This window comes from Sporosarcina sp. NCCP-2222 (assembly GCF_023168145.1).
In the GTDB taxonomy this organism is placed as follows: Bacteria; Bacillota; Bacilli; order Bacillales_A; family Planococcaceae; genus Sporosarcina.
The window spans coordinates 438114-494990 of record NZ_BQYK01000003.1; the positions used below are offsets into that span (position 1 = coordinate 438114).

General features: G+C 42.8%; 67 protein-coding genes and 2 pseudogenes (1 of these 69 cut by a window edge). 18 read left to right on the forward strand and 51 right to left on the reverse strand.

The window, feature by feature from the left end:
* A partial coding sequence (locus NCCP2222_RS08955) for a ComEC/Rec2 family competence protein (RefSeq protein ID WP_248511607.1) occupies positions 1-903 on the reverse strand: 903 nt, incomplete at its 3' end.
* Positions 904-1033: 130 nt separating this feature from the next.
* On the opposite strand from NCCP2222_RS08955, the pseudogene NCCP2222_RS20720 reads away from it, so the two are divergent.
* Positions 1034-1396 (forward strand): annotated as a pseudogene (locus NCCP2222_RS20720) (GNAT family N-acetyltransferase); the annotation flags it as partial.
* Positions 1397-1509: 113 nt separating this feature from the next.
* Here NCCP2222_RS20720 and NCCP2222_RS08965 read toward each other — a convergent pair.
* Positions 1510-2832, reverse strand: coding sequence for a sodium-dependent transporter (locus NCCP2222_RS08965; RefSeq protein WP_248511610.1), 1323 nt, complete (start codon positions 2830-2832; stop codon positions 1510-1512).
* 156 nt (positions 2833-2988) lie between these two features.
* Here NCCP2222_RS08965 and NCCP2222_RS08970 point away from each other — a divergent pair, with 156 nt between their 5' ends.
* Positions 2989-3495: a TspO/MBR family protein gene (locus NCCP2222_RS08970; protein ID WP_248511612.1), complete on the forward strand. Its 507-nt coding sequence runs from the start codon at positions 2989-2991 to the stop codon at positions 3493-3495.
* A gap of 62 nt (positions 3496-3557) precedes the next feature.
* On the opposite strand, the gene NCCP2222_RS08975 is transcribed toward NCCP2222_RS08970, so the two are convergent.
* Entirely contained in the window at positions 3558-3974 is a 417-nt protein-coding gene (locus NCCP2222_RS08975) for a pyridoxamine 5'-phosphate oxidase family protein (RefSeq protein WP_248511613.1), read from the reverse strand.
* Positions 3975-4046: 72 nt separating this feature from the next.
* Entirely contained in the window at positions 4047-5099 is a 1053-nt protein-coding gene (cax, locus tag NCCP2222_RS08980; RefSeq protein ID WP_375709170.1) for a calcium/proton exchanger, read from the reverse strand.
* Between the two features lie 544 nt (positions 5100-5643).
* On the opposite strand from cax, the gene NCCP2222_RS08990 reads away from it, so the two are divergent.
* The 4 genes from NCCP2222_RS08990 (at position 5644) to NCCP2222_RS09005 (ending at position 7585) form a co-directional block, all read left to right on the forward strand.
* The gene (locus NCCP2222_RS08990) at positions 5644-6033 is read left to right on the forward strand and encodes a DUF3139 domain-containing protein (RefSeq protein ID WP_248511617.1); all 390 of its coding nucleotides are present in this window, start codon (positions 5644-5646) and stop codon (positions 6031-6033) included.
* Positions 6034-6194: 161 nt separating this feature from the next.
* Entirely contained in the window at positions 6195-6401 is a 207-nt protein-coding gene (locus NCCP2222_RS08995; RefSeq protein ID WP_248511619.1) for a YuzF family protein, read from the forward strand.
* 275 nt (positions 6402-6676) lie between these two features.
* Complete coding sequence (locus tag NCCP2222_RS09000; protein WP_248511620.1) at positions 6677-7078, forward strand: VOC family protein; 402 nt, start codon at positions 6677-6679, stop codon at positions 7076-7078.
* A 255-nt stretch (positions 7079-7333) separates the two neighbouring features.
* Positions 7334-7585, forward strand: coding sequence for a hypothetical protein (locus tag NCCP2222_RS09005; protein WP_248511621.1), 252 nt, complete (start codon positions 7334-7336; stop codon positions 7583-7585).
* Between the two features lie 10 nt (positions 7586-7595).
* Here NCCP2222_RS09005 and NCCP2222_RS09010 read toward each other — a convergent pair whose 3' ends face one another.
* Positions 7596-9323 carry an ABC transporter substrate-binding protein gene (locus NCCP2222_RS09010; RefSeq protein ID WP_248511622.1) on the reverse strand — a complete coding sequence of 576 codons (1728 nt, stop codon included), beginning with the start codon at positions 9321-9323 and terminating at the stop codon, positions 7596-7598.
* A 106-nt stretch (positions 9324-9429) separates the two neighbouring features.
* Between NCCP2222_RS09010 and NCCP2222_RS09015 the strand changes: the two genes are divergently transcribed.
* The 4 genes from NCCP2222_RS09015 (at position 9430) to NCCP2222_RS09030 (ending at position 13990) form a co-directional block, all read left to right on the forward strand.
* Positions 9430-10644, forward strand: coding sequence for an MFS transporter (locus NCCP2222_RS09015; protein ID WP_248511623.1), 1215 nt, complete (start codon positions 9430-9432; stop codon positions 10642-10644).
* Positions 10645-11001: 357 nt separating this feature from the next.
* Positions 11002-12237 (forward strand): diaminopropionate ammonia-lyase, encoded by a 1236-nt coding sequence (locus NCCP2222_RS09020; RefSeq protein ID WP_248511624.1) that lies wholly within the window; start codon positions 11002-11004, stop codon positions 12235-12237.
* 27 nt (positions 12238-12264) lie between these two features.
* Positions 12265-13428 carry an acyl-CoA dehydrogenase family protein gene (locus NCCP2222_RS09025; protein WP_248511625.1) on the forward strand — a complete coding sequence of 388 codons (1164 nt, stop codon included), beginning with the start codon at positions 12265-12267 and terminating at the stop codon, positions 13426-13428.
* Positions 13429-13432: 4 nt separating this feature from the next.
* Entirely contained in the window at positions 13433-13990 is a 558-nt protein-coding gene (locus tag NCCP2222_RS09030; protein ID WP_248511626.1) for an SLOG family protein, read from the forward strand.
* A 388-nt stretch (positions 13991-14378) separates the two neighbouring features.
* Here the strand turns inward: NCCP2222_RS09030 and NCCP2222_RS09035 are convergent, their stop codons facing one another.
* Entirely contained in the window at positions 14379-16169 is a 1791-nt protein-coding gene (locus NCCP2222_RS09035; protein ID WP_248511627.1) for a S9 family peptidase, read from the reverse strand.
* Between the two features lie 188 nt (positions 16170-16357).
* On the opposite strand from NCCP2222_RS09035, the gene NCCP2222_RS09040 reads away from it, so the two are divergent.
* Positions 16358-16633, forward strand: a complete 276-nt coding sequence (locus NCCP2222_RS09040; protein WP_238079935.1) for a DUF4190 domain-containing protein — start codon at positions 16358-16360, stop codon at positions 16631-16633.
* A gap of 40 nt (positions 16634-16673) precedes the next feature.
* Here NCCP2222_RS09040 and NCCP2222_RS09045 read toward each other — a convergent pair whose 3' ends face one another.
* The 3 genes from NCCP2222_RS09045 to NCCP2222_RS09055 all read right to left on the reverse strand — a co-directional run bounded on the left by NCCP2222_RS09045 (position 16674) and on the right by NCCP2222_RS09055 (position 18766).
* Entirely contained in the window at positions 16674-17069 is a 396-nt protein-coding gene (locus NCCP2222_RS09045) for a DUF4870 domain-containing protein (RefSeq protein WP_248511628.1), read from the reverse strand.
* A gap of 50 nt (positions 17070-17119) precedes the next feature.
* Complete coding sequence (locus tag NCCP2222_RS09050) at positions 17120-17842, reverse strand: hypothetical protein (RefSeq protein ID WP_248511630.1); 723 nt, start codon at positions 17840-17842, stop codon at positions 17120-17122.
* Between the two features lie 129 nt (positions 17843-17971).
* On the reverse strand, positions 17972-18766 hold the full coding sequence (locus NCCP2222_RS09055; RefSeq protein WP_248511632.1) for a VLRF1 family aeRF1-type release factor: 795 nt from the start codon (positions 18764-18766) through the stop codon (positions 17972-17974).
* Positions 18767-18913: 147 nt separating this feature from the next.
* On the opposite strand from NCCP2222_RS09055, the gene NCCP2222_RS09060 reads away from it, so the two are divergent.
* Positions 18914-19072, forward strand: a complete 159-nt coding sequence (locus NCCP2222_RS09060) for a YfhD family protein (RefSeq protein WP_238079941.1) — start codon at positions 18914-18916, stop codon at positions 19070-19072.
* 104 nt (positions 19073-19176) lie between these two features.
* On the opposite strand, the gene NCCP2222_RS09065 is transcribed toward NCCP2222_RS09060, so the two are convergent.
* The 25 genes from NCCP2222_RS09065 to NCCP2222_RS09185 form a co-directional block, all read right to left on the reverse strand.
* Positions 19177-19722, reverse strand: coding sequence for a GNAT family N-acetyltransferase (locus NCCP2222_RS09065; RefSeq protein WP_248511634.1), 546 nt, complete (start codon positions 19720-19722; stop codon positions 19177-19179).
* Positions 19723-19744: 22 nt separating this feature from the next.
* Positions 19745-20116 carry a cupin domain-containing protein gene (locus NCCP2222_RS09070; RefSeq protein ID WP_248511635.1) on the reverse strand — a complete coding sequence of 124 codons (372 nt, stop codon included), beginning with the start codon at positions 20114-20116 and terminating at the stop codon, positions 19745-19747.
* The gene (locus tag NCCP2222_RS09075) at positions 20116-20586 is read right to left on the reverse strand and encodes an NUDIX hydrolase (protein ID WP_248511636.1); all 471 of its coding nucleotides are present in this window, start codon (positions 20584-20586) and stop codon (positions 20116-20118) included. Before NCCP2222_RS09075 ends, NCCP2222_RS09070 begins: the two co-directional genes overlap by 1 nt.
* Before the next feature lie 2 nt (positions 20587-20588).
* On the reverse strand, positions 20589-20999 hold the full coding sequence (locus tag NCCP2222_RS09080) for a VOC family protein (RefSeq protein ID WP_248511639.1): 411 nt from the start codon (positions 20997-20999) through the stop codon (positions 20589-20591).
* 1 nt (position 21000) lies between these two features.
* Positions 21001-21447, reverse strand: coding sequence for an ASCH domain-containing protein (locus tag NCCP2222_RS09085; RefSeq protein WP_248511641.1), 447 nt, complete (start codon positions 21445-21447; stop codon positions 21001-21003).
* Between the two features lie 12 nt (positions 21448-21459).
* The gene (locus NCCP2222_RS09090; protein ID WP_248511642.1) at positions 21460-22302 is read right to left on the reverse strand and encodes a nucleotidyltransferase domain-containing protein; all 843 of its coding nucleotides are present in this window, start codon (positions 22300-22302) and stop codon (positions 21460-21462) included.
* Between the two features lie 5 nt (positions 22303-22307).
* Positions 22308-22787: an NUDIX hydrolase gene (locus NCCP2222_RS09095; RefSeq protein ID WP_248511645.1), complete on the reverse strand. Its 480-nt coding sequence runs from the start codon at positions 22785-22787 to the stop codon at positions 22308-22310.
* A 19-nt stretch (positions 22788-22806) separates the two neighbouring features.
* The gene (gene dnaN, locus NCCP2222_RS09100; protein WP_248511646.1) at positions 22807-23931 is read right to left on the reverse strand and encodes a DNA polymerase III subunit beta; all 1125 of its coding nucleotides are present in this window, start codon (positions 23929-23931) and stop codon (positions 22807-22809) included.
* A gap of 21 nt (positions 23932-23952) precedes the next feature.
* Positions 23953-24513 carry a nucleotidyltransferase family protein gene (locus NCCP2222_RS09105; protein ID WP_248511647.1) on the reverse strand — a complete coding sequence of 187 codons (561 nt, stop codon included), beginning with the start codon at positions 24511-24513 and terminating at the stop codon, positions 23953-23955.
* Positions 24500-25402, reverse strand: coding sequence for a GNAT family N-acetyltransferase (locus NCCP2222_RS09110; protein ID WP_248511648.1), 903 nt, complete (start codon positions 25400-25402; stop codon positions 24500-24502). Before NCCP2222_RS09110 ends, NCCP2222_RS09105 begins: the two co-directional genes overlap by 14 nt.
* Positions 25403-25415: 13 nt before the next feature.
* Positions 25416-26276, reverse strand: coding sequence for a hypothetical protein (locus tag NCCP2222_RS09115; protein WP_248511650.1), 861 nt, complete (start codon positions 26274-26276; stop codon positions 25416-25418).
* A complete protein-coding gene (locus tag NCCP2222_RS09120; protein ID WP_248511652.1) occupies positions 26239-26574 on the reverse strand; it encodes a DUF2087 domain-containing protein in 336 nt (111 codons plus the stop codon). Before NCCP2222_RS09120 ends, NCCP2222_RS09115 begins: the two co-directional genes overlap by 38 nt.
* A 24-nt stretch (positions 26575-26598) precedes the next feature.
* Positions 26599-26997, reverse strand: a complete 399-nt coding sequence (locus tag NCCP2222_RS09125) for a hypothetical protein (protein ID WP_248511654.1) — start codon at positions 26995-26997, stop codon at positions 26599-26601.
* Positions 26998-27044: 47 nt separating this feature from the next.
* The gene (locus tag NCCP2222_RS09130) at positions 27045-27584 is read right to left on the reverse strand and encodes a ribonuclease FAU-1 family protein (protein WP_248511657.1); all 540 of its coding nucleotides are present in this window, start codon (positions 27582-27584) and stop codon (positions 27045-27047) included.
* Between the two features lie 13 nt (positions 27585-27597).
* Positions 27598-27849, reverse strand: coding sequence for a Rossmann-fold NAD(P)-binding domain-containing protein (locus NCCP2222_RS09135; RefSeq protein WP_248511659.1), 252 nt, complete (start codon positions 27847-27849; stop codon positions 27598-27600).
* Positions 27850-27909: 60 nt separating this feature from the next.
* A complete protein-coding gene (locus NCCP2222_RS09140; protein WP_248511660.1) occupies positions 27910-28137 on the reverse strand; it encodes a Rossmann-fold NAD(P)-binding domain-containing protein in 228 nt (75 codons plus the stop codon).
* A 20-nt stretch (positions 28138-28157) separates the two neighbouring features.
* Positions 28158-28718, reverse strand: a complete 561-nt coding sequence (locus NCCP2222_RS09145; RefSeq protein ID WP_248511661.1) for an NUDIX hydrolase — start codon at positions 28716-28718, stop codon at positions 28158-28160.
* Between the two features lie 60 nt (positions 28719-28778).
* A complete protein-coding gene (locus tag NCCP2222_RS09150) occupies positions 28779-29237 on the reverse strand; it encodes a GNAT family N-acetyltransferase (protein WP_248511662.1) in 459 nt (152 codons plus the stop codon).
* A gap of 136 nt (positions 29238-29373) precedes the next feature.
* Positions 29374-29664: a hypothetical protein gene (locus tag NCCP2222_RS09155; protein ID WP_248511664.1), complete on the reverse strand. Its 291-nt coding sequence runs from the start codon at positions 29662-29664 to the stop codon at positions 29374-29376.
* Between the two features lie 233 nt (positions 29665-29897).
* The gene (locus NCCP2222_RS09160; protein WP_248511666.1) at positions 29898-30548 is read right to left on the reverse strand and encodes an SIMPL domain-containing protein; all 651 of its coding nucleotides are present in this window, start codon (positions 30546-30548) and stop codon (positions 29898-29900) included.
* Positions 30549-30642: 94 nt separating this feature from the next.
* On the reverse strand, positions 30643-31368 hold the full coding sequence (locus NCCP2222_RS09165; RefSeq protein ID WP_248511667.1) for an amino acid ABC transporter ATP-binding protein: 726 nt from the start codon (positions 31366-31368) through the stop codon (positions 30643-30645).
* A 4-nt stretch (positions 31369-31372) separates the two neighbouring features.
* The gene (locus tag NCCP2222_RS09170; protein WP_248511668.1) at positions 31373-32098 is read right to left on the reverse strand and encodes an amino acid ABC transporter permease; all 726 of its coding nucleotides are present in this window, start codon (positions 32096-32098) and stop codon (positions 31373-31375) included.
* A 49-nt stretch (positions 32099-32147) separates the two neighbouring features.
* Positions 32148-32948 (reverse strand): basic amino acid ABC transporter substrate-binding protein, encoded by an 801-nt coding sequence (locus NCCP2222_RS09175; protein ID WP_248511830.1) that lies wholly within the window; start codon positions 32946-32948, stop codon positions 32148-32150.
* A gap of 345 nt (positions 32949-33293) precedes the next feature.
* Positions 33294-34232 (reverse strand): heme o synthase, encoded by a 939-nt coding sequence (gene cyoE, locus NCCP2222_RS09180; protein ID WP_282570685.1) that lies wholly within the window; start codon positions 34230-34232, stop codon positions 33294-33296.
* 168 nt (positions 34233-34400) lie between these two features.
* The gene (locus NCCP2222_RS09185; protein WP_248511669.1) at positions 34401-34646 is read right to left on the reverse strand and encodes a hypothetical protein; all 246 of its coding nucleotides are present in this window, start codon (positions 34644-34646) and stop codon (positions 34401-34403) included.
* A 126-nt stretch (positions 34647-34772) separates the two neighbouring features.
* On the opposite strand from NCCP2222_RS09185, the gene NCCP2222_RS09190 reads away from it, so the two are divergent.
* Both NCCP2222_RS09190 and ypfJ read left to right on the forward strand, forming a co-directional pair.
* Complete coding sequence (locus tag NCCP2222_RS09190; RefSeq protein WP_248511670.1) at positions 34773-35204, forward strand: YusW family protein; 432 nt, start codon at positions 34773-34775, stop codon at positions 35202-35204.
* Between the two features lie 75 nt (positions 35205-35279).
* Positions 35280-36116 (forward strand): KPN_02809 family neutral zinc metallopeptidase, encoded by an 837-nt coding sequence (gene ypfJ, locus NCCP2222_RS09195; RefSeq protein ID WP_248511671.1) that lies wholly within the window; start codon positions 35280-35282, stop codon positions 36114-36116.
* Between the two features lie 66 nt (positions 36117-36182).
* Here ypfJ and NCCP2222_RS20855 read toward each other — a convergent pair whose 3' ends face one another.
* The 4 genes and pseudogenes from NCCP2222_RS20855 to NCCP2222_RS09210 all read right to left on the reverse strand — a co-directional run bounded on the left by NCCP2222_RS20855 (position 36183) and on the right by NCCP2222_RS09210 (position 41392).
* Positions 36183-36674, reverse strand: coding sequence for a methyl-accepting chemotaxis protein (locus NCCP2222_RS20855; RefSeq protein WP_375709177.1), 492 nt, complete (start codon positions 36672-36674; stop codon positions 36183-36185).
* Between the two features lie 45 nt (positions 36675-36719).
* Positions 36720-37094: pseudogene (locus NCCP2222_RS20860) on the reverse strand (PAS domain S-box protein); the annotation flags it as partial.
* Between the two features lie 191 nt (positions 37095-37285).
* On the reverse strand, positions 37286-40105 hold the full coding sequence (locus NCCP2222_RS09205; protein ID WP_248511673.1) for an S-layer homology domain-containing protein: 2820 nt from the start codon (positions 40103-40105) through the stop codon (positions 37286-37288).
* 279 nt (positions 40106-40384) lie between these two features.
* Positions 40385-41392 (reverse strand): GTPase, encoded by a 1008-nt coding sequence (locus NCCP2222_RS09210; protein WP_248511676.1) that lies wholly within the window; start codon positions 41390-41392, stop codon positions 40385-40387.
* Positions 41393-41535: 143 nt separating this feature from the next.
* Here NCCP2222_RS09210 and NCCP2222_RS09215 point away from each other — a divergent pair, with 143 nt between their 5' ends.
* Both NCCP2222_RS09215 and NCCP2222_RS09220 read left to right on the forward strand, forming a co-directional pair.
* The gene (locus NCCP2222_RS09215) at positions 41536-41982 is read left to right on the forward strand and encodes a hypothetical protein (protein WP_248511678.1); all 447 of its coding nucleotides are present in this window, start codon (positions 41536-41538) and stop codon (positions 41980-41982) included.
* Positions 41983-42153: 171 nt separating this feature from the next.
* The gene (locus tag NCCP2222_RS09220) at positions 42154-42612 is read left to right on the forward strand and encodes a hypothetical protein (RefSeq protein WP_248511681.1); all 459 of its coding nucleotides are present in this window, start codon (positions 42154-42156) and stop codon (positions 42610-42612) included.
* A 113-nt stretch (positions 42613-42725) separates the two neighbouring features.
* On the opposite strand, the gene NCCP2222_RS09225 is transcribed toward NCCP2222_RS09220, so the two are convergent.
* The 12 genes from NCCP2222_RS09225 to NCCP2222_RS09280 all read right to left on the reverse strand — a co-directional run bounded on the left by NCCP2222_RS09225 (position 42726) and on the right by NCCP2222_RS09280 (position 54783).
* Positions 42726-45041 carry a DUF2339 domain-containing protein gene (locus NCCP2222_RS09225; protein WP_248511683.1) on the reverse strand — a complete coding sequence of 772 codons (2316 nt, stop codon included), beginning with the start codon at positions 45039-45041 and terminating at the stop codon, positions 42726-42728.
* A gap of 332 nt (positions 45042-45373) precedes the next feature.
* On the reverse strand, positions 45374-45943 hold the full coding sequence (locus tag NCCP2222_RS09230) for a manganese catalase family protein (protein WP_248511685.1): 570 nt from the start codon (positions 45941-45943) through the stop codon (positions 45374-45376).
* 15 nt (positions 45944-45958) lie between these two features.
* Positions 45959-46228: a spore coat protein CotJB gene (locus tag NCCP2222_RS09235; RefSeq protein ID WP_248511687.1), complete on the reverse strand. Its 270-nt coding sequence runs from the start codon at positions 46226-46228 to the stop codon at positions 45959-45961.
* Positions 46225-46338 carry a spore coat associated protein CotJA gene (locus NCCP2222_RS20930; RefSeq protein ID WP_483882516.1) on the reverse strand — a complete coding sequence of 38 codons (114 nt, stop codon included), beginning with the start codon at positions 46336-46338 and terminating at the stop codon, positions 46225-46227. Before NCCP2222_RS20930 ends, NCCP2222_RS09235 begins: the two co-directional genes overlap by 4 nt.
* 174 nt (positions 46339-46512) lie before the next feature.
* A complete protein-coding gene (locus NCCP2222_RS09245) occupies positions 46513-46974 on the reverse strand; it encodes a DinB family protein (protein ID WP_248511834.1) in 462 nt (153 codons plus the stop codon).
* A gap of 89 nt (positions 46975-47063) precedes the next feature.
* Entirely contained in the window at positions 47064-47987 is a 924-nt protein-coding gene (locus NCCP2222_RS09250) for an aminoglycoside phosphotransferase family protein (protein ID WP_248511691.1), read from the reverse strand.
* A gap of 23 nt (positions 47988-48010) precedes the next feature.
* The gene (locus tag NCCP2222_RS09255; RefSeq protein ID WP_248511693.1) at positions 48011-48451 is read right to left on the reverse strand and encodes an alpha/beta fold hydrolase; all 441 of its coding nucleotides are present in this window, start codon (positions 48449-48451) and stop codon (positions 48011-48013) included.
* A 303-nt stretch (positions 48452-48754) separates the two neighbouring features.
* On the reverse strand, positions 48755-49270 hold the full coding sequence (locus tag NCCP2222_RS09260; protein WP_248511694.1) for a GNAT family N-acetyltransferase: 516 nt from the start codon (positions 49268-49270) through the stop codon (positions 48755-48757).
* 306 nt (positions 49271-49576) lie between these two features.
* On the reverse strand, positions 49577-50977 hold the full coding sequence (locus NCCP2222_RS09265; RefSeq protein ID WP_248511695.1) for a SpoVR family protein: 1401 nt from the start codon (positions 50975-50977) through the stop codon (positions 49577-49579).
* On the reverse strand, positions 50974-52131 hold the full coding sequence (yhbH, locus tag NCCP2222_RS09270; protein ID WP_248511696.1) for a sporulation protein YhbH: 1158 nt from the start codon (positions 52129-52131) through the stop codon (positions 50974-50976). The genes NCCP2222_RS09265 and yhbH overlap by 4 nt, the downstream gene beginning before the upstream one ends.
* A gap of 185 nt (positions 52132-52316) precedes the next feature.
* Positions 52317-54212: a PrkA family serine protein kinase gene (locus tag NCCP2222_RS09275; RefSeq protein ID WP_248511697.1), complete on the reverse strand. Its 1896-nt coding sequence runs from the start codon at positions 54210-54212 to the stop codon at positions 52317-52319.
* Between the two features lie 151 nt (positions 54213-54363).
* Positions 54364-54783 (reverse strand): DUF1801 domain-containing protein, encoded by a 420-nt coding sequence (locus NCCP2222_RS09280; RefSeq protein WP_248511698.1) that lies wholly within the window; start codon positions 54781-54783, stop codon positions 54364-54366.
* Between the two features lie 180 nt (positions 54784-54963).
* Between NCCP2222_RS09280 and NCCP2222_RS09285 the strand changes: the two genes are divergently transcribed.
* Positions 54964-55377 (forward strand): hypothetical protein, encoded by a 414-nt coding sequence (locus tag NCCP2222_RS09285; protein ID WP_248511706.1) that lies wholly within the window; start codon positions 54964-54966, stop codon positions 55375-55377.
* 124 nt (positions 55378-55501) lie between these two features.
* Positions 55502-55909 carry a YugN family protein gene (locus tag NCCP2222_RS09290; protein ID WP_248511708.1) on the forward strand — a complete coding sequence of 136 codons (408 nt, stop codon included), beginning with the start codon at positions 55502-55504 and terminating at the stop codon, positions 55907-55909.
* A 34-nt stretch (positions 55910-55943) separates the two neighbouring features.
* Here the strand turns inward: NCCP2222_RS09290 and NCCP2222_RS09295 are convergent, their stop codons facing one another.
* Positions 55944-56877: the 3' portion of a CynX/NimT family MFS transporter gene (locus NCCP2222_RS09295; RefSeq protein ID WP_248511710.1), read on the reverse strand. Its footprint extends 296 nt past the window's final position; only the last 934 of its 1230 coding nucleotides appear in the window; its start codon lies beyond the right edge, outside the window; it ends in the stop codon at positions 55944-55946.

The following is a 56877-nucleotide window of genomic DNA, read 5'->3' on the forward strand; positions in this document are numbered from 1 at the left end:
TACCGGCTGTTTTGCTGGAGCTTTTGCTGCCGGTTTGCTTGCAGCTGGGGCTGATGAAGACGCCGATTTACCGCAGCTATTTGCCACAGTGTGTTTAACGCCATTTGTGGTAACTGTAATATCACAATCGACTGCCGTTCGATAGATTCTAGCTCCGACATTTTGCAATCGTTTCTCTACAACGGAGCTGGGGTGGCCGTACGCATTATTCTTGCCATAGGAAAGGACTGCCACACTTGGCTTTACGTTGCTAATAAACGCTGCTGAGCTGCTTGTTTCGGAACCATGATGGCCATTTTCCAGAACAGTCGCTTGTACATTGTATTTAGAACGAATTCCATTCTCAATTTCCGAGCTTGCATCTGCCATAAGCAGGAATGAGACTTGATTGTATGTTGCCTTCAGCACTATGGATGCATCGTTCGTATCCTCGGCAAGTTCATTGACATGCAATACCCGTATCATCATATTCGGATCCAGTGCAATCTTGTCTAATTCCTTAGGTACCTGAAACGGAATGTTTTTCTTATCAACCAATTGCAGCATATCGTAATAAGTTTGTGTCGTATGCACTTTACCGCTGTCAAAAAATTGACCAATTTGGAAAGTATTCAATACATCGATCAAACCGCCGATATGATCAGCATCAGGATGCGTGGCAACGACTACATCCAGCTTTTTTACTCCTTTGCTCTTTAAGAAAGAAACAACGGTCTTTCCTGCTGTTTTCGGCCCTCCATCAACGAGCATATTTTTCCCGTTAGGTGCCTGAATTAACACTGCCTCCCCTTGCCCAACATTAATAAAATGGACTTTCAATTCACTTGTCGCAGCTTCTGAAGAAGCGGGCAAGATGCAAAGCAGTAAAAGCAAAGTTGCTAGTAACCGTATGATGTTTTTCATGATGACCCTCCTACTAGTATTCATCTATAATAATAGAATGGAGGACTCTTCTTTGTCTACAATAAAATGGATATTTTTACTAACCAAATTGGAGGTGTCACTTTTGAAAATAATTTCTATACAGGAAAACATGGAAAGATTTGAGGAATTCGTCTCTTCCTTCTGGGAGCAATGGGGAAACGAGACTAATATGATGTTTTATAAAGACTGCATGACCCATTCGGCAAGCTCTGCCGGTGATCTTCCGTCCTTTTACATTGCTATGGAGGACAAGAAAATCATCGGCACCTACGCCTTGCTTCGCAATGATTTAGTAAGCCGCCAAGACCTTTCGCCGTGGCTTGCCTGTCTTTATGTGGATCCTTCATTCCGCGGCAATTCGATCGGATCGAAGCTACTTACGCACGCCGTGCAGGAAGCAAGCCGGAAAGGATACGAAACTCTCTACTTAACAACTGATCATATCGGTTATTACGAAAAATACGGATGGACAAAGTTGGGGAATTGCTACGACCTATTCGGCAACCTGTCTTCCGTTTATCAAAAAGCAACAAAATGTTACGATAAAAAAAACGGTCGCAGGAATCCTTCGACCGTTTTGCACTTTTATTTAGTTAAAAATGAAGCAATGAATATGATCAATATCGCAAGAGGTGCTAGATACCGGACAATCCCCTTCCAGACCGAATGGAATGCACTACTCGTTTTCAATTCATCCGATGTATCCTGATTCGACATGACATAGCCGGCAAAGATGGAAATCAAGAATGCACCAATTGGCAAACCAAAACGACTCGTCAGCATATCTGCAAAATCAAAGAACGTTCCGCCTGGCAATTTCCAATTGGACAACACACCGAATGAAAGAGCACTCGGGATACCTACAACAAAGATTAGCGCACCAAACACCCAAGCAGCCCGCTTTCGACGATCGTGTTTCTTCCCGATGCCCGTAGAAACGACGATCTCCAACATTGAAATGGAAGAAGTCAATGTAGCAAATAACATTAAAATGAAAAATACAATCATAAAAATTCCGCCAAACGGTATTTCATTAAAAATAGCCGGTAAAATGACAAAAATCAGCCCTGGCCCTTCACTTGGCGAGTGCCCAAGCGCAAATACTGCAGGAAAGATGACTATACCCGCCAACACGGAAATAAAAATATTTAATATCGAGACATTCCATGCAGACTGTCCAAGCCGTTCTTCCTTCGGCAAATAGGATGCATACGTCATCATCGCTGTAACCCCTACACTCAAAGAAAAGAATGCTTGACCGAGCGCCAGCAAGAACGTCTTACCAGTTAAGTAACTCCAATCAGGTATGAACAAGAAACGGATCCCTTCCATCGCACCTTCGAGTGTCAGCGAACGAATTGCGAGCAGTATAAAAAAGATGAACAGCAGAGGCATCATCCATCGACTGGCCCGTTCAATTCCCCCTTTAATCCCGCCTTGCACGATCCATACCGTCAGTAGCAAGAATACCGCCTGGCCAGCTAAGACCTCGACAGGATTAGCAATAATATTACTAAACAGCATTCCATAATCAGAGCTGTTCAATCTAAAAAATATAGCCCGGACCAAATAGGATAAAATCCATCCGCCCACAACACTATAGAAAGACAATAAGATGAACGATGAGATAACGCCCATCCAGCCAATCCAATACCATTTCCGTCCAGGGGCGAGTATTTTCAACGACGTAACCGCATCATGCTGTCCACGTCGACCAATGATGAATTCAGCTAATAAAATCGGAAGTCCTATCGCAACTGTACATAAAATGAATAACAACAGAAACACACTACCGCCATTCGATCCTGTCATGTATGGAAACTTCCATATGGCACCGAGCCCGATCGCACTGCCGGCCGCCGCCAATACAAATCCTATTTTCGAAGTCCACTGCTCTCTCTGCTTCAATCCAAACCACTCTCTCTTTGCTATACAGTACTAAATTTTGTTCAATTATAACGCATATTGCTGAAGTTTCCTTTATATTTATTATTCAGCAAACTTCTTGCCTCCTGTTTTAAAACGTTCTTCAAGGGAATGAGAGTAGTATATGGAGGTGTTTGAATGGAATTAGTTAAAGTGAATGGCAAACTGGATGGGAAACGGCTCGCGCTGACCGTCCTTGTTCCGATTATCGGAGGCTCTATTACTGGATGGCTGGCGAATCGGCATGCCCAGGAAAAATACAAAAAGCTGGAGAAGCCTTCCTTTTCTCCTCCCCCGTCCATCTTTCCAATTGCGTGGACAACACTTTACGGGTTAATGGGCCTAGCAAAATACCGGGTGCAAACGAAAAAAGAATCCGGTGCGAGTAATGATAATAAAGCCATACCGATGTATGATATTCAACTTGGTCTTAACTATTTATGGTCGTTCCTCTTTTTCAGATGGGGCTTGCGTGGGACCGCGCTTGTAGAAATGACAGTACTGTTAGGTGCCATCGCCTTGACAGCTTATGAATTTTATCAAGTTGATCGGACGGCCGGTACCTTGATGATTCCCTATATCGGATGGGTTATGTTCGCATTGACTTTAAATTATTCGACTTGGAAATTGAATGACCGCAAGTAATAAAAGCCCTTATCACGATAAAAGCTGTCCCATGTCCAATTGGCATAAGACAGCTTTTTGCTTTATGACAAGGAGATATCTTGTGGTTCTTCCCCTTTTTTATTCATTAAACGCATGGCAGTAGGCGTCACCTTCAAAATGACTAAATTTGGATCATCGGGACCATCAAACCAAGGTTTCATCGCATCATTCCAAATCTTTTCTTTTAATCCTTCTTCATCTGAAATAGTCACCGTTCCAGCAACCTCTAAAAAGGCATCCCCAAATCCTTCTCCATCGTAGCCAATTAGGATATGGGTATTCGGATTACTCTCCAGCTCATCCACTTTGTCAGTCTTTTTTGATGTGGCCGTGTAGAGAGTAAATCCGTCATTGAAGAACGTCATGTAACGGCTGAATGGCTTTCCCGCTTCTACAGTTGCCATTGTTCCGACATAGCTTTTGTCTAAAATTTTCTTTGCGGTTTCTTTTGCATCCATAGTAACACTCCTCATTTTTATGGTCTCTTCCTACTCTTCCTACTTTCAAGCCGTACTAAACATGCAGGAATTTCATAACAAATAAAAACCGATGCCGATAATGATATACGCTGCAAACAGGGTCAATCCCTCAAACCAGTTCGACTCCCCGTCATTCGTCAAGTTGATGACGAGAAGCGTTGCTGTAATCATGGCAATCAATTCAGGGATCGTAAACACAAGCGGCATTGACGTTTGCATAAATAACGAAACGATCACTAGAACTGGAGCGACAAACATGGCGACTTGCAAAGTGGAGCCGACTGCAATTTCCACTGAGACATCCATTCGATTTTTCATAGCCATCGTTATTGCGGAAAAGTGTTCTGCTGCATTCCCTACAATGGCAACAATAATGACACCGATAAATAATTCACTCCAGCCAAACTTTTCTCCCAGCGTCTCAAATGTGCCGACAAGCCGTTCGGAAACGAATGCAACGGCAATGGTAGAAATGAATAGAATGACAACCGCTTTCCATTTGGACCATTCCGGTTCTTCCGTTTCCACCTCCACCTTATCAGTTGAGGAAAAGACCCCTCGGTGAGTCACTAACTTGAAAAACAAACCTGCTAAATATAAAGCGATTAAAATAATTGATATACCGATACTAAGAGTGATCGTCGCCTTCTCATCCATGCTCATGGAGAATATCTCCGGTATGACAAATGCTACAATAACTGCAAAAATGAGCAGTCCCGAATTATAACGGGCATCATGAATGCTAAAGTTTTGGCGTTTATATTTAATGCCGCCCGTAAAGAAGGAGAGCCCTAACACGAGAAGCAAATTGCCCAGAACCGAACCAGTCAACGAGGCCAGTACAATCCCGATCAATCCAGCCTGCAAAGTGAAAAACGAAATAATTAATTCAACAGCATTGCCGAATGTAGCGTTTAGTAGACCACCCACCCGAGGGCCGCTGACAATCGCCAAGCTTTCCGTCGCTCTCCCAATATAGCCGGCAAGTGCTACAATGCTGACGCAGCATAATAAAAACATAACAATATCATTCCAATGCATAAAAGCGCCTAGCAGCACAAGCGGAACACCGACAAAAGCAAGCACCGCGAAAATACGATCCATCAAGATTCATCACCTCATTTTGCATACATACCATAAATCCCTTTCTAATGTTCCCTTTTTAGGAAGAGAACAAACAAGGATACCTAGCCATACAAAAGTCCTTTTCGAATATAAGGATGATATTACCATTGCAAAGAAATTTGGTGAGGTGTATTATATAAACATAAGCTGCATTGTTCGTATACACATTAAGTTTTAACCTTTAAGCTGTAAACGGGAGTTTTATATGAAAACCGGAATGGCAAGCCCAATCCATTATTGATTGGGACAAACAGGAACGTTTTTGCGAACACCCACTTTGAGGAGTGGTGGTTTAAAACTTTCTATGATTCGATACGGCAAAGGCGGCTTTTAAACCGTTCTTAATACGAGGCACTACTCTTCATTGAGTGGTGCCTTTTTTGTTAGATAAATGTGGAATGAAAAAATATCATCATAGCTTGAATATACCTTTCTCTTTTTCCACTTCTTCTTACATAATTCTACTACAATAAATTAAGGGGAGTTGATTACTATCTTTTCTTGGAATAGAAATAAAGTGCTGATGAAACTAGTGCTGATATTCCTTTTAGTTATTGGATTCATCTCTTTACCTAAAATCATTATTTATTTCCTCAATAACGGGAATCCATATGATAAAGCCGTTGTTACGAAACACGTCCCCACTTATTTAGAAAAACAAGGATACACAGATAGCGATATTTCGGAGCAACGATATTTGGAACCAAAGCATACGATTAACAGAAAGGTTCTTCATGGCCATTATGCAGTAATTTTTAACGACGAACCGGGATTGGAATATTATTATGGCGTGACAAAGTTTCGAAAAAAAGTAGTCCAGTTTTGCGGGAAAGAAGACCAGTTCGGGGAACTAATAACGAAAGAAACGAAACATAGTGAGAAAGATTGTTTAGATCAGTTTTCCAACAAATAGGTGTTTAAGCTGACAAATTTGAATGCAACAAATATGTCACGTAACAAAAGAAAAGGAGCCGTTCATTGCTATTCAATGAATGGCTCCTTTTGCTATGCGCTTGTCACCCGTCAGTTGTGCTTCGCATATGATTTCATGACGACAATGAAGGAGTGAAGATAATGGAATTACAGGCGGTTTATAATTACGATCCTTTCGTCTATGAGACATTACAATCAATTGTAGGTAAATTCATCGTTATTGAAACGACCCAAGGATCCATCGAAGGTACGATTAAAGCGGTAAAACCAGATCATGTTGTATTGACGGGACGCTCTAAGGATTTTTATGTGAGGATTGCGCAGATTGTTTGGCTCATGCCAGATTAATTAAATGAATGGGGGTAGCTCACCCTCTTTTTTTATTTCCATTAAGAGTTTTTATTCTTGTGGAGAAATTACGATGTTGAGGCTCTTACACTGGATACTTCCAACCAACTACATATGAATGTATTCGGCAACGAAAGCAAACAGTCTGGCATGCGAATTACATATCACCAGGCATGACGTTCAAATAACACAGGCAATCTATACTTTTTGCAGCTAATAAAAAGGTTTTTAACGGACCGCGGAGAATATATCAGAGGAAAAGGAGGAATTACATAGTGTCTAATTTCATATCCCATATCGCAACAGTAGAAATCCCAGTCTCCAACCTCGCACAATCGATTGATTTTTATACGGAAATTCTTGGGGTCACCGTCATCTTTCGAGGAGAGACGCAGGCCATGCTTTCATTTGAAGCCAAAGGCGTGCCGACCTTGTTCCTTGTGCAAACAGAAAACATGCAACGTCTTTCTTTTGTGAACTCCTTTACGGGTGTTGAGCATACTATTATTGATTTCTACACTGAAAATCTTGCGGAGTTTCGTCAGTGGCTGATGGAACGCAAAGTCGAAGTCGGAAGCCTGAACGTCAACGCAGAAAATGGACTTGGTGGTTTCGGCTTTAAAGACCCGGATGGTAATATGCTAAGCGCCTGTAATATTCTCCACGAACACCAGTAGGACTGGAAATTTCTCAACAGGCGAGGATCTGCCCTTCCTCGCCTTTTTTATTGGAGGCATGTTAATTTCCACTCCATCATAGTCTCTACAACTACTAAAAGATAAGGAGAGACAAACATTCGGAAAGTGATTCTTGTTTGTTTAACACTGTTACTCATTGTTTTGATTAGCTATGCCCTATGGAATCAGAGAGATACAAATGGTTCTCCGGAGTCCGAAGTAGACATTCCGGCAGAATATAACGAAGCCTTAATGATGGATAAAATAATTGAAGCAGATTTTTCGAACATCGTGTTTCAATCCCTTCAAGAAAAAGGCTACGAATTACATGAAAGTGCAGGCTACCAATTCATTTCGGACAAAAGGCAAGTCATCACATTATCCATGTACGACATCGATATCTATGATGAAAAAGTTGTTCAAGACATTCAACAGATAATCGATAGCGTCTCGCAGGAAAATGATTTTCCTCCATTCCACGTTGAGATCCACGTCATTCATCGCTAATTTCTTCTCACTACTGCTTTTTCCATACTTTCCGATAATCCACCCGGCCATTGCAATTCAATTTGATGTTAACATACTCACTTTTGTCAGGTTCGTACACTGCGTGAAAACGATGATTTAAAAATAGAATTGCATATTCAGATTTCAACAAGTCCTCTATTTCGCAATAGTACTTCCATTGAACCTGACTTTCTTGCGAACTCCTCATCAAACAAATTACTTCATCAATTTTTCTACGGACCTTTTCCGTAACCCATGGATAAATTGGAAAGGCAGGTGATTGAATTACTTGTAATAACGATATCATTTCATCATTGCCTAAAGCGATTCCGCCGATAAACAGATCATATGTCGAATTGTAATAATCACTGCATACAGCAGTAAAATCTACCAATTCCAGCTGAGACTTGATTCCAATAGCTTGTAGTTGCGCTTGTAACTGTTTTGCCGCTTTTACATGATTGGCATCCTGACGAATTCGCTGTACGCCAATTTTCAATTTTAAATTCTCAAAATGGATTTCGGGCACTCTATCTCTTGGAGAATTATGTTTTTCTAGAGAACGCGGTGTCAAAAAGCTGGTCGCCCTGAACTCATTATTATGTCCTTCATTCTTCATATCTTCCGGCATTAAACTTTCAAGGATTTGCTTCCGTATTTCTTTGCTTCTTAACGGCCCATCTTTCATGCAATTGCAACTAATGAACGAGGCTCCCTCTTCGATTTGCCTCACCTCTCTCCACGAAGAATTGGGTTGGTTCAATAAAAAGGGATGGTTTTGTCTTTTCTCATATTCAGCGGGTGCCTTAATAATTTCGATTCGATCCAGCCAAGGTCTTGTTGAAAAATAGGAAGCATTCACACCGAGCTGAATCATATTTTCATTATTGCATAGTACTTGGTATGGACCACTGCCAATCGGGAAGGATCGGAAGCTTCCTTCTTTCCCCTTCTCTATTGGGATAATGGAAGCTTTCATCGTTGCCAAACTTCGTGGGAATAAGTAATCCACCCGATTGAGCTCAAATTGAATGACCGTCTCATTGCAGATGGTTATGTTATTAATTTCTTTAAAAAGGCCGATTTCTTTCTGCAAACGAACAATGGTTAATTGTACATCTTCACTAGTCAGTTTTCTGCCATGATGAAAATGAATGCCTTTATGTAAATAGAATGTCCATTTCTTTCCGTCGGCAGATTCCCAATGATGGGCGATTCGAGGTATCAGCATTTCAGATTCCTCATTATACTCTACCAACCTATCAAAAATCTGCTGTACCATATGGGCGTCATGCCTGGATTTAATCAGCATAGGATCCATGATCAGCTGGGTATCGTAAAAAGGATATCGTAATGTATCCAGTTCTTCATCCTCTTCTCTTCCTTCCGATACGCCAAGTGAATTTGCAAACCACTCATAAAATGTATCCTTGGCAGATTGGCTGATCGTTTCGACAATTGCAAAAGCATCTCTATATCGGTCTGTTTCTGCAAGCCGTCTTGCTTCAGCAATTAAAACCTCCTCTTTTGACAGAAGGAGTGTCAATTTCGGTTTCTTCCCCCTCCCCCTCTCCGTCGCCCAGTGAACGACTTGTTCCTCATGTAGGGCAGCCATAATATTTTTCACGTGTCTTTCTGAACAATTTAACATACTTGCCAACAAGGCAATTGAAGTTTCTACTTTTGCCCCGTGTTCAAAGTGGTCAGACAATGTAAGCAAATGCTCGATATATCTCATGTCAACACTCCAATTAAAGGTGAAATATTATTTAATAAAGCAGCACTTTTTGTTCACCTTTTTCTATTCTATACTTCTTCTAGATCAAATGAAAGGAGAGGTACAGGTGAAACAGATTCGTGCAGAAGACGCATTATGGAAAAACAGAAATTTTCTATTCCTATGGGGGGGAACCACTTTATCCAGTTTCGGGATGCAAATGTATAGTATTGCGATTCCGTTGCTTATCTATGACTTAAGCAAATCAGCATTATCCATGAGCATAATGCGAGCCATTGAATTTTTCCCGAATATCTTCCTAGGAATGCTCGCCGGTGTTTTCGTTGATCGGTTGAATCGCAAGCGAATGATGGTTTGGACAAGTTTTATTCAGGTATTTTGTATGGCCGCCATACTTGGGTTGCTTCTGGCGAGACAGCTTGAAATATGGCATTTATACATAATTGGTTTTGTTCTTTCATCTGCCGGCTACACGTTTGGCAATGCAAATCATTCCGTCCTTCCCCAATTGATTTCTAAAGAGCAATTGACTTCCGCTAACGCAAAGCTGTCTCTTGTTGACACGCTAATTCGTATGATTGGTCCGGGTATCGCGGGTATGCTAATTGCGGCCTTTTCTTATGAATCAACTTTGTCCATCTATTTTGGCTGCCTGTTTCTGCTGTTTCTATTTATGCAGCTGCTTCAAGTGCCTCCAAAGGAAGTTAAAACCAATGAGAAGAATTCACTCTGGAAAGATATGAAAGAAGGGATTGACGAGCTGTTTCGCAACAAAACTTTATTGATTCCTACGATGACAGTCCTTTTCAGCAATTTCGCATCGAGTCTTGTAATTGGGGTGCTAGTCTTCTTTGCTACAGATGTGCTAGGGGCGGATTCCAAACAGATTGGCTTCATGTTCACGATATCAGCTATAGGCGGAATTGTCGGGGCCAGTGTCGTTGGAAAACTGCGCAAACGTTTTGGAAGAGGAACACTTTACACTTACTCAATACTGTTTGATATAACTGCCATGGCACTTTTGATTTTCTCGCAAACTTGGTGGATGATTGGAATCTCACTAGCAATTCGGACCTTTTCTACCACCCTATCAAATATTGTGTATTTTACAATACGTCAGGAATTTACGCCGAATCACCTGCTCGGCCGTGTCGCCGGAACATCTTCAATGCTTATGAAATTAACACTGCCTCTCGGTTTATTCATCTCGGGGTTATGGGCTGAATGGTTTTCCATCCGGATCTTATTTGTCATTTCAATGTTTATTTTCATAATGTTATTTCTGCGTTTGTTTAATCACCCCTTCCGCAAACTTATTTGAAAGGCATCCTTGGATGCCTTTCTAGTCCCTTTGCTATTAGTGTTTTTACCGCAACAGCAGACTTTTTTGAAAATACATCTTGAGGCTATTTTTTTGCATCCCCATCCCCCAACTCTCCTACATCATTTGCTCCCTTCTATTCATTCGACTCTAACGTTGATAAAAGAAATTATTACATTCCCAGATAGCAAGCATGCAATTTTGTATTCCAGGGTAACTATATTAAGAGACTCCAAACATACTTTGCAGAATAAACTTATAACTGAGGAAACTTCTTTATCCAGCATCCCGTTGGAAATGTTTCAATTTTTAAACCTATTACAGTAAGATAAGACTACAAGCAGAGGAGGCCATGGCATGACGAAACATTTAAGATGGACATTAAATAGATTTCATTCAAAAAGCTCTATCAATACGAATCTATTACCTTTTCAGCTTCAAACGATTAATCAGGTTAAAAGTTTTTTACGTACTCATCCAACCTATCAGGAGACTCCATTATATTCGTTAAAAAATCTCGCTACCCATCTGAACATTAGTAATATCGCGGTGAAAGACGAGTCTTTCCGCTTCGGGTTAAATGCTTTCAAAGGTATGGGAGGACTTTATGCAATCGGGCGTGTGATTGCTGAACGAGCTGGACTCAATCTACATTCGCTAACCTTCGATCAATTGTTGGAAGTACAAAAGAATCTTGAACAGATGACTTTTATTACTGCGACTGACGGCAACCACGGACGAGGAGTGGCGTGGGCTGCTAGCAAACTTGGACAAAAATCTTTGATTTTCTTGCCGAAAGGTTCTTCTCTATCGAGAATGCAAAGTATTGAGCAAGAAGGAGCAGAAGTTCAGATTACTGACATGAATTACGATGATACCGTTCGAATGTGTTCCAATTTGGCAAAAGAGAATAATTGGATATTGGTCCAGGATACAAGTTGGAAGGGATACGACGAGATACCATTATGGATTATGCAAGGGTATAGTGTCATTGCTTCAGAAATGACCGAGCAGCTACATAGGGAACAGATGGAACCGCCGACTCATGTAATTTTACAGGCTGGGGTCGGCTCCTTCGCAGCTTCCATGGCCGCTTATTTCACGAATGCGTATCCTGAGACTCCTCCACAAATCATTTTAGTTGAACCAGGAGCCGCAGATTGCTTCTTCCGATCCTTCACTACCCACGATGGACATATGGAACAAGTGAAAGGAGATTTGGCTACGATTATGGCTGGCTTGTCCTGTGGTGTTCCCAATCCTTATGCATATCAATTGCTCAAAAAATTGGCAGTTGCTACTTTTTCCTGTGCCGACTCCCTCTCTGCCTTAGGAATGAGAGTGCTCGGAAACCCGATTGGTGATGATCAAAGGACTGTTTCAGGCGAATCTGGTTCAATTCCGATTGGCTTGCTATACTATTTACGTACGACGGAGGAAGGGGCGGAAATTTGTAATGCCCTATCCATCGATGAGAACTCACGCTTTCTATGCGTCAGTACAGAAGGAGATACTGACCCTTCCTTCTATCGTGACATCGTTTGGAAAGGCTATTACTCCAACCTCCCTGCTTATTCAGAGATCATCAAATGATGTTTTTGATTGGATGTGTATTCAGTTATGAAGAAAGAACTTTTTATGAAATCGGATTTGCAACGAGAGTGGGTCGCCAAACTTGCTGAGTTGAAGGCATCCATCCAGGGCGAGGCAGTTGAAAACGATCGTCTTTCCAGGTTCCCTCGGAAGACAATTCAAACGCTTGTCGATATGGGCTACACCAAGCTTGGATTACCTAAGGAATATGGCGGAAGTGGAATGACTGTTTCCGATATGATCATGTTGCAAGAGACTTTGGCTTCATACGACGGTGCGACCGCGTTATCGATCGGATGGCATCAGGGAGTTGTCGGGGATTTATATGAACATCGGGCTTGGAAGCAAAATCTATTAGATCAATTTTCAATTGATGTACAAAACGGAGCGTTAGTAAACCGGGCTGTCAGTGAAGCGCAAACGGGCAGTCCCACGAGAGGTGGCCGGCCTCAAACGATCGCTATTTCAGTAGACGGCGGCTGGGAAATTACCGGCCGGAAAACCTTTACCTCTATGTCACCTGTATTGACTCATCTTCTCGTCACAGCTTGGGTTGAAGAAAAAAACGGGGTAGGAACCTTTTTGATCAAACGCTCTGCAGCTGGCATATCGTTTGACCCAACATGGGATATGGTCGGTATGCGGTCAACTGAAAGTCATGATCTGGTACTCGAGCAAGTATATGTAGGGGATGAACAGCTGGTTGAGTTTAATACAGCGCCTCGTACAGAAAAACTGAATGGCTGGCTTTTGCATATCCCGGCTTGTTACCTCGGAATTGCGCAGGCTGCGCGGGATTACGCAGTCCATTTCGCTGCTCATTATTCACCAAACAGCATTCAAGGGACAATCGCCACTTTGCCAAATGTCCAGGCGGCCATCGGGCAAATGGAGTTGGAATTAATTAAAGCCCGCCATATATTATATAGCACCGCGGAAGCCTATGACGATCATTCCAGAAGAGCTTATATGCAGCAGGAACTCGGTGTAGCGAAAGTGGCAGTGACGAATTCGGCCATATCGATTGTCGACCAGGCCATGCGCATTGTCGGGGCTAAAAGCTTGGAAATGTCTTGCCCGCTCCAGCGTTACTACCGCGACGTCAGAGCCGGTTTGCATAACCCGCCGATGGATGATATGGTCATTTCTAAATTGGCCAACCTCGCGATAAAAGAGGCTGAGAGGAAGTGATCGGATGCTGAAGCGGCTTGTTATTACTGGATATAAAGCACATGAGCTGGGAATCTTTAATGATAAGCACCCGGGCATACCAATTATCAAAAAAGCGGTGGAAAACCGGCTGCTTCCTCTCATTGAAACAGGTTTAGAGTGGGTGATCATCAGCGGACAGCCCGGCGTTGAGACATGGGCAGCGGAAGTTGCAATCGATCTACAGCTCGAATATCCAGAGCTCCAGCTAGCTGTGATCACTCCTTTTGAGGATCAAGAGAAAAATTGGAACGAGGCCAAACAGGAGGCCTATGAGAACTTGATGATCCATGCGGATTATACGGTCAGTCTTACGAAACGTCCATACGAAGCTCCTTGGCAATTCATCGAGAAGGATAAGTTTCTTCTTCGAAACTCAGATGGATTATTGCTTGTATACGATGAAGATAACGAGGGGTCGCCCAAGTTTATGAAGAAAATGGCGGTCTCTTATGCCGAGAAAAGTGATTACGAAGTAATTACCATTACGGCAGACGATTTACAGTTGGTTGCAGAAGATATGCAACGGCAGGATTGGAATTGATTACACAGATAGGTTAAATCCACCCATCTGTTTTTTTGTTAGGTATTATCCTGTATAAGAGTGGATTGAGGTAGAAGGGAATGTGCATGAGGATTTGGCGAGTTGAATGCTTGATTTTGCACTGCCCATTTGACGTAATTCGAATTAGGAGCGTGGAATCGGGAAACGGATGCCAATAACTCCGGTGGAACGCCATTAACTCCAGCTGAACGCCAATAACTACGGATAAACGCCATTAAATCGAATAACTCCCGCTGAACGACAATAAAGCGAATTTGGCACGCAGTCACCCAACCAGATTTACGAATGGGTTTACTGGTTATGCAGAAGTCTGCTGGACGCACCAAAAAACAGCCTAGCGATACCTCTCGCTAGGCTGTTATTTCATTCATTTTTGATGTTTCTCCAAAAACTCCAACATGCGGCTGTATACAGTAATTTCATTCTCTTTTTTCGAGAAACCATGTCCTTCGTCGTCGAGGACCAAATATTCGACATCCCGGCCGAGCGCTTCCAGTTTGGCTACAATCTGATCGGATTCTTCTTTAACGACACGCGGATCTTTAGCGCCTTGGATGACAAGCATCGGTTTTGTCATGCCGTCTAAATAGGTGACAGGTGAGTCCTTTTCAAAACGCTCCTTATCTCGCACCGGATCGCCAATCCAGCGGTCCATGATCGGCTTCCAATGCGGTGGAACAGACTCGACAAAAGTGAACAAATTTGAAACTCCGAAAATATCGACGACCGCTTTGAAGTAGTCTGCATGTCGGCCATGCAACAGCAAGGCCATGTAGCCGCCATAGCTGCCGCCTACCAGGAATAGCCGCTCTCGATCGGTATGGCCATTTTCAATTAGCCAATCGATGCCCGCAATGCAATCTAGGCGAGGGCCCTCTCCCCAGTCCCGCTCCACCATCTTTGTGAATTCGGAGCCATAGCCAGTACTGCCTCTGAAGTTTGGCGCAAAAATGGAGTATCCTCTATTTAGGAAACATTGGAACATGGAACGGAACATCTTTCTTTCAGCTGCCTGCGGGCCGCCATGCGGCCAAAAGATAGTAAATCCATTGTCCTGTTCGGCTTTTGGTTTGAATAATAAAGCTTCAATTTTCAGACCGTCGAATGACGAATATGTCACGACTTCTGGTTCTACCATCTGCTCTATATTCACACCAAGCACCCTGTTATCCGTCAACTGCTTCCATTCCTCGCCATCGGAAGAACAGAAGATGTTCAAAGGTACCGTTGCACTCCGGCCAAGCAGATAAACGGCTCCAGACTTAGCTACTTCCAACTGATCCACTGTGTCAATCGGAAGTGAACAAGACTTCAAGGTTTTCGACTCGACCTCATATTTATATAGTTTATCGACAACTCCATGTGAAGTTGTCAAATAAAAGACGTTCTTTTCCTTGACCCAGTTGATGGAGCCCACACTTTCCCCACTAATTTCTAATTCCTTCGTAAAAGTTTGGGAAGGAATATGGAATGAAGCTACATATGAAAAGTCACTATCATAATCTGTAATGAAATAGATCGTATCGTTATCGATAAAGACTGGATTGAAAGTGACATGCACTTGTTCTGGATCTGGAGTTAAATAGATCGTTTCATCCCCGATTTTCACAAAACCAAGCACATACGTATTCGCAAGCGAACTGACATACACTAACTTTTCCTCATCCTTTGATACAGCTGCCAACTGAGTGGGAGCCTTATCACCGAGGTGCAGGAGGATGTCCTTGCCTGTCTTCAAATTACGCATATGGGTGTTTAAAAAATTTGGATTGTCTTTTGAAGTGACATAATAGACACGTTCCCCATCTTCACTTACATTACTTAGAAAGAACTTTTCACTTGAATCCCCTGTAATCAAATCCTCTGGCAAACCACCCTCGAATGGCACGGCATAGATTTGATAGTTCTCGTCCCCATCCCGGTCAAATCCAGCCAGCACATAACGGTTTTTCGGATCGATTTCAATAAAGGCGCAGGACTCATCCGCATGAGCAAATAAATACGGATATGTTTCAGGCAAATCCATCGCCCATAAATTCATCTTTCCATTCATATTCGTGTTGAAGATCAGGCGTTTTTCATCTTTGCTGACGGCAAAGTTTGTAATCGTGTACGTCCTGAAAAATTGTTCAACTGTCGGCTTCGCAAATTGAATCATCTCATCACCCCTGAATTATTAAAAAAGTAGTACAATTCTTCCTCTACCATTATAACGAAAATAGATCAGTGAAACTAGTAACCCTACTCATTCGTATAGTTATAACATAGACTATGGAAAGGGGATATTTCCTAGTACAAATATGGTAATATAGAAAGGTAAGATTTAGTGACCTGGAGGTGAATCGTGTGCAACAACCGCAAACCATCCAACATCGTCCGGAAGGAAACGGCCTGGCTGTCGCAGCCCTCGTTCTCGGTATAATCGGAGTCGTACTTAATTTAGTTATCATCATTCCATACTTTTTAGGTATTTTAGCAATCATATTCGGATCTGTGGGACTAAAAAAATCGTATGGCCGGGGTATGTCAATAGCCGGAATTATTTTAGGATCTGTTGCTCTCTTGATGAAAATCTGTTTTTGGATACTGATTTTTATCCTGGGCAGTATTGGTGATTACTAATTCCATTGCAGAAAAAGCGATGACTGGACTGTCATCGCTTTTATTTTGCCTGATTCACTTGCTTTTCTGCCATTTCCCCGATAATAGGCAGCTTGTAGTAGTTGCCATTGTACGCTTGATACATCATGAAAATCATAATGGCAAACGCAAGTAACGATATGAGGAAACTAAAGATCAGACCAATAATAGGCAGGAAACCTAACACAATATTGATCAAGAAAACTGCCACCGCTAAAAACAAGGATTGGAAAGCATGATAGCGGATGAAGCGGCTTTCTTTTTCAATAAAAAGGAATACAATACCGATAATGAAGATGTAGCTGAGCATTCCACCTACATTAGGTGTTAATCCTATTGTTGTTTTCTCCGTTTTTTCTGCTAGTACGGGTGTCTGTTCCAATTTCGGGTCCTCTCTCTTTTGTTCACCTTCGCTCAATCATTTCCCTCCTCATTTGACTATATTGAGCGGCCCCTTGTTTCATTCCTTTATCTCGTGCTTTCATCTGAATGTTTTATTGGGCTTCTTTTTAGCTTAGCCGCGTAGAGTGTAGTTATTTTATACCCCTTCTCTATCTTCTCGGCCAAATCGTGGCTTCGTTCATAGATGATGGAGCGGAGATGGTCCATTTGCCGTGCCAATTTATCCAGCATTCCCTCCTGCCGATCAAGCCGGCTGGTCATTTCTATCTGGGCTGCTGTTTGTTTCTCAAGAACTTCAGCTACCCTTTGCTGATCCTTTCGCTGTTCTTCCATTCTCACTAATAACACATCATGCAGCTTTTGTGTGTGTTGTAAACTGATCGTCAGTTCCTGGTTCGAATGATGTATGGTTTCAATTTGCCGGATCAGTTCTTGCTGTTCTGCTTGTTTAGAAAAGAAAGACTCGTGCAACAGCTGATTTTGCTCTTCTAATTTTACCAATCTTTCTATGACGTTCTCTTCAAATGCCGCCTCTTCGTATTGCTGTTCCCTGAGTTCCTCTAAACGATAAGAAACCGATAACCACCGATCTTTTTGTTTCAGTCGCTCTTTTGATAATTCCACTGCTAGCTGCTGTATGTTGCCACGCATCTCCTCGTCAATCATCCGCTGGCCGGTCTTCCATTCTGTGAGTGGATCATAGGTGTAGCAATCTTGATTTGGTTCATGTATGGATTCTTTATTCATAAACATCTCTGGATGTTGGCGGCCATTCAAAAAAAGTCCCATGCCAATTCCTCCTTTGCCCGTATCCTATGCACTTTCCTATATCTGAGGTGAATAGCACAGCAGCTTTACAAAGAAAAAAGACTGCTCTTAAAGGCAGTCTTTTTCGGATAATGCTTACTTCTATTCAGTTTATCGTTCAAAAACCTGATGCAGCACCTTACTCGGTTCCACATTGATCAGGTTTTTATAAATACAATTGTTCGGTTTCTGACGAAGCGAACCAGCAAATGATTTTGCCAGATCTGCTTCACCGACAACATAGAGCTCTCTCCACCCTTTTTCCTTCCTCATATTTTCTACTATTGTTCCCATGTCTTTATAAAATCGATCCAGATTTTCTCGAAGTCGCTGATCCAAATCATCGACATGGCTTCCGCCCGTTCCACGCTGATTGGCTGAGTTCAACCCTTTCTGCTCTCTCCACACATCAAGGCCAGAGTCGAAGGAATAGGTCTTTTCATCATGGACAAAGCCCATGGCAGTATCCAAAATACGCACCTCTCCAAAGCTTGGCAAGACGACGCCTGCTTCCGGATACGCTTTCATCATATATTCAAATTGCTCCGTTACCGGGTGGTTTTCCCAATAGAAGTTTGTTTTCACAGGGATTTGAACATAATGGACTGACCAAAGTTCAGGGTTCTCTGACGCAAAAATAACGACTCCTTTAAGCAAGTCGTTTTTATGTGAATCAATTTCCGCGGCTACTTTAGCTTTAACATTTGCAAATGCTTTTATTTCACGTTCATCTTTGGATGCTTTCAAATATTCATCCAGTCGTTTTAAACCATTTTTCAATTGTATTTTCCAAGCACCGTTCTGTTGCTCCGGGTCTGCAGGGTTCGTGTTCAAATAGACGGTTAATACGCATCGATGATCACAGTGAAAATCTTGTAAGGCTTGAAGTTCCTTGCTAATTGACATGTATACTTCGACCTCCTTGAGATTACTTACCTATTCTTATACCCTATGAAAATCGGAATAAACCAAATAATCTACTTTTTATTCACCGTATAAAAATTTCTTTCCATGCCATATTAGTGAGGACAAAACCGAAAGGATGATGGCAAAGTGGGAAGAGACAATCACAATAATAAAACAGGCAAAAATAGTGCTTCATTGCCACAAACACCTAAAAATCAAAAAATCAATTCCAACGATATGAAAGAAGAAATTGCAAGCGAAATGGCAGAACTGCATCAAGCGAAAAAGAAAAAGAAATTTAGATGATCGAATTTCTTGGCTGTGAAAAATAAATAATACAACACGAGCCGATCACCCTAAAAAGGATGATCGGCTCGTCATTACTTAATTTTGCAATTTGATTCTGATGATCATAAGCTGTTATTCCATTCGTGTGTCAGCATGCCAAACAACAAGGAGTCTCTCCAGTCGTCTCCAATTCGGAGGTTCTGGCGCAACTTCCCCTCCTGTATCATTCCGACTTTCTCAAGCACTCGGGCGGAAGCGATGTTGCGAGGATCGCATGTGCCGAAGATACGGTGCAAGCGCAAGGAATGAAAACCAAATTGAAGCAATAGGCCGGCAGTCTCGGAAGCAAGTCCCTGTCCCCAATTATCCGGGTGAATAATGTAGGAGATTTCCCCTTCCTGATTCGAGAGGCTGCGGATATTTATTTCCCCGGCACCTACCAGTTTCTGCTGCTGCAAATGGATGACCGCAAAAACGAATCGGGTACGCGGAATTCTCATAGCATCTTCTATTATTGTTTGAACAAACTCAAACGAATTCGTTACTGTATTTGGCCCCCATGGTTGATAGCGGGAAGCTTCTGGTAAGGATGCATACGAATGAACATCTCTCCAGTCATCCAATGTCAACTCTCTCAAGCATACTTTTGAACCTGTTTCACCAATCATGGCCTATCACCTTTTCTGTCGGCTAGTTTAATCGATCTTGTGAAACTAAATTGTTCTGGATGAATGGTTCCAACCCTTGCGATTCCACCACCAAAGCTGTCATTCCCTCAGCAGACTCCGTTTCGTGTTCTTCTCCTTTGTCCCAAAAAACGATGTCTCCTGCTTTCACGTTTATCCCGGTTTCATTGCCTGTACGTACCCGGCCTTCCCCTTCCAAAACGATCAGCAATTGAGGAACGGCCGCTTCATGGTAGCCGACAATTCCGTCTACACCAAGCTCTATAATGGCAATATGAGTAGGAGCATCGGTCATTATTATTTTTCGCATGAGCATTTTTGAATTGTATTGGGAGACTTCTTTCCCCTTGATTTCAGCAGTTCGAAAGATTTTCATTAAAGTACCCCTTTCCCTTCTCGAATCAAACGGAAATAATCTTGAATAATTGGAAGATCAGGCGGGCTGCAATTTCCGGGAAGTTCATTCAGATAAAAAAATTGAACATCTAACACTTCATCCGGATTTCCTTGCAGCAAACCATCATACTGCTTGCAAATGTAGGTGGCGACAGCGTTATAGACTTCGTCACCGTGAGGGTAGCGGTAATAGAATTCTTTGCCCGAATAAAAATTAAATGGGATTAGCTCGATAGCTGTAAGATTTGTTTCTTCAAATAGTTCGCGTTTAGCTACTTCCTCCAATGTTTCGCCAGGTTCCATCGTCCCGCCTGGCAAGCCCCAACAATAATTATCTGACCGCAGCTGCAAAAGCATCCGACCGAATTGATCAATTACAATCACATTCGCACCGGCCAGTATGATCGGCCGCGTGCCAACGAGTTGCCTTATCTGTTGGACATACCCCATCGTTATGCCCTATTCGTTTTAAACGAAGGACTCAATTCACTCCACACATCAAACAGATTTCCATCGGGATCCGAAAACACAAAATTATTCCCGGCATGCCCTCTGTCTTCAATGTCACCGACTGTCACACCCCGGTTTTGCAAATCCTTCTGCAATTCTCGTAACGCAGACTCTCCATCTACTTCAAAAGTGAGGGAAAATCGCTTTGCGCCCTTCGTATCCATGAAATTGGCCGATTCGTTATCTGGTGATTTCACAAGAAAGAAACTTTGATTCGCCAAATCCAAAATCGCTTTGTCCTCATCTTCATAATTCAATTTCGCACCCAAATTTCCGACATACCAATGAGCAGATTCTTTCACATTCTTAACAGGAATATAAATTGTCCCGACACGCAGCAGCTTTTCTGTCATGTTAGTTTCCTCCTTTGACATCAACCAATTCAAACCTTTCACAAACTAGAAGCATTTCGCTTGAGTAGGGCAAACCAGCAGTGCTCAGTGCTTCTTTAAAAAAACGTTCATGGATGAGTCTCCATTCCTCGTACGTTCCTTCCCCTTCCGCTAAAGCGAATTCCTCATTGACTTCATTGAAGGGCGTGAGGGTCACTTCTATAGTCTTAATGATGGCGACAGGTTCTTCTAAACTATTTAGAATGATGCTATACTCATTTACCTCCGGCAGCGGCTCATTCTCAGTTTCATACAAAACGTAGGCTGAGCACGTAGCGGTCTTTTGTCCAATGATCACTTTTTGCGCTAGTGCATCCGGCGTATCACCAAACATCCAGGCGCTTACTTTATCAGGCTTTTCCTCGGATCCCCAGTATTGATCCCAATACTCTTTCGCTGCTGAATTCATTTTGAATCCCTCCTAGATGATCATTTCGATAATTCTACGGCATCTCTCTTCATCTGAATGGATACCAAACTTCTTGCTTATATCAACGTTTAATTGATAAAACTCTGAACTTAGATTGGCTATTGTTTCTAAAATATCTTTCTGATCCCTTCGGCAATCCCATTCAGCTAGTTTCACTTGTTGCCAATCTTTCAACTGGCTTCTGGTGCCTTCTATTTTTGACCAAACACCATACGAACTCTTTAAATGAATCTCAATTTCCATATACCAACCATAGGCTATCAGCCATCGAAGTCGATCTATATTGGAGAGCGCACTGTACATTTCTCCTCTCATGGTAGAACGATAGGCTTCATGAAGAAATGCGAAAACCTTTCCCCTCCACCATTCTATATCCCTTAAGTCCGGAGTATATTTCAGCTTCTCTGCCTCTTCGAAGATCGGAGTTAGAAGACTGTACGGGTCATAATATACCTGCAAGTCTTGTAACCAAATGGATGGCGTAATATCTTCTATTACTTGGTACCATGAGTCTACTTTCACGAATCCTTCATAATGGGTCACAATAACAGGAGATACAGGGGAAGATTCCTCGTAGAATAAAACAGCCCCCCACTTCGCAGAACGTGCTCTTTTTGATTCAATGAATTGTTGTTGCATTCCAGGGTTAACAATGACATGAAGGTCAATATCTGAATAAAGATCATAATTACCCCTTGCTAAGGAGCCTCCCTCAAAAACAGCCATGACTCCCGTGTCATTTATCAAGTCATCCAAAGCTTTGTCCAACAGTTGCTTTCGGTACTTAGGCAATCCCAAATCCCTTTCATGAAACTTGACCAATGATACCGACATCCTTATCAACTCCTTAATTTCACCAGCACATCCCGATGTTTCTGCAAGAACTCCTCCAATACCGTGCGGTGACTCCCTACAATATCATCTGGCAGTTCATGTGGATAAAAATATTCGAACGCCATAGATTCCTTCGGATCGACAACCAGTTCGCCTTTAATGGCAGTGGAATAATATGCTGCCGTCACTACGTAGAATTCATCTCCGTTGGCAGCCACAATAAATTGATCAGGACCTGAATAGACGTTGATCAGCGTTAATTCACCTACTGACAAGCCTGTCTCCTCCCATAATTCCCGTCTTGCGACATCTTCTGTTGATTCACCAAGTTCCATCAGCCCTCCTGGCAAGCCCCAGGCTCCTTCAGGAAATTTTCGCTGCTGCAATAAAATCCGGCCTTGCCGATCCACTGCCACTACGACAGATCCGACAAATATCATGGGCCGATGCCCAACCAGCTCTCGTATTTCTTCTATGTATCCCATTACGTACTCCTTCCTTTCCTTACACCCGTAGCGGTGATAATAACTGCAGTGTAGAATGCTGATTATCCGGCCGTATTAATGCCGGCTTCATTAATCCATTGAAGCCTATGACAATTTTTTTACTGTTCATTCCTTTTAATGCTTCCAATAAATATTTCCCATCAAAGGTCATCTGGACTGGTAATTGGCCCTCCAGATGTAGAATGTTCTGAACCTCTTCCAGTTCACCGATTTCTGTTGATTTGGATGTAATTTTCATTCGATCACCCGCTAAAATTTCCAGTCGAACATTATTATGCTTCCATTCACCTGAAAAGAGGCAGGCCCGGTCTATTCCACTTCTTAACTGTTCAGTATCTAAAACAACCGATGTTAAAAATTCAGTTGGCAGCAAGGATTCCGTCCTTGGATAGATACCCTCAAGCAGGATAGAATAGAGGAATGTATTTTCACATTGAAAAATGGCAAACTGGCCGTTTTTGCTTATATGAACCGATGCTGTTTCGGGAACCTTTAAGATGGACAGTTCTGACAAAGCTTTACTTGGAACAATGAAGTTGTCTTCCATTGAGGAAGCCGCAGGGATGACAGCTTGTGCCAAGCGATGAGAATCCGTGGCCGTACAGATGAGCCTGTCTCTTTCCACTTGCATATGTACACCTGTTAAGACTGGCTTGGAATCACTTTTCGCGACAGCAAAAGCAGTTTGACTAATGGCTTCCTTCAACTTGCCGAATGGCAATTCAATTGTCTGCATACCTTGTAAATCAGGCAGCTCAGGATAGAGGTCATCTCCATAACCTGATAGCTTCGTTGAAATGTCCTCGGACGAGACCGTTATTTTGGATTCTCTTATCGATACCCGTATGGTACCGGGCATTTTCTTTATCAGCTCTGCAAAATATTTTGCAGGGACCATCCCTTGTCCTGCTTCCACTAGTTGCACAACCGTTTCCCCTTTTGCCTGAAGAGGAATTGTCTTTTTAATAAATAGCTCTGTGTTTCCACCCGTCAATGTTACGCCGTTTTCTCCTGCCTCAATTTTCAAGCCAGTAAGAACCTGCAAGACACTTTGCGTCGGACAAACCTTGACGACATCTGAAACGAAAGAAGAAAACAATTGTTTCTGAATAATAAATTCCATGGAAAGACTCCCTCTTTTATGTTAAATACCTAGATGGACATTGGACCAAACTACATCCCACTTCTTTTCAGCAATTCTTTTTTCGAACAGGCGCATTCGTTCCGTTGTTTGTTTAAAAAATGGTGTAGCACATACTCTGCAATTCAGCACATCCTCCACCCCGTGAGGCATGCATAACACTAATTCATCATTGGTATCCAGCTTGACACCGAGTGCTGTAGCCGTTTCCGGGAATTTAGAGATCGCATCCGCAGAGCAGTGATACGGGGGAAGATGATTTCGAAGATGCATTCGTGCTTGATTTTTTACGGACCACGGCTCGTTTGGATGCAAGAACTGCAGCCTTTGTTCCCACTCCTTCTCGAAACTTTCATCCTCATTTTTCGAATCGAAATAAATGACATCGATATCTGGTAAGGGCGTCCGCTGTTCGAAACGGTGTGCCATATCCCAAACTTTTGAACGAACGAAACCTGCACAGATCCACCAATCCGGCAGATTGATGGATCTCACGGATTGCAAAATGTCCATCATCCACTCATCGTGTTGTATTGCCAGAAGAATATCCTCACTGGACTGCATATGGATCATTTCCCCCTAGCGTTATTAAACTGTGGATCAAATCATTTTTCACGTCGAAACCGGCCGCCTTGTATAAGCCAATCGCTACAGTATTAGAAGCATTCACACAAAGCCTTATCTCATCGATCCCCTTGAACGCAAATAATCGAAGAAGAGCTTCTTGCAACAATCGTGTTCCAATGCCCTGTTTTCGAAATGCATTGGATACGGCAATGTATTCAATTGAACCTTCTCCATGTGCAGGATCAGCCTCTATGTATACATAGCCCTTAATTTGTTGATCATCCGCCTTAAGGACAAGCAACTGATTCTGTTCATTCAACTGGCTGCATATCGTTTCAGCATCGTAGTACGTTTTCGGAAATGCCTCCTTATGAAGTGTTTTGAACGCTTCCCAGCAGGATGCTTCATACGAAACAATTTCACTGGTATCGCAGCTCGGTTGTTCACCCTTTTGTGCCGCGAGCACAACATGCTTTCCTTTTTCGATACCGCTTTTTATTGCAAGGAACTGTTTTAACAATTCATTTTCACCTGAATAGAAAAAGTGAAAATGATCTACTTGATCCACAACCTTGTTGTAGAGGCTCTTCCATAATGTTTCAGCTAGCCGCAAATCGTCTTTCAGAACGAAAGGACCCCATACTTCCGCACTCCGATCCTCATAATCCAAATCAAATCCAAGCGCTCCGACAATGCAATCTTCCTCGTACGCAACTTTGAATGATTGAGACCACTCCACGTCCGAAAAATCGTTTTGCAGCGTATCGATGATTTCTTCCGTCTGTTCCCCGCAATAGCCAATATGATGAGCTGGTTTGTTATTCATTTCTGCTAAAAAACCAGCCAGCCCTCTGATGCTTCGGGGAGTTTCAATCGTAACTGCCAATGAATTTCCCCCTTTATGTACTTCGATAAGCATAGAATATCTCAGTTACTTCATAGTCCGATACTCGTTTCAGGCGCAGCGAATAAGGGCATGTCGAATCGACTTCTTTTTCAATGAAAGTTGTACCTTCATTTAGCGCATCTTCTAGTTGCTTTTTCAACATCCCTTCCAGCAAGTACATGCTCTCATCAGCATCAACGCCGACCCAGCCAAGCTCCCAGCCTGAAGAATCCGCTTCATAGAGCAAACTGAAACCGATAATGGCCCCGTCTCTTTCCGCCACATAGCTATAGGTTTCCAGCAAACCATCATAGATGACCGATCGCCACTCTTCAGCCTGCAATTCAGCTACCGGGTTGGCCAGATGGGTTACGGTATAGGTCCGCTTGCATAAGTGGACGAAGCTTGATTCAAGTATCGGATCGTTTTTTATTTCCGACACTGTGCGAAAAGTTTTCTCATTAGCCCGTAATTCGCCAGCCGGTTTAAATCGAATGATTTCTGTTTTTCGGATCATCGGAAATCCATTCTCAGGCAAAATACTTTGCAGTAAGGAGAACCGGTCATCCAGCAAAAAGAACAACGGCTTTGTATATACTTCCTGTATGTATTTCAAGACGTTGACAAGGCTCACTTGATCAGCAGTCGACCACTTGTAGGCCAGGCGTACGTAGATGCAGTGCGGATGCCAAGCGGATGTGTGCGTGGAGGCAAAAGCAACCGCCCTGCTTTTATTGCGAAAAAGAAAGCTGCCTTGATTGGTCTTGCTGTTCACGCTCGCCTCCATTTCCAACCGCAAATCTTCACATCCGCGAAACACCTCATCGAAAAAGTGGCTATACTGCGCCTTGCTCGGATTCTGAACTACTTCCATGAACCTCACCTTCTATCCAATACGTTTTTCCATCATCATCCCGTCTCATCATTCCATTATCAATGAAAAATCGACGGATCGTAGCAAAATCGGCATAAACTTGCCTGATGGTGTCATTCACTTCTTTTTCATTGTACCGAACATCCTTTTCAAATCTTTTGATTATTTCTTCCGCAACGATATACTTTCGTTTTTCTTTACTCGGAAAGGTGTCCAGTGGACCATCCAAACCGTGGCGGAAATAACTTTTCAATATCTTTTCTTTTTCTTCAGGCGTAATTTGGAATGTATCTTTCATATGAATCAACCTTTTCTCTTATACTTAAAAACCAATTTCGTATTCTTCTCCGTCTTCATTCTTTACAAGCATGGAACCATTCTTTCGCTCTAATCCGATTAATATATACGGATTTACTTCATCACTTTCAGCATCTATTTCTTTTACCGTAACGATCGTTTGGTCATCAAGAATTTCAACATCAACGACTTCCAACTCTTTTGTAGGCGTTCCCGTCGATACGACAACCATACTTTTGCCCTGGGAAATACTAAACAATTTATAGCCTTTGCGGTCTGTCTTCTCTTTTTGTAGCTCTTCAACGAATATTCTGACTCCTGGCTCATCATTTATATCCTTCTTTTTCATAACCCAATATTCTTTAGTGCAAGCGCCCAGTAGAAGGACCAAGGCGATCATCATTGCTGCAAAACCCTTTTTCACTTTTTTTTCCTCTCCAGACTATGTACAATCAGTAATCTTTTTTTGTATCAAACTCTCGTTAATTCACGAAAATGCAATGTAGTTAGCTCAAGCAAATGAAATTGATCTTCTAAAATCGCCTGCTTCAATGTGTTAAACTCATTCCACGATTGCGAGTATTCTTCAGAGGTAATAATCCCTTCCGCAAGTGCGGCTTCTAATTCATCTGCGTCTTTTTCAATCAAACTCCCATTCGGCAAGTAGATCAGATCGAGAAACAGATCATCCATCCATGGGCCATTCTTTTCGCAATAGCCATTGCGTGTGCATATATCGATATACCACTGGACAACTTGATTAGATGCATCAAACACAGTTGTCACGGAATACTGTTGCCCTACTGGAAAATGCTGCAGCCAGCTATATCCTTTGTCCGCGATGCAGACAGGCGCATCGCCATATTGTTTAACAAGCGAAGCGGCCACTTCGTGCATTTGCAAAAGAGTCACATAGCCCTTGAACTCTGATGTATCGAAGTATCTCTCCGCATATCCCCGCTTTGTGATCCGCTTCCAATCGTAACGGCTTCCAAACTTCCTTTTCAGCAAAAATCATCCCCCCTTATTCCGGCCTGTTACCGTATGGATGCAATTGTCCGACAATCCGGCCAACGCCTCCAGATTCAATCTGCGCAATGACGCCGTCTGATATTTCCTCGTTCGTCAGCCAGCGTGATGAAGTTTCTTCTTGAATGAATCCCAAATAAACAACTTCCCGTATACAGCTAAAGGGAAGGTTGACGAATTCGTCTTGAAAATAGCGTCTGCTCCCTTTAACATGGATCAGTCGAAACAGGTTATCATGTTCATTCATAAAACAAACCTGCTCAACGACTTGATAATTCGGCGTCCAACTGACAATGAGATCGAAGTATCATCGTTTTTTAATTGCCTCGCTAATTCCCAAAAGGAAAGAATCCGAATTATAATCGGCTTGAACAGGAACTATTGAATGTGGTGGACTATTTTCCATCACTTGTTTCAGTTTGCCGGCTGTTCGGCCCACGACCGAAACGGTATAATTATGCTTGGCTAAGTAGATGCTCACATTACGAAGCATCCCCGTTCCACCAATTACAAGTGCATGCTTTGGATTCATCATAAACCTTTACCTGATTTCTTTTATAATGTAGGAATTCTTTGTGATGCTGTTAAATGATTCTTCGCCAAATAATATGCACTTACGGAAAATAACTGCGTAATCCGTTTTTCGGAAATCATCTGTTCCATTACGTCAAACGGATATCGTTTCACTGTAATCCGCTCGGTTTCATCCAGTTCCTGTTCAAATTTCTTCTCTGCATCAACAATCAGGAAGGTAATTACCTTGTTCGTCTGTGTGGCGGGATTGACCATGAATTCCCCCAGCTGAATCGGCGGATCTTCCGAAACGTACCCAGTCTCCTCCCGCACTTCCCGGACGATTGCTTCCTCCCATGTCTCCCCCTCTTCCATTTTTCCTGCTGGAATCTCAAGAAACATCCCGTTCCCCGGATGGCGATATTGCTCGACTAACAAGATCTCATTGTCCTCTGTAAGAACAATGGCGTTCACCCAATCCGCATATTCATTCACATAATAATCATTGATAATCGTGCCGTCTGTCATTTGGCACGTATCTTTCCGTAAATTCCCAAAAGGGCTTTTAAAGACATACTCGGAATCTAGCACTTTCCATGGCATTGTTGTTCCTCCTATTCCATCTGCGAAAGGCGCTGCCTCAATCAGCGTAGACCTTGCACCTCATGCTTCTTTCTTCAAATGATAAATATGGGTGTTCTCCGACTCTGAATCATCGCATACAAACCCGTTAGCCCGATAAAACGCATCCGCTTTCGATGATTCAGTCCGGACCGTAATTACCTCAAAATGGTCGGCCGCATGATCAGTAATCGCCTTCAATAGCGAAGAACCAACACCATGGCGGCGAGCGTCAGACAAAACATAAAATCTCCTCAACCTGGCCGCTTGACCGCTCGGATCGTAAGGAGACCGATTTAGCCCTCCAATCCCCAGCACATGACCTTCCGGATTTAGCACACAGAACAGCGCTTCACCAGGACCATCAAATCGATTCGATCCATCCCCATATTCTCGAACGAGCCTAGACACAAACCGATAGCCTTCTTTCTCGCTTTCTACCTTCAAACGCTCGATTTCAGCCTCATCTAAATCTCTCAATCGTTCTACCGTATAGTCCATGCATACACGCCCCCTCTTTTTTCCCACTACCTACACATTCGTTATATGTCTGAACAAACCCTTTTATTTTTGGCAGTTCCCTTCCGAATCAAATTCGTTATTACTGGTAGAATAAACAATTCCCGTGTCTCAGTGACTACCTCCGGCAAGTAGATTTATCACCGACTCTCGGGCGGTTACCACCGACTTCGGGACCAATACCACCGTTTCTCCAACGCTTACCACCGACTCTCGTACCATTACCACCATCTCTCCATTGCTTACCACCGACTCGCTTATTTACCACCGACTTCCGGTCCAATACCACCGTTTCTCCAACGCTTACCACCGACTCTCGTACCATTACCACCGTCTCTCCATTGCTTACCACCGACTTCCAACCCTTTACCACCGTTTCTCTAACGTTTACCACCGTCTCTCGGACCATTACCACCGTCTCTCCATCGATTACCACCGACTCTCGAACCCTTACCACCGTCTCTTCATTGTTTACCACCGACTCTCGAACCCTTACCACCGTCTCTTCATTGTTTACCACCGACTCTCGAACCCTTACCACCGACTCGCCGCATTCAACAAAAAAAAACGCACAAATAAGTGCGCTTGCAGCAGTTCTTCGTACGAGCCCTGTAATCGATGAGTAGTGAGGAAATACATGAATCAATATTGAAATTGGACTCTGACAGAGGCCTGAACTACTATTTGGCCTGGCTCGATAGGGGTGGTTGTGGTTTTTGAAACTGCCATCATCGGCTGCGGGTTGCCCGATTGAAAGGAAGAATCCTCCGTAATTTTGATCGGTTTGGAATCAACCTGAACCTGCATTGACTCACCCAGTGCGCGGGCTTTGGCAGTTGCTTGTTTTAATGCTTTTTGTAAGGCTTGCTCGTATAGCAGATTTTCATGTTCGACTCCAAACTGCAAGGATCCTACTTGGTTCACGCCATATTGAACTGCTGTATCAATGACGCGGCCTGCATCCAAACTATTTGCCACTTTGACAGTGATGCTGTTGGTAACCGTGTAGCCGCGGAAAATCTGTTGTCCCTCTACATAATCATAGCGTGGATTGATGGTGAATGAAGTGGTCTGGATATTTTTTTTAGGAATCCCTAACTGCTGGAGAGCCTCAATGACCTGGTTCATCTTCTCCGCATTTTCCTGTAATGCTATAGTCGCATCCCTGTTTTCCGTAACGACATCCAGTTGAATTTTTATATAATCAGGTTCCCTTACAACTTGCCCAGAGCCAGTCACAGTAATGATTCTTGACGGAGGACGAGTATGGTGCATGACATATGGGTAATACAATGGACTTCCACCTTTCTCCAATGTTCATCCTCTATCATATGCAGCGTTCCCCCTTGTGACATACGACAAAAAACCAGCAGGCGCGGCTGCTGGTTCAAACAAGAATTTTACTGAAAAAGGCTTTCGTTCGCTCATTTTTAGGCTGGTTGAATAATTCGTCCGGCGTTCCTTCCTCGACAAGCAGCCCATTGTCCATGAATGCTACCCGGTCTCCAACTTCTTTCGCAAATCCCAATTCATGCGTTACGACCACCATAGTCATGCCTTCTAATGCCAATTGCTTCATCACATCCAGCACTTCTTTAACCATTTCAGGATCGAGTGCAGACGTCGGCTCGTCAAACAGCATGACTTTCGGTCTCATCGCGAGGGCTCTCGCAATGGCGACCCGTTGCTTTTGACCGCCAGACAACTGCTCTGGGTAGGCATTTGCTTTATCGGCCAAACCGACTTTTTCCAACAGTTGCCGAGCGAGTTCATTTGCCTCCTGTTTTCCCATCTTCCTGATTTTAATTGGTGCCATCGTAATATTATCGATGACCCGCATATGGGGGAACAGATTGAACTGCTGAAACACCATTCCGACTTCTTTACGAATTTCATTAATATCCGTTTTTGGATCGTTTACCCGGACACCTTCAATTATAATTTCACCGCTTGTAATGTCCTCCAGCAAGTTAATACAGCGTAAAAAAGTGCTCTTCCCTGAACCGCTCGGCCCAATAATACAAATGACTTCCTTTTCTTTTATCTCATAGTCGATTCCTTGCAGCACATGTAGTTCTCCGAATGACTTATGCAAGCCTTTGATGGTAATCAATTGATCATCCCCCTGCCTGTGTACGCCCAAAGGACAGGCGCTGTTTCCGAGGTGACGGTACATAGCTGTTGCTAAACCGCTTTTCCACATAACTGATCAGTTTACCGAAAATGAATGTCAGCACTAAATACAGAACAGCTACAGTCAAATACGGTTCCCATGGACGTAATGTCGCTCCAGCAACAACTTTACCGGCGTAGAGAAGTTCACCCCCGGCAATCATGGAGACAAGCGAGGAGTCCTTCATCAGGGCAATCAATTCATTGCCGAACGGCGGTATCATCCGGCGCAGTGCCTGCGGCAAGATAATCAGCCGCATGGCGGTCTTATGCGGCATACCGAGCGAACGGGCAGCTTCCATTTGGCCTTTTTCAATTGAATTGATACCTGCACGGATAATTTCTGCGTTATAGGCGGCACTGTTCAGCATGAGTGCAACTGCCCCTGAAACGAAGAAGCCGAGTGAATGGCCAAAAATGCTCGGTATTAAAGCAGTATGGATTAATAAAAGCTGTACCAATAACGGCGTGCCACGGAAGAAATCCACATAATACTTGGCGGGATAATACACCCATTTCCTTTTTGACAACTTTCCAAGTCCGACAAATAGTCCCAGTATCAGTCCCCCTGCATAACCGACAACCGTCAGACCGAGTGTAATCCAAAGTCCCCTGATGAATAACTCCCGGTAATTCCATATGGCATCAAATCGAAAATCCAGGATATCCATTCTCTTCACCTCCAAGATGCGGAATTATCATGACAGTTTGACGAAGTGTTTATTCCACATCAAAGCCAGTGATTTCTTTCAATTTCCCATTCTCTTTAATTTTCTTGATGCCTTCATTTAAAATATCGAGCACTTCTTGGTTTCCTTTTTTCACCATGAGTCCGTAATATTCCTTCTCAAAACTGTCATCCTCTACAGCTTTCAGTTTCACTTTTGGATTATTCTTTTGATAATCAATCATAACAACGTTGTCTCCTACAGATGCATCTGCATTCCCATTGATCATTTCTCCGATCGCAAGAGGCATCGTATCAGCAGCTAGAATTTTAGAGCTCGTATCCCCTTGCAACCCTTTTACGACCATATGGCCCGTAGTACCATTTTGGACAGATACCCGCTTATCTTTCAAATCTTGAAAGCTCTCCACGTCAGAATCTTCCGGTACTAGAATTAGTTGATTTGCAATGTAATAAGGATCCGAGAAATCAAAGGATTGCTTTCTCTCCTCATCAATCGTTATAGATGAAACGGCAAAATCGACTTCCTCGTTATTGACTGCCGGAAAAAGTGGATCCCATCCATAATTCCGGAATTCCACCTCAACGCCAGCTGCTTCTGCTATTGCTTTGACGATATCAATATCAATCCCCACAATATTCCCTTTTTCGTCCATATACTCCATCGGCGCGTAGGTTGCGTCGGTACCGACAATTAGTTTCTTCTTACCGCCTGCTTCTGCTGCGTCCCCTGTGTCACCAGTTGAACCATTTTTACTACCTGTGCCGCATCCAACTAGGAATATAGCCATAACCAGGACTGCAAAACGCAACAACCATTTCCCTCTATTCATACTAAACATACTGACTCCCCCCTAAATTCTACAAATTTACTAAAAATCAGAATCTTGAATTGATTATATATGAAAACACTTTCTGTAACAACTGAATATTTTTAATTATTGAATATCCACGCATTAAAAAAGCTTGCTCCCCCTTGGGAAACAAGCTTTTTCTAGTTAAAATATATCGCTGATAAATCGAGCTAATGGCCGAATCATCCAGATCAGAAGCCGGATGGGCAAGAATAGTAATTCAGGAACAAAAAATAATACATCTCCCAAAAAATCTAAAATACGATTGCTCTCGCTCTCTCTTCTCCTCAATTTCCTTCTCTTCAAACTGCAACCCCTCATCCCTTATTGAAAGATAGGTAATGTGACAACAACCATCAGTAAAAAGATAATCGCGATATAGTTTACAGAATAAAGAAACATGACATATGCCCATTTCATATCATCCTTGGCGAAGAAACCTTGGATGGATACAGCCAGATACCCAATATTCATCAACGTGGCCAATGTAACAAAGACCATGCCAAGTGATCCTAGGTAAAATGGCAACGGCAATAGGCAGGCAATGTAGACAAACATTTGGCGCTTTGTCATTTGAAAACCACGAACGACAGGAAGCATGGCGACATTCGCCGCTTTGTATTCATCATATTTACGCATTGCAATAGCAAACGTATGCGGCATTTGCCAGATGAACAAAATCAGGAACAGCATAATCGGCACAATATGGTAAGCAGGCGCTACCGCAGCCCAGCCGATCATCGGAGTTACCGCGCCAGATAGACTGCCTATCACTGTATTCAGTGTGTACTTTCTTTTCGACCACATCGTATAAAGTACTACATACGTAAACCAGCCAATGAACCCCCAGATCGCCGCTTCAAATGTTGTGAAGAACAACATAACCATTCCGGCAGCGGACATGGCAATTCCGATGAGGAGAACAGTGCGTAAGGGAATATTTCCTGTAACTGTAGGACGTTTTTGTGTCCTTTTCATTACTGTATCAATATCCACGTCGTACCAGTTATTTATAACGAGGGCACCGCCCATCAATAGCGTGCTGCCAATAATCGTCAGCCAAAACAATGTTCCATTTGCCCAAAGGGACTGGTCTGTAAAATAGAGCGCTAGCCAAAAACCGACGAATACAGGCAGTGCATTTGCGATCAGGACAGGCGCTTTAAAAAGGGATTTCAAGTCGGCAATTAATGTTCCGGAGCGTTCTTCTCCCCGGGTTGCCTCTTGCTCATCCCTCAATGAAATATCCATTTGTCGAGTCATTCTATATATCCCCCTTGGAGGTTATGATCAATTCATCATCCCTTTTATCATAACATTTCATGCAAGGAACTTTAATATTTTGGTCGTATTTAATGGGATATTTCATATAGTGCTCGACAATTCGTCACAAATTATTCAAAAACGAAATATATGGTAATTGTACTCGATTTATCCTTCAAGGAATCCAATGTAAATCCCCATGGTGAATAAAATAAAAATAATTGCGATATATAACAGAATTACTACTACAAATACGCCAACCGTTACGATCAAATATGCTTTTGCAAAGTTATTTCGCGGATCTGCTTTATCTGTAGCCCAGATGATGAGCATGACAAGATTGACGATCGGCAAGACGATCAGAATCATGGTGATGATCCAATCTTTTAAAGACATGGACTGTTCGTTTTGCATGTATGAATTTCGCTCCTTTCATTTTTCTATACGAATCGAAACGTTTTTAGTTTCGTTTTTGTATTTGAATAAGCCTTTGGGTAAGGGGACATGTTATTCATATAGGTATTTGAAAGGAGAAGCAGCATGAAAATCCATAAGCTGATCAGCGTTTTACTCTTGTTCGTATTCGTACTCTCCGCGTGCTCAGATCGAACCATTGTCACGGATCGAAAAGAATCAAAGGAAACTGTAGGAGATACATATGGATTTACTTCATTCAATTTAACAATTGAGACGAAAATGGAAAAGCAAGCTGTCACCGTAATGTACGAAGAAAAACCAAAAAGGACAGAAGCTGAATATAGCAATAAAGAAAAAGGAATTAGCACCTTTGGTAATAAGGCGATGAAGAAACTCGACGAACTATTCAAATCCATGAAATTAACGCCTGATATGCCAGAGGAAGATATGATCAAGACCGTCTCTGAGACATTTGAAATCAGCGATTATAAAATGATTAAGCTGAGTGTAAAGTTTGTTGGGCATGATGCAAAAGAGATTAGAATATCAAAATAAGCCAGTTCCATTTTCATTGATTTCGGGTATAGGAAGTCATACTTCATTTACCGACATAGTCAGGGAGGAAATCATATGGAATGGAAAGGTCGTAGAGGGAGCCGTAATGTTGAGGATCGGAGGGGCATGGGCGGACCGGCTATCATGGGAGGCGGAATAGGCGGAATTGTCCTCTTGCTGGTCGTCATGTTTCTTGGTGGTGATCCGGGTGCCATTCTGGACGGAATGGGCAATTCCACGGAGAACACCAGCTACGTGGAAACAGAACAAGATAAGGAGCTCGCAGAGTTCGTTTCCGTTGTACTCGCTGACACGGAAGATGTGTGGCATGAGGTTTTTAAAGAAGAAGGGCTTGAATACCGAGAACCTACTCTAGTCCTATATTCGGGAAGCGTGCAATCTGCCTGTGGAACTGCCGGTGCATCAGTCGGTCCTTTTTACTGTCCCGGTGACGAGAAGTTATATATCGATTTAAGTTTTTATCAGGAGCTGCAAGATCAATTCCAAGCACCTGGCGACTTTGCAATGGCGTATGTGATTGCACATGAAGTCGGTCACCATGTTCAAAAGTTGCTGGGCATTAGCGATCAGATGGCTGCTATCCGTTCGCAAGTGAGCGAGGAGGAGTATAATAAATACTCGGTTCGCCTTGAACTGCAAGCTGATTATTTTGCCGGCGTGTGGGCACAGCATGCACAAGGCATGGGTGTGCTTGAAAAAGGAGACTTGGAAGAAGCGCTAAATGCGGCCAGCGCGGTCGGGGATGACACGATTCAAAAACGCGCAAGAGGTTATGTCGTGCCAGAGAGCTTTACCCATGGGACTTCCGAGCAACGAAAAAAATGGTTTTATAAAGGATTCCAATCCGGAAAAATTGAAGATGGCGATACATTCAACGCGAAAAATCTATAGACAGTAATAAACCCGGAGGTCACTTCACGCCTCTGGGTTTACTTTTTTTATTTATAGCTTAAAAGCTCATATAATGCGAGACACTTCTTCAGATTGATCATCCAATTGCGCCGCAGAAGAAGCTATGGCAAGAAAGTCTTCCATTGCAATTTGAATTTGCTGCTGGCATTCTTCTACATGTTCTTGAGCGAGTGTCGTGCCTGTTGCGATATTGCCAATCTCACGAGTAATGGACGCGATGCCTTCCCTAACTTCCACAATGGACTTCTCCACATTAGCCGAGAGCTTTCTCACTTCCTTGGCAACGACATCAAAACCTCTGCCGTGCTCCCCTGCCCTGGCAGCTTCGATGGCAGCATTCAATGCAAGCAGATTTGTCTGTGCAGCAATGTCACGGATTGTTTTTACGATATGCTGGATGGATTCCGCATGCAATTGCAGTAGTTCCAGTGTCTTTGTATTATCCCGCGAGATGGTTGCAATGTTGTCAATAATACGAAGAAGCTCCTTACTTCTGTCAATGCCGACATCTGCTCGTTCCGTCAATCCTTCCGCCATTTCACGCAGCTCATTCACAACCTCCGTAATGCAAGTCTGCCGATCAGTAATATTGGACGCAACTTTGGAAATGCTGATCACACGTCGTCCATCCTCACTGAATACCGGCATATAGGTCGCTTCCAACCAAACTTTATGGCCGTCCTGGTGTTTTCGCTCCACCTTCACCTGTTTGGTAATTCCCCTCGTCAACTCTCTCCAAAATTCAGAGTACTCCCTGCTTCTGGCATATTCCGAAAAGCATAACTCCTCATGAGGTAAACCAATCATCTCCTCTTGAGTAAACCCCATTGCATTCGCAAAGTTTTCATTGACATACACAATTTTACGATTTAAATCAAATCGGATAATAGCCAAATTACGTTCCAGCGCTTTTACAACGTGGTCATCCGTCACCTGCTCAATTGCATGTGAATTCATTACTATACCCCTTCCAATTCCCTCATACTTGTAAGCCTATTGTATCAGTACGTTACTTTTATTTAATCACAAAGGGAGGAAAATTGGAATAGGTTGGATGAGTATGTGTTTTTTTCTTTTAATTCTCTTCCCGCGTTGCTTCCTATTGAAAAACCCCTTGATCAAATAGATCAAGGGGAGATTTCTAAAAATTATCGTGATACTTTAATGCTTGTAAGTTGAAGTGGATTCTTTACAGTATCCAATACATTTTTAGTATCGGCTTGCTTTACAGTCAAACCTGAGCTGAGTTGTTCGTCAGTCACAGGTGTACCCAATTTGATAACTGCTGTTTTGGCAGCTGTGTTAACTGCTGCAACAGTTACACCTGCAAGCGGATTTTTGTCATTGCCAACGAATACTTCAAATGCATTTTCATCAACAGTCACATTTTCGCTGAATGTTAATGTAATCGTGTCATTACCAGTCAATACAGCTGATTGAACTGTTGGTGCTACGTTTTCATTCAAAGTAATTGAACCTTGATAAACATCCATTGCAACTGTTGAATTTTGTGCCTTGATGTTTTGGATTGTTACGTTGCGCAATCCAGAGAAGTTAGCGGAACCTGGAGCTAATTTCAATTCAACTTGCTTCAAATTAGTAGATTTGACAGTCGCTGATTCGACAGTAGCTCCATCAATTTGATAGTTCGCTGCTGTTGTTGCAGTAGCTGCATCAACATTTTTATCAAATGTTACGGTTACAATGTTGTTATCTGTAGTCGATTGAACAATGCCATTGTCTGTAACTTTGATTTTCTCAGTTGTTGTTGCACTGTCTTCACCACGGTTGAACTTGATGTTGTTAGCTTTATCTACAGAAACGCCTGCTTGGCTTGCAACTCCTGCAAATGTTAATGCAACATTGTAAGATGCATTTTTAACATCATCTGTTCCAAGAAGCTTGGATAGTTCCACACGAACTGCTTTCGTGTTCTTTGTTGATTCTAATGCAACAGCTTGTCCAGTGATGTCATGTGTTACGTTAGATGAAACATAAGAACCTTTTGCAGTCACTGTTGGGCTTCCAGATAGTGTTACATCCTTATCAAAAGTGATTTCCAAATATTCTTTGCCATTATCAGAGACTACTGAAGTACCAACTACTTGAGGTACAGCCGTGTCTTCTTTGAATGTTACGACTTTCGTAATTGCTTCGCCTGCTTGGCCGCTTAAATCTTTATAGCCAGCTGCAACGTTAACATTTTGGACACCAGTCAAATTTTTGTCAACTGTTACTTTGTATTCTGTTCCAGTAACTTTTTCGACTGATTGAACTGTAAAACCGCCAGATACAGTTACAAGGGCTTTATCTAAAGAATCAATTTCCTTTGTAAATGTAACGTTGAATGTTTTAGCTCCCGTTTGAACAACAGAAGAAACAGATGGTTTTACACCGTCCGGCTGTTGTTTCACAATTTGTACAACAGTTGGATTTGGTGAAATGATATTGCCAGCCATATCTTGCAAGCCGATGAATTTAACATTGATTGTTTTATTTACTTCAACGCCTGCATCAGATAGGTCAACAATTACTTCAGTTGCGCCTGCTGTTAGTTTAGCAGTTGCACCTGTTACAGTTTTACCATCTGCGTATTCTAACGTACCGTCTGCAGCTTTCATAGGTTCAGAGAACTTGATTTTCACTTTTGTTGCAGAAATTTGCTCTGTACCGACTACAAATGGAGCAGTTTTGTCAGCTGCAAAATCAACGATCTCGTCATATTTCTTCAAAGCAACGCCAGTTTTAGATTTTACATTTTCAATCAAAACTTTATAACGCTTGGAAACTGGTTGATCCAATGTTAGAAGAAGAGTCTTTCCATCTTCTGAAAGAGTTGCAGAAGAAATAGCTGGATTTGCACCGCCATCAATGGAAGTTAGAGAAAGGTTAGCAGTTTTGAAGCTGCCATTAGTCTCGAATAGTGTAGACTTATCTACCGCATTATTAAACTTCACTTGAACTTGAGTGGCATTAATAGCACTCACTGAAACTACTTCAAGTTCAGGATTCTCTCCAACTACAACAGTAACTACTAGCTCTTCAGCATTGTTGCCTGCTTTGTCGACAGCGCTGTATGTCACTTTGTAAGTGCCAGGTACTTTTGTGTCGATTGCTGCGAGGCGTTCGCCTGCTTCGTTTGTAATAACAGAAGTGACTTCTACTTTTTCGTCAACGTTGTCAGTTGCTGTTACTGTTGGTGCAGTAAATGCTGCGCCGTATTGGACGTTAAGTGTTTTTTCACCGTTGTATACTAGTTTCGGAGCTTCTTTGTCTTCATCCGCTTCTACTTTCAAAGAAGAAGTGTTATAGAGGAATGTAGCAAATTGGCCACGAGTTGTTGTGTTTTTAGGATTGAATGTTGGGTATTTCGGGTTCGTGATATCAAAATAATCAAGAACATCGATATATGGACGGGCTTCCGCTTTCGCTTTAGCTAGATCCGTAACGTCTTTGTTAAACTCTTTTTCTTTTACGAGTGATACTAGGTCAGTTTTATAAACTGCATCATATGCACGAACTAAAACAACAGCCATGTTTTCACGAGTGATATTTTTACCTGCACCAAGTGTACCGTCTTCATAGCCACCGAAAACGCCATAGTCCTTGACTAGAGCTGCCGATTTCAAAAGCTCCTCGTTTGTTTTAGGTGTCAAATCTTTGAATCGCATGTTAGTCTTGTAATCTTTCGGAACTTCATATCCCATTTTTTCAAGCCATTTACCCATCATTTTTACTACATCTGAACGAGTCAATGTTTTGTTAGGTTGGAATGAACCATCTGGATAACCGCCGATGATTCCTTGTGCTACAAGTGCGTTAATAGCATCTTCATGAGTGTTTCCTTTGATGTCCGAAAAGCTTTTGTCTGCTGCACTTGCAACGACAGGCGCTACTGCAGATGCGATCAATGCCGCAGAAGCAGCACCAGCTATGAAATTACGATACTTTTTAGGTTGGTTGTTCATTTAATAACTTCCTCCTCATGATGATGAATCTAGTAAGGGCAATTACTCCCATCTTTCATATACCCTCGTTAAACATTATTAATCTTATTTCACAAAAAAGATAGGGGTAAAATTTGGTATTGCTAAAAAACTAAAAAACTAGCATTAACTCTACTAACCTTGTCATATAAACATTCCTTTTTATTCGAATCATATGGAACTATATGAAAACATTAAGTTTTTTATTTTTTATCCACAAAGAAACCAACATCATTCTTCTGATGTTGGTTTCTTAATTACTTATTCATTCTTCATTTTCTTGGACCGTTTCAAAAACTTCTGGTAAATAGGTGTCAATGATTTAGGTGTCAGTTCGATATCGTTTTCGTGCGCATATTTGACTGCTTGTCCTAACGCAATTGTCATGGCACCTGCCACGCTGGCACCCGCCACCATACCTGCTCCGGGAATGATTTTGACAATCTGCCGAAATACCGTCTTTCCAATATTCCCAACGATCGTTGCGATAATCAGTTCCTTGGCATTATCTTTTGATATCGGCTTTCCATACAAAGTAGAGAGCTTGAGCATTAGGCTCACTTGCAGTGCGGTGAGCGGAACAAAATCCGATCCGGGAATCGGAACCGCTCCAATGGTTGCTGCCGAGGCCCCAGCCCCGAATATCCACCGATTCGCAACTGAAGATTTATCAGCCATGTTGGCGGCCATTAAAATGTCCTTTTTTTTTGACTCCAATATGTCCAGCACTTCTTTTTGGAGCAAGCCGATATTCTCACCGGTACGAGAGGAAATCGGTGTAACGACATAGTCGAAATCTGTATGCTGTTTAATATAGTTGACGAGTGTAGGAATATCATCTGCCGCGTCGATTTTATTGAGAACTAGAATTATATCCTTGTTCACTTTCGCAATTTTCTTCAATGAAGTAAGCTCTGTTTCAGATAATACGGTCCCCGCTGCATTCAGGAAAAACAAGATGACATCCGCCTCTTTATAAAACTTCATCGTTTCAGCAGAATGTTCGCTATAAATATCATCTAGACCTGGCGTATCTACAAAAATAATCTTCTCCCGGTACACAAACTTTTTAATCTCCTGGGTTTCACCGGGTTTCGCTCCCACTTGCGCCACTTCAGCGCCCATCAGCCTGTTAATTGTCGAGGACTTCCCTGCATTGACATCTCCTATCAATGCGATGAGAACTTCCCGCTCCAATTGATCATTAATTTCCTCTGATTTCTCTTTGAAGAGTTGATCAAACTCTTCATCCGAAAGCCAGTCCTTCATTCCAATCACCTTTTTCTTTGCTTGTTATGTACGTATACGATTCCCCATGTCAATTGGATTCACACTTTATTTTCTACTCTTTCCTGCATCCTCTGTAACTTTCTTTGGGCAATAAAGTCTAATGAACAAAAGGTGGTGTCATGATGGCAAGACAAATGTTCATCCTCATAAGTTTTCTAATCATCCTTATGCTGTTTGGCTGTCAGCAAACCGAACCGGTTCAACATCCCACGAATCAGCTCCCAACTATGAAAGTACGAATCGGTGAAGAGACTTTTAGTACTGCAAGGGGAGGTTATTGCTGGACGGACGGAAATCAATCCGAATGTACTGATGCTTCCGGAAATCCGTTTGATTATGAAAATAGCGCACCACCAATCGAAGCAGAACCAGGGAGCGAGTTCGAACTACTCTTCTCTGAAACGCCATCCTCTATTTCGGTAGACTGGGTGAATAATCTTGAACACGAGACGCTTTCAGAGCGGTCCTCATTCTCCACTCCTTCTAAACCTGGAACATATGGATATTCCGTTCACGCAAATTGGAATCAGGGAGATGTGACATTTCATTTTATCTTGCTTATCAAATGATTTGAGCCGAATGTCTTTTGTAACGGGTTTGAGAAAACAATAACAACAGCGTGTTAGGATATGAATCGTTGATCCTTTGTTTGCTGTTGCAATATGTTATTCGGCAGTGTCTGCTACTACTCTATAAGACGAAAACCAACACTAAATGTAAATTTTACAGTCGAGGAGGAGTTGAAAATTAGGAAAATTGCTGTCATAGCATCATTTTTAGCTATAGGAATACTATTTGCAGCTAGCTCTGAAAAAGATAAAAAATTTCCAAATAACAACAACCAAGAAATGGTTGAAGAAGAAGGAGAATTAACGAGAGCTGAAGTTCAAGAAGTGAATGAGGAAGAAAATCCGGTGGATGTAGTGACAATCACTGACCCCTCCAAATTAAATAAGATTAAAAAATCTTTTCAAAATGTAAAGTGGGAACCAAATGTACAAGCAGAAATGGCAAGGGAACAAGATGTAATCGTTACACTGTTTTATTCTACCGATAAAAACACTCCCGAGAGACGTTATGAATATCGAATTTGGTTTGAGGTTAAAACAGCTACCATTATCAGCAATAAGGAAAGTGAAGGCTTCGGCAGCTTAGATTGGGAAAATACTCAAAACCTTAAAAATGCCTTGGCAAATTAATTTCTTTATTTTACAAGAAAGCGCTCATAAAAAAATCTGAGCGCTTTTTCTTGGTTTTATAAAGCTATTTAACTGTTGAAACATATGCAATCAAATCAGTCTGAAGCACTTGCTTAGGGGGTTGTCGACTCATCCTTCAATAAGGTCCTTGAGTAAAGCAAGCCGACAATACCGACGACAATAAATAAAATGGCACGGATGAATAGTGAGATGCTTGCCATATCAACGATGAACAGTTTGAGCAGGCTAAACCCGACTATAATTGCCCCAAGAATTTTGACAACCTTCCAATTCATGACTTTTCCGATGCTGAAAGAGATGAACGCAAAAGCCATTAGCAGGAATGTATGAACAAAAAGGATGTATTCCCATTCCCACTCGTAGCCGAACGCAATCGTTAAGTACCATTTATTCAAGAAGATAAAATACAAGACTTGCATTGTGACAGCCAATGCCGGAACTACCTTTTTGAACCGCTCAGGCTTGAAATAGAATTTCCCTTTTAAGATTGTCCGGAACAGATAGGATAAGCAAATGACGTAGACTATCTGGACAAACAGATTCAACCATAATCCATCAGTATTTGAGAAGTTCGTCAAGTTAAACAACAAGACAAACAATCCCAAAAGGAGTAATTCAATGACTGCCGCATGCGCCAAATAAATTCCGCGATGCCATTTAACAAAACTGAACGTGATAACCATTGCGATTAAAAAAGCAAAGAAAAAGATATGCATGCTAGTTACCATATTAAAATCAAATGCAGTGATCAACAAGTTTGCCATATAACCGACATAGATGAGCAAAACCAACTGTCCTGCAATGAAACTGATGTTGAGTAGCTTTTCTTGCCCCTTCAAGATGGAAGGTACATTCTGAGTCAATGAATAAAAAATTAAGACGATCGTATAGATAAAAATGGCCCAAATGAGATTTTCGATGGATACAAATGAATCAATATGGATTACGGTTAAAACCGCCAGCGCCACGATACTATAAGCAAAAGCTCCGATGACCATCAAACGGATGGTGTCGAACCGAATACCAAGCCAAAGTCCGAGTGTTGCAATAACAAGCATCAGCGTCAATTGAATGAGTGGTTCATCCAACCGGAATGAGAGAACCATTACGCTCGCAGCTATGATCGAAATTGCAGTAAAGATGCTCATTCCAAGGTTTTCACCCTTTTTGTAAGCGATTGCCGCTAGTATGCTGTAGAGTACAACTAAGAATCCATAGACAGCCAAACGCAATTCATACTCTAAAATCGCTACCCAAAATAACATAACGGCCGCATTGGCATAGAGCATAATTTCACTAGATACTGCTTTTTTGCTGAGCCCTCTCATATACGACACAAGCAACACAATGTGTTGAACCAAAACGGTGAGCACGATGATATTCTTGTCGACAAAGAGGATATTCATAACCGTAAAGATGACGAGCGTCAGGTGGTACAAACTAAAGGAGACATAGAACGAATACGTATGCCCCTGCTTCAATGAAATGTAGAACAATGAGATAAACAACAATAACAGATAGATGGCGAACTGAATTGTGGTCGCATTCGTGTCCTCTAATAGGAAAGGAAGAAGAAAACCCGCGATGGCAGAGAACATCGTCAGCGTTTCGGATTTGAGTCGGCTAGATAACCAAAGGCCTGCAGCAATATAAGCGACAGCAATTAGGAATGCCACGATGTATGGAAAATACCCATAGAGATGATGTGCAGCAAATGTAGTTAATATGCCGAGTGCGATAAAACCACCTAATAATGTGAGCCCAAACGGAGCACGGGAGTTTTGAATGTTTCTCATTCCTGCATAATAGAGAAGTGCTGTTCCGGCATAACCAAGGAGAATGCGCACCCAATCCGTTATCCAACCATTATCAAACGCAACTTTCAGTCCCCACAGGACACCTAACAGCAAGATGAACATAAAAACTCTTGGCAGCCAAAGACCGAGCATTCTTTCTAAATTGAAATCCGACTTCTCCGGCTTTTCGGCTGGTTGCGCCTGTGACTGAGTGAGCATTTCAGGCGGTTGCATTTCCGTTGATGATACGTTCTGTGGTGAAATTCCAGTTAGCCGTCCTGGCCCTGAATGCACAGTTTCCCCATGGATCTCTTCTGAAACTGGTTCAACGGCCTTCTCGTGAGTCTCCAACGGAACAGATGGTTGGTTATGCATGATGTTTACAGGTTCTGCTGACTTGGCTAGTTCTACTGGTTCCGCTGACTTAAATGATTTTACCCGCTCTTCTAGTCCCGTTGGTTCTGCTGGTTGGAGTGGATCTTCTGCTTCGACTGGTTCTTCTGCTTCGATTGATTGACTGCTTTCCTTCTCAGCCAATTCTTTTTTTAAGTGCAGTAATTCCTCCTCCAACTCAGACATTCTTTTTTGAATCCCATCGAAATCCTTGGACAATTGTTACACCCCTTTACTGTGTAGTTAACATGTCTGCTGATGACCGTACATATCATTGAAAAAGTGAATAGAGAACGTTTAGCCGAACTCTATAAAATGGCTGAAATTATTGTATCACAATCTTCCAATTTATTATGTTATTAACTAACAAACTAGTATTTTAGTAACTGCAATTGTTCTGCATCACATTCTAAAAGCATGTTTGAAGTGAGTCAGCCAACCATACTAAATGACTAGTAAACTTTCGAAATCGCCATATACATAAAAAATGTGCAGACAATTGATAGCATTGTCTACACTAAGGGCTTTTTTATCATAACCGAAGACTATGGTTAGAAAAACTTCTTCCGGTCCCGTTCTTCTTTTAAGATTTCAACCGATTCTCTAAATCTCAGAGAATGTACATTTTCCCGCTCGCGCAAGAAACGCAGCGAATCGTTTAGCGATGTATCATCTGACACATCAATGATCCATTGGTAAGTGGCTCTGGCTTTCTCTTCTGCTGCGATGTCTTCATAGAGGTCCGCTATTGGGTCGCCCTTTGCTTGGATATAGGTTGCGGTGAAAGGAACATTACCAGCATTCTCATAAAAAAGATCGTGCCCATGGTTTACAAAATGCGCACCGAGACCAGCTTCCACCAATTGTTCAGGTGTTGCGTCTTTTGTCAGTTTATATATCATCGTTGCAATCATTTCAAGATGAGAAAATTCTTCCGTGGCAATATCATTTAACACACCGATTACCTTGTCAGGAACCGTATAACGCTGATTCATATACCGAAGTGCAGCAGCAAGCTCCCCGTCCGCACCTCCATATTGCTCCATTAAATACCTCGCTAGCTTTGGATTGCATGTGTCCACTTTGACCGGGTAAAGTAGTTTCTTTTCATAAACCCACATATCGGTCCCCTTTCTTCACCTTTGCCATGGCCATGGAGTCTGATTCCAACGCCAGCCGGCTTCAATTGCCTGTTCAGTCGGGATGGAAGCCAGAGAGAGCGGACCGTATCGACTTTCGTACTGATGCCTGATCTTTGAAGCCCGCTTGATCGCCTCTCTCCACTGATCCAAGGCATCCTGATCGTCGGGATGAGTGTCAGTATAGAGGGTTAATTCCACAACGACAAAATCAGCTTCCTGCAGTTGCAGCATCAGTGCGCGTTCCTCTTCAAACGCAGGATTCACGATATTCCCTCCTCCCGTGAAAATCCATCAACTAAAGCTGGCCAAAGAGAACCTTGGAATAATGCTTGAGCCGGGGTATATTGCGGAAGACCCGGCGGCTGGAAATTCATGAAAACTTGGGGAGGCAAGACAAACTTCTTAACGAGAATCGGTGGACAAGGATCTAAAGGTGAAACATAGGGCCTGTAACTTCCCCGGAAAGACGGGTGCTCCAAATCATCACTCCTCACGCTATCGTATGCAGGCAGTGCATGTCTGATTCACCCGCCCAAGCTGCGGACAATCTAATTTTTTACTTTGCTCATCATCTTTTTAATGATCCTAATTTGGCCCCGGTGGCTTAGCTCGTCCTCAAAGACATGGAACCATTTGAAATAGTTATTGGCTGGGAGATCCCACCAAAACGACTGCTGTTCAAATAGCCAGGAATCTGGCAATTTCTTAAATGTCTCGATGGTGTGCTGTCTTGTTTCTTCCAAGGCAGCCAAATAGTACTCGATTGAATTTCCTTTTATCTGTTCACGGGCTGGCGCTCCTAAATCCATGGCGGGATTCACCAATTGAATATCCTCCTCCGTAAAATCCCGGTTTTCAAATGTCATGATTTGATAAGCCTTTTCCACAGACACCATATGGGCAAGCAGCATGCCGATCGAATTGGCATCATCGTCATATAAATAATCAAGTTCTTCTACCGTCAATCCTTGTACTTCGTCTAACGTTGTATCCCTTGTATAATTCATCATGGAAACCAGCTTGCTGAATTCTTCAGTTAATCCATCTTTTTTATCAATCAATAATAGAGTTTCATCTTTCAATTACGTTCTCTCCTTTTTTATAAAGTGATCGCATTGATCCGCTTTTCTTCAAGCAACTCATTGAACCAGACAGCGCATTGATAAGTATCTTGCCAATCGGACTGATCTTCTATTGCCCAGCAGGCATATAAGGTAGACAAACCAACAGCAGTTTCCAGCAACCGGATTTGATCGATGTGCAATTCCTCACTGATGCGATTGACGCGGTACTCAAGCAGCGTACGAGGATCCGGTTTCTCCATCAAATGATTGATCATAAACGAAACCAAATCGAAGCATGGATCACCGCCTACCCCTTTCGGATCGATTGCTAACCAGCCCCGCTCCTCAGAATAGAGGATGTTCTCATGATGTAAATCGCCATGCAGAAGCTCATGCCGCTCGGGTTCCTCCATGTTTTTATAAATATATTCCTGAGCTCTGTTAATAAATTCTATCGGAATTTCCTGATTGCCGTTTGCCTGAGCTGCATAAGTAGTCAACGAACCCGCCCAATCTGTAATCATTGGGATCTGACGTTCAGTCGGTAATTCCCGGCGTATCGCTTTCCATGTATCTAGAAAAATACGGACGACTTCTTCTTCGTCTAGCAGATCCGATAGCATCGTACCCGGCGATAGTCTTTCGAGAAGCATAACCCCTTCCTCCCGGTCCGCCTTTACTAATCTCGCACATCCCTTTCCATCGTACTGCCGGACGGTATCCATCTCATTCCGGCAATCAAAATTGGGAACCCCTAGTTTCAAGACGAAAGGCTGTCCCTGCGTATCCTCAACGAACAGTACGTAATTATAGGATAAATTCGTAAACGGCCCTTGGATGGTCAATCCCCATTGTTTCGCATAATGAGCGACTTTCTCAGGTAGTGCTGCGAGCCATTTTTCACCTTCTTCCCGAAAACAACCAATAATTTTTTGTTGGAACTCAACAGGTATATCCATAAAAATTTTTCCACCTCTCGTAATTAGGTTGAAGCTATTTTGTTTATAAAGCTCTCAACAATTTTTGAGTAGAGCAATGGCTGGTCTTGGTGCACAAGGTGGCCGGCAAAAGGAAGAACCGCTACATGAAAATTTTCGTTCCTCTTTGGGTACTCGATAACTCCCATTACTTCATGCGCTTTGTCTTCGCCTACCAGAAGAAGAGAAGGGCACTGAATGGAGTGAATCTCGCCAGTTTCCTCAAAAGGATACCAATCCGTTTCGATTGATTCCTTTAAAAATTTCTTCCAATCGGACAGATGCAGCTGACTAAAGTATTGGACAATCTGCTCGTCCAAAAGCATAGCCACTTGGTTGGCTGCATCTTTTTCACATAAGACATTCCAATTATCCGGTCTTGTTGACGTGATGCCTGAGATAATCAAGCTGCTTAATCGGTCTAAATGAATCTTGGCGAACTTCAATCCGATTAACGCTCCTAACGAACATCCAATCAGATGCGCTTTTTCAATTCCTAAGCTATCATTCCTAAGCTATCCATTGTTTCGATTAAATCAGTGACACTATCGGAAAAGTAAGTGGAGAACGCTACATCTTGTACATAAGATTTCCCGTGGCCCCGCAAGTCCGGAGCATAGACTTTGTAGTGTCCCTTAAAATATTCTTGCTGAAATAAAAAATCCGTCTGTCCAGTTTGTAATCCGGTATGCAGAAAAACCAGAGATTCCTTGCCATCACCAGAGACGGTGAAGTGCAAGCGCATCGTATTACCCTTTCTGCATCAAAATGCGATGATCCTTCCAACCATATGCAATCTCCAGGAGCTCTTCCCCGCTAATCGTAATAGTTGTACTGTCGATGACCTCACCGCCGAGACGCTCATAAAATTGCTTGGAAGGATTCTTATCCAACACCCAAACGAGCATGGAGGTAATACCCATTTGGTCCAACTCTTTTGATATCGCCCTAACGAGCTCGGAGCCAATGTTCTTTCCTTGTGCTTCCTCCAGCAAATAAATTGCATACAATTCACCGGTATAATCAGCATATTTCCCGGATCGTTCTTTTCCACCTGTCGCAAACCCGACAATCTTCCCATTTTCATCCTCAGCGACATATAATGGATTACCTCCGATCGCCCGGTTCCACATTTCGGCACGCTCTTCATACGATAAACTTTCAAGATAGGAATCCGGAACAATTCCTTTATATGTTGTGCGCCAACTGTCGACATGCACAGTCGCAATCCCTTCTGCATCTCCCTGCTGAGCTTTCCGTATCATCAACTCGCCCCCTTTCTTTCCATCTATTTCTAGTTTACAATACTTTCATAATAAACAGAAGAACAGCACGATTATTTGTTGTCGGCCGCTTCAGCTCGGATATCGGCCAACCATCAGCAGTGACCGTACATACTGCTACCAGAATCATTCACTTTGCCTAGTTATTTTTTTTGCGCCGAAAGTTCTTTTAACACAAACCAAAAAGACAGCTTCTCGATCTGAAACGAACGAGATGCCGCCTTTGTGTAGCATTCCAAGTCATATGGTCAATTCCCTCTTTCAATCAGCAATCGATCCCATCTTATCTTAGGCATACCGCCGATGTATTTTCTTGCCGTCATATGAAAAGACGAGCTGCTTATCATCGACATACGTTTCTAGATGGACAATGCGTCCCCATAACTGATGTATATAGGGAAGGACATTTTCAAGGTATTGAAAATCAAGTTCCAATCCTTCATAACGGTGCACCAAATAGAGTTCTCCGTTTCTAACATAGTCACCATCCTGGACGACGATATATGGAAATCCACCGTTCACGCGGTTCGCAACAATTTGGTCCCGAACGGCTTCATATTGTTTGTCTGTAATTTTGTATTCATTGCCGCTCTTTTGAAAGATATAAAGATCTTCTTGTTTCATTAAATCCTTTGTTAAAAAGTTTCGGATGAAAGAGATATCAGAATCCATTTCCCTCACTTGAAAGATCTTTTCTCGTCCTGAATTAGGCTGGATGCCTAGCTCTTTCATTTCCTCTGTTGGATGATCAAATCGCTTTTCAATATCCTCAAATATCTTTAATCCTAAATGATAGGGGTTGATTGATGTTTTCGAAGGCTGTATCACATTGGCGTTCAGAGTGGCAAACTCTATCGTTTCATCAGAGTCTAAATCTAATTCCCTCATGATCCGCTGATGCCAGAAGGTGGCCCAGCCTTCGTTCATAATTTTTGTCGACAGTTGCGGCCAAAAATAGAGCATTTCCTCTCGCAGCATCGTCAATATATCCCGTTGCCACTCCTCCAGCTCATCGCTGTATTGCAGGATAAATAACAGAAGATCTTTTTCCGGTGCTGGTGGGATGCGCTTTCGTTTTGGACTTTTCGTTCTCGGTTGGATTGTTCGGCGATCGAGTGCCCAAAGATCATCATATGGGGTGATCACTTTCACCTCATTCTCCTCTTCCTCTTCATCCAGCAGATCGATGTTTTTCATTAAGGAGGGATCGATATGCTCTTGGATGGCGAGGACGGCATCGAGAAAACGCTCGACTTCTTCTTTTCCGTGTACCATTTCATACTGTGCGATCCGTTCAGCGGTCGCTGTCATACTTTCCACCATGTCCCGCCGGGTGTTCGAAAAATGTACGTTGTTCTTGAAAAAGTCGCAGTGGGCGAGCACATGGGCAACAATCAGTTTGTTTTGAATCAAGCTATTTGTATTAAGCAAAAATGCATAGCAAGGATTCGAATTGATGACGAGTTCATATATTTGGCTGAGTCCTAAATCATATTGCAGCTTCATCTTATGAAATTGTTTTCCAAAGCTCCAGTGGGTGAACCGGGTCGGCATGCCGTAGGCTCCAAATGTATAGATAATATCAGCTGGACAAATTTCGTAACGCATAGGGTAAAAGTCGAGTCCGAAACCGGTTGCAATCTCCGTGATTTCATCTATTGCCCGTTCCAAATCCTTAAATGGCTTCATTCGGACCCCTCCTCCCTTTTCTTGAAAAAGCGCTTCAATGCGAAATAGACGTCGGCCTGCTCCTTCACGACATAATGCTGGAATTTCGGATTGTTTATTTTTTCATAGGAGTTCATCAGGGTGGAATATCTGCTGTGTGTATTGATTTCACCGTACCCAAACAGGTTTGACACCGCCATGAGTTCATCCACAAGTTGTACGCATTTTGTATTATCCGACGACATATTTTCCCCGTCTGAAAAATGAAAAGGATAAATATTATAACGTGCTGGAGGGTATTTCGCGCGGATTAATTGTAACGCTTTTGCGTATGCGGTTGAACAGATCGTGCCGCCCCCTTCTCCTTTGGTGAAGAACTCTTCTTCCGTCACCACTTTTGCTTCCGTATGATGAGCTATGAATTCGAGCTCCACTTGTTCATATTTCGTACGCAAAAAGCGGGTCATCCAGAAAAAAAAGCTGCGGGCTACATATTTCTCAAACTTGCCCATCGATGCACTCGTATCCATCATCATAAGAACGACTGCCTTGGAATGGGGCTTTTGAATTTCATTCCATGTCTTAAAACGCAGGTCATCCTGGTGAATCGGCGCAATGGCTGCACTGCCTTTCATGGCATTACGTTTTATCGCTGTTAATAGGGTCCGTTTCTTATCAATATTGCCGATGAGACCCTTCTTTCGGATGTCATTAAATACGATCGTATCAACGGTGACGTCCGCCTGCTCCTTCGGCTCCATTGCAGGCAGCTCCAATTCCGAAAACAAAGCCTCTTCTAGTTCTGCAACTGAAATCTCCGCTTCATAATAATCAGTGCCGGGTTGATCACCCGCCTGTTTGCCAGTGCCTGCGCCGCCTTTTTTTCCATCCTTCGCGACTACATCCCCGACTTTGCTCTCGCCATCTCCTTGGCCTACATGCTTTCCTTTTTCATGGTTATACCTTATTTTATATTCATCCAATGAACGGATCGGAATTTTGACCGTTTTGCGGCCGTCCGACAAGATAATACTTTCCTCGCTGATCAAGTCAGGCAAGTTATTACGAATCGCCTCTTTTACTTTATCCAGATGACGTTGCTGATCCGTATGACCTTTCCGATGGAGAGTCCAGTTTTCCTGAGAAACGACGTAGCTCTTCTGATTTTCGTCCATATCATCTTCACCCCATCTTATGACCGATTGTTTCCTTCATCATATGCAAAACGAAACCGGTAATTGACCAAATTAACAGAAGAACGAAAATCCTGCCTTGCTTGTCCTGAAACCATAAATACACCTGGCTGACCATTTAGAACATAAAAAACAAGGCTGCCTTGCACAGCCTTGTTTGAGTATTCTTATCGATTTAATAAGCTGCCGACATAACGCAGCAATTCATTGGCAGAAACCGAATTGTATCCATAATCATCGATGAGGCGCGCCACCACTTCATTGATCTTTTTCAACTGGGATTCATCCGGCGTGGCAGAGGACGTGGTAATTTTCACGACATCCTTCAAATCGGCGAATAACTTTTTCTGTATTGCTTCGCGCAGCCGTTCATGTGATTGGTAATTAAATCGCTGTCCTTTTCTCGCATAAGCGGAGATACGGATCAGAATCTCTTCCCTGAATGCCCGCTTCGCATTTTCGGAAATGCCAATCTGCTCTTCGATGGACCGCATTAATTTTTCATCTGGATTCATTTCTTCCCCGGTTAACGGATCTCTGATCTTATGTTTATTGCAGAACGCTTCCACGTTATCCAAATAATTATCCATTAATGTTTTTGCGGATTCTTCATACGAATACACAAACGCTTTTTGCACTTCTTTCTTCGCGATTTCATCGTATTCCTTCCGTGCAATGGAAATGTAATTCAAGTACGCTTCCTTCGCCTCTGATGTAATGGAGGCATGTTGGTCGAATCCATCCTTCAACGAACGAAGGACATCCAGTGCATTAATGGAAGGCACTTCTTTCCGGATAATCGCCGACGAAATCCGGTTAATGACGTAACGCGGATCAATGCCATCCATGCCTTCATTCGGATATTCTTTTTTCAACTCTTCCAGATCGTTAATATTGAAGCCTTCAACATTTTCCCCATCATATAGTCGCATCTTTTTCACGATGTCGATCCCTTGTTTCTTAGAAGCCTTCAGCCTCGTCAGGACAGAAAATATGGCTGCCACGCGCAATGCATGAGGCGCAATATGGACGTGCGCCATGTCGCTTTCGCGAATCATTTTATCGTAAATCCGCTCTTCCTGGCTGACCTTCAAGTTATACGGGATCGGGATTACGATAATCCGGGAATGCAAGGCCTCATTTTTCTTATTGGAAATGAAAGCGCGATACTCCGTCTCATTCGTATGTGCCACAATCATTTCATCTGCACTAATCAAGGCGAAACGGCCTGCTTTAAAATTCCCTTCCTGTGTCAGTGATAACAGATGCCACAAAAACTTTTCATCGAGCTTCAGCATTTCTTGAAACTCCATAATGCCCCGGTTCGCTTTATTCAACTCTCCATCGAACCGGTACGCTCGAGGGTCGGATTCAGAACCGAATTCTGCAATGGTTGAAAAGTCAATGCTGCCGGTCAAGTCGGCAATATCTTGGGATTTAGGATCGGAAGGTGTGAATGTCCCAATACCAACCCGTTTATCTTCGGAGAAGAATATTCTTTCGACTAGAACATTTTCAATCCTGCCATCATACTCCTGTTCAAGACGCATGGTGTTCAGCGGCGATAAACTTCCCTCAATCCGGATGCCGAATTCCTCATAAAATTCTTCACGCAGATGGTTCGGGATCAGGTGGAGCGGATCCTCGTGCATCGGACAACCTTTTATCGCAAAAACAGCGCCTTCCTCTGTCCTCGAGTATTCTTCAAGCCCTCGCTTCAGCATCGTGACAATAGTCGATTTCCCACCGCTGACTGGACCCATTAACAATAAAATACGTTTTCGGACATCCAATCGTTTGGCCGCGGGATGAAAATATTCCTCCACCAATCTTTCAATCGCCTCATCCAAACCATAGATCGCATCATCAAAAAAATGATATTTCGTGAGCCCTTTCTCTTTCGTAGAGCCAAAGCTGTTAATCATATGATAAACGCGAGAATGTGACGTCTGTGCTACTTCCTTCCGTTCTTTCAACAGGTCAAGATACTCGGCAAACGTCCCTTCCCATTTCAGCTGATCCTCTTCCTCACGGGCCTGTTTCACCTTGTTTAAGATATCCATAATGTCCCCCCCAGTTGGAGCATGGTTTCCATTAGTCTATGCATACAACAGCCCGATGATGTACAAATCGATAGATCCTCACGGTAGGAGATAGACTTGACATAAAAATAGGCAGCCCCAGGATGAGAGGCTGCCAATCTAGTTTTCATTTTTACTCCGGATAAAGATCTTGCAGAAACTCAACTGATTGTCTGATCAATTTTCGCAGGATCTCCTCATCGATATCGTCTACCTTATTAATATAGACACACGCTTTCCCGGCTGTATGTTTACCGAAGTGCTGGAGCAAATGATCCCTATTCGGATCTCCGGTCGCAAAATACAAGCTAATTTTTGCTTTCCGCGGAGAGAAGCCAACAAGCGGCGCATCCCCTTCATGACCGGTGTCATACACATAATGGTAGCTGCCAAATCCGATGATGCTCGGTCCCCACATTTTCGCTTTGAACCCTGTTGTGTCTTGAAATAGATCCAGCAGCCGATACGCATCAGCCTTTTTCTTCGGGCTTTCCACTTGCTCAATAAATTCAATGACAGACTGGTCCGTTTCTTTCGTCTTTTGTTCATACATAGAAGGCTTCTCTCCCTTCATTTTGATTCATCATAGCATACATTTCCATCTGAATCTCTCCCGCTTAGTCATTTTATTCTGACAAAGCACCATGGTTGACCTGTCCATTTAGGGAAATTACACTAGACGAGTCCCTTTTCTATTGGAGTAGGGGAAATTATTTTGCAAAGGAGCACAACGATGAAAAAATTAGTAACTTCTATGCTTTGCATCCTCCTATTAGCGGCTTGCAGCACGAATGATTCTAAGAACGAGCCTGATACTGAAAAAAATCCTGCTGTCGAAAGTCCATCTGCTAACGACACAACGAATGAAGCAAATGCAGATGCTGAGGATACAGCTGCAGACAATGAGCCAAGCTCAACAGACAACGAATTGGCATCGTATGATGAATACGAGACGATTGCATCTACGATCGACCTTGACACCAACAAAGGTATCGTGGAAACCGATAACGAAGGAAACCGTGTCATTTTATTTGAAGACGCCAATGGAAAAAAAACATACAAAAGCATCTTCACAAAACATGATCGCTTTTTGAAGATCATTGACCTAACTACTGATCAACTATTGTTTAAAGATCGGCTCAACTAAACGCAAAGCTTGAAACGTTCATGGCGTTTCAAGCTTTTTGCATATAGAAGTAAGTGTACGAATAGATAGTATAGCCACGCCACTAGATGTAAACCATAAATGTAAAGAAAGGAGCTGACTTTACATGTTGGAATTGCACACTGGCATCGAAGGCCTGCAAGCACATTTTGGGCCGACAATGGATTTAATTAGCGACTTGGGATATAAATTAGGCGGCGGCTGGGATTACGACGGCGGCTGTTTTGATTCGGTCCTCTGGAGAGAGGGCGGTGAGACGATTTACTTGCGCATACCTTTCCATGTAAGCCATGGCGAACTCGATCAGTATCATACTTCGATCGTTTTCCGTACTCCATATGTTATCAAACATGTAGTCAATATCGGCTTGGACCGGGATGCAAGCTCGCTGACTACAGCGACTTTCAATCAATTCCAAGATCCTATCGACAAAGATGCGGAAATCCGTGACAAAAGTAGATGGGAAGAAGCTGGCGAACAAGCGGTTGAGGAAGTCATTACTTTATTGCAATAAAAACAAGAGCATGGAATTCCTTCCATGCTCTCTTTTAATTCATATTATTCGCCTGTACATATTCGTTTTTTCCAGCCTTCAATCCGGAAAGGAGGATAATGAACGAAGCGATAAGTAATACAACTAATGACACGGACCAACTTCCCGTTACGTCATGTAGTGAACCGAACAAGACCGGACCGATTGCCGCAAGCAAGTATCCGAAAGATTGTGCCATTCCCGACAACTCCGCTGCTTCCACTGGTGTATGTGTCCGAAGCGTAAAAAACATCATGGCCAAGCCAAAAGATGCGCCGCCGGCTATTCCTGTGATGATCATCCATAGCGGTACCAAACTGGATCCATCGAAGAGGATTCCACCGTACCCGATCAAGTAGAGCAGCACAATGATGATTACGATCAGCCGCTGGTCCTTTACCTTGCCTGCAACAATGGGGATGATGAACGTCATTGGCAACTGGGCAATTTGCAAAAGAGACAGCATCCAGCCGGCTTGGCCCGCGTCAAGCCCTTGGGATTTAAGCACTTCAGGCAACCATGCCGATGTCGTATAAAACAGAAGGGACTGCAATCCCATGAACAGTGTAACCCCCCATGCGACCGGCGAACGCCATAGTGACGCTGGCCGTTTCGTCCTTGAACTCGGAAGGGATGGAGTTGCGTTTTTGCTGCGTTTTAATTGCGGAAGCCAAATAAGGATCGCAAGCCCTGTCAGAACGGCCCAGACGCCAAGCGCTCCCTGCCAGCCATACGATGTCTTTTCTAAGATCGGTACGCTTAATCCGGAAGCGAAGGTAGCCGAAATATTCATGGAAACCGAATAGATTCCTGTCATTAAACCGATTTGGAGCGGGAAGCTCAGTTTCAGAATAGCGGGAAGCAGTACATTACCGAAGGAGATAGCGACGCCAATTAAAAATGTCCCTGTAAAGAGGAATAGAATGTTCCCTGCTGAGCGCAGCAAAATA

Coding starts and splice junctions, on each gene's coding strand:
- NCCP2222_RS08970 (WP_248511612.1), top strand. CDS start 2,989: ATGGAATTAGTTAAAGTGAATGGCAAACTGGATGGGAAACGGCTCGCG.
- NCCP2222_RS08975 (WP_248511613.1), bottom strand. CDS start 3,974: ATGGATGCAAAAGAAACCGCAAAGAAAATTTTAGACAAAAGCTATGTC.
- cax (WP_375709170.1), bottom strand. CDS start 5,099: ATGGATCGTATTTTCGCGGTGCTTGCTTTTGTCGGTGTTCCGCTTGTG.
- NCCP2222_RS08990 (WP_248511617.1), top strand. CDS start 5,644: ATGAAACTAGTGCTGATATTCCTTTTAGTTATTGGATTCATCTCTTTA.
- NCCP2222_RS08995 (WP_248511619.1), top strand. CDS start 6,195: ATGGAATTACAGGCGGTTTATAATTACGATCCTTTCGTCTATGAGACA.
- NCCP2222_RS09005 (WP_248511621.1), top strand. CDS start 7,334: ATGGATAAAATAATTGAAGCAGATTTTTCGAACATCGTGTTTCAATCC.
- NCCP2222_RS09010 (WP_248511622.1), bottom strand. CDS start 9,323: ATGAGATATATCGAGCATTTGCTTACATTGTCTGACCACTTTGAACAC.
- NCCP2222_RS09020 (WP_248511624.1), top strand. CDS start 11,002: ATGACGAAACATTTAAGATGGACATTAAATAGATTTCATTCAAAAAGC.
- NCCP2222_RS09025 (WP_248511625.1), top strand. CDS start 12,265: ATGAAGAAAGAACTTTTTATGAAATCGGATTTGCAACGAGAGTGGGTC.
- NCCP2222_RS09030 (WP_248511626.1), top strand. CDS start 13,433: ATGCTGAAGCGGCTTGTTATTACTGGATATAAAGCACATGAGCTGGGA.
- NCCP2222_RS09035 (WP_248511627.1), bottom strand. CDS start 16,169: ATGATTCAATTTGCGAAGCCGACAGTTGAACAATTTTTCAGGACGTAC.
- NCCP2222_RS09050 (WP_248511630.1), bottom strand. CDS start 17,842: ATGGGACTTTTTTTGAATGGCCGCCAACATCCAGAGATGTTTATGAAT.
- NCCP2222_RS09055 (WP_248511632.1), bottom strand. CDS start 18,766: ATGTCAATTAGCAAGGAACTTCAAGCCTTACAAGATTTTCACTGTGAT.
- NCCP2222_RS09065 (WP_248511634.1), bottom strand. CDS start 19,722: ATGATTGGTGAAACAGGTTCAAAAGTATGCTTGAGAGAGTTGACATTG.
- NCCP2222_RS09070 (WP_248511635.1), bottom strand. CDS start 20,116: ATGAAAATCTTTCGAACTGCTGAAATCAAGGGGAAAGAAGTCTCCCAA.
- NCCP2222_RS09075 (WP_248511636.1), bottom strand. CDS start 20,586: ATGGGGTATGTCCAACAGATAAGGCAACTCGTTGGCACGCGGCCGATC.
- NCCP2222_RS09080 (WP_248511639.1), bottom strand. CDS start 20,999: ATGACAGAAAAGCTGCTGCGTGTCGGGACAATTTATATTCCTGTTAAG.
- NCCP2222_RS09085 (WP_248511641.1), bottom strand. CDS start 21,447: ATGAATTCAGCAGCGAAAGAGTATTGGGATCAATACTGGGGATCCGAG.
- NCCP2222_RS09090 (WP_248511642.1), bottom strand. CDS start 22,302: ATGTCGGTATCATTGGTCAAGTTTCATGAAAGGGATTTGGGATTGCCT.
- NCCP2222_RS09095 (WP_248511645.1), bottom strand. CDS start 22,787: ATGGGATACATAGAAGAAATACGAGAGCTGGTTGGGCATCGGCCCATG.
- dnaN (WP_248511646.1), bottom strand. CDS start 23,931: ATGGAATTTATTATTCAGAAACAATTGTTTTCTTCTTTCGTTTCAGAT.
- NCCP2222_RS09105 (WP_248511647.1), bottom strand. CDS start 24,513: ATGCAGTCCAGTGAGGATATTCTTCTGGCAATACAACACGATGAGTGG.
- NCCP2222_RS09115 (WP_248511650.1), bottom strand. CDS start 26,276: ATGGAAGTAGTTCAGAATCCGAGCAAGGCGCAGTATAGCCACTTTTTC.
- NCCP2222_RS09120 (WP_248511652.1), bottom strand. CDS start 26,574: ATGAAAGATACATTCCAAATTACGCCTGAAGAAAAAGAAAAGATATTG.
- NCCP2222_RS09135 (WP_248511659.1), bottom strand. CDS start 27,849: ATGAATGAACATGATAACCTGTTTCGACTGATCCATGTTAAAGGGAGC.
- NCCP2222_RS09140 (WP_248511660.1), bottom strand. CDS start 28,137: ATGATGAATCCAAAGCATGCACTTGTAATTGGTGGAACGGGGATGCTT.
- NCCP2222_RS09145 (WP_248511661.1), bottom strand. CDS start 28,718: ATGCCATGGAAAGTGCTAGATTCCGAGTATGTCTTTAAAAGCCCTTTT.
- NCCP2222_RS09150 (WP_248511662.1), bottom strand. CDS start 29,237: ATGGACTATACGGTAGAACGATTGAGAGATTTAGATGAGGCTGAAATC.
- NCCP2222_RS09155 (WP_248511664.1), bottom strand. CDS start 29,664: ATGGTCCGAGAGACGGTGGTAAACGTTAGAGAAACGGTGGTAAAGGGT.
- NCCP2222_RS09170 (WP_248511668.1), bottom strand. CDS start 32,098: ATGGATATCCTGGATTTTCGATTTGATGCCATATGGAATTACCGGGAG.
- NCCP2222_RS09175 (WP_248511830.1), bottom strand. CDS start 32,948: ATGAATAGAGGGAAATGGTTGTTGCGTTTTGCAGTCCTGGTTATGGCT.
- cyoE (WP_282570685.1), bottom strand. CDS start 34,232: ATGACTCGACAAATGGATATTTCATTGAGGGATGAGCAAGAGGCAACC.
- NCCP2222_RS09185 (WP_248511669.1), bottom strand. CDS start 34,646: ATGCAAAACGAACAGTCCATGTCTTTAAAAGATTGGATCATCACCATG.
- NCCP2222_RS09190 (WP_248511670.1), top strand. CDS start 34,773: ATGAAAATCCATAAGCTGATCAGCGTTTTACTCTTGTTCGTATTCGTA.
- ypfJ (WP_248511671.1), top strand. CDS start 35,280: ATGGAATGGAAAGGTCGTAGAGGGAGCCGTAATGTTGAGGATCGGAGG.
- NCCP2222_RS20855 (WP_375709177.1), bottom strand. CDS start 36,674: ATGGCGGAAGGATTGACGGAACGAGCAGATGTCGGCATTGACAGAAGT.
- NCCP2222_RS09205 (WP_248511673.1), bottom strand. CDS start 40,105: ATGAACAACCAACCTAAAAAGTATCGTAATTTCATAGCTGGTGCTGCT.
- NCCP2222_RS09210 (WP_248511676.1), bottom strand. CDS start 41,392: ATGAAGGACTGGCTTTCGGATGAAGAGTTTGATCAACTCTTCAAAGAG.
- NCCP2222_RS09215 (WP_248511678.1), top strand. CDS start 41,536: ATGGCAAGACAAATGTTCATCCTCATAAGTTTTCTAATCATCCTTATG.
- NCCP2222_RS09230 (WP_248511685.1), bottom strand. CDS start 45,943: ATGTGGGTTTATGAAAAGAAACTACTTTACCCGGTCAAAGTGGACACA.
- NCCP2222_RS20930 (WP_483882516.1), bottom strand. CDS start 46,338: ATGAATTTCCAGCCGCCGGGTCTTCCGCAATATACCCCGGCTCAAGCA.
- NCCP2222_RS09245 (WP_248511834.1), bottom strand. CDS start 46,974: ATGATGAATTATACAAGGGATACAACGTTAGACGAAGTACAAGGATTG.
- NCCP2222_RS09250 (WP_248511691.1), bottom strand. CDS start 47,987: ATGGATATACCTGTTGAGTTCCAACAAAAAATTATTGGTTGTTTTCGG.
- NCCP2222_RS09260 (WP_248511694.1), bottom strand. CDS start 49,270: ATGATACGGAAAGCTCAGCAGGGAGATGCAGAAGGGATTGCGACTGTG.
- NCCP2222_RS09265 (WP_248511695.1), bottom strand. CDS start 50,977: ATGAAGCCATTTAAGGATTTGGAACGGGCAATAGATGAAATCACGGAG.
- yhbH (WP_248511696.1), bottom strand. CDS start 52,131: ATGGACGAAAATCAGAAGAGCTACGTCGTTTCTCAGGAAAACTGGACT.
- NCCP2222_RS09275 (WP_248511697.1), bottom strand. CDS start 54,212: ATGGATATCTTAAACAAGGTGAAACAGGCCCGTGAGGAAGAGGATCAG.
- NCCP2222_RS09280 (WP_248511698.1), bottom strand. CDS start 54,783: ATGTATGAACAAAAGACGAAAGAAACGGACCAGTCTGTCATTGAATTT.
- NCCP2222_RS09285 (WP_248511706.1), top strand. CDS start 54,964: ATGAAAAAATTAGTAACTTCTATGCTTTGCATCCTCCTATTAGCGGCT.
- NCCP2222_RS09290 (WP_248511708.1), top strand. CDS start 55,502: ATGTTGGAATTGCACACTGGCATCGAAGGCCTGCAAGCACATTTTGGG.